The following is a 57671-nucleotide window of genomic DNA, read 5'->3' as shown; positions in this document are numbered from 1 at the left end:
TCCTCCTGTCGAAGCCCGCGGGGCCGCGGGCGGCTCTTCGTCTCGCGCCGCAACCCGAAAATAGGTCCGTCGCATGACAGCGCTGTTGCATTGTGAAGATCGGCCGCAGACATCTGCTTTAAGGGAAAGCAAACCGCCGCGTTCCGCGCCTGCCATTCGCCTCCGCGCGCCGCCTGGGGCTTGACGCTTGGAAGAACTATAGCGTGAAAGCCCGTCGCTGCCAGGGTTTTCGGCGCCTCTTCGGCCCCAGGGGCCAAAATAGGACAGCAACACTGTCCTAATTCACCAGTTCTATGCCAGAAACGATCCCGGTCCGCAAGAGCGTTACGTTAAAAAACGTGATTTTGCGAAGGAAGATTGCCAGATAAACCCCATTAGAGAAATAAAATTACGCACCGACGCGTCATTCTTTTTATTGATTGCGTAATTCAATTTTCGTGATGCATCAGGGGCGATAGCCTTGATCCCGTGAAGCTTTGGCGTAAGGTCCGCTTCGAAACCTCCCAACTCTCCGTCCACTCCCCCACGGTCTTAGCCATGTTCTTTGCTTCCGATAATTGGGCCGGCGCCCACCGTTCCATTGCCGAACGCCTGCTTGCGGAATCGGCCGGCTTTGCTCCGGCCTATGGCGCCGGTGATCTCGACAAAAAGGTCGAGGCCCGCTTCTGCGAGATCTTCGAGCGTGAGGTTTCCGTTTTCTTCGTCGCCACCGGCACGGCCGCCAACTCCCTGGCGCTGGCGAGCGTCCAGCGCCCCGGCGGGATTACCTTCTGCCATTCGGAAGCCCATGTGATCGAAGATGAATGCGGCGCGCCGGAATTCTTCTCCGGCTCCGCCCGCCTCATGGCCGTCGACGGCGAAGCCGGCAAGATCGATCCGGCAAAGCTTTCGGCAAAAATCGCGCACTTTCCCGAGGATGCCCTCCGTCATGGCCGCGCCAGCGCTGTGACCATCACCCAGTCGACCGAGATCGGCACCGTCTATTCACTGCCGGAGATCGGCGAGATCGCCGCCATCTCGAGGAAGCGCAACCTGCCGCTCCACATGGATGGCGCCCGCTTCGCCAACGCGCTGATCGCACTCGATGCCACCCCTGCGGAGATGACCTGGAAGCGCGGCGTCGACATGCTGTCCTTCGGCGGCACCAAGAACGGCTGTTGGTGCGCGGAGGCGATCGTCTTCTTCAATCCGGATCAGGCAAAGGAAATGCCCTTCATCCGCAAGCGCGCTGCCCAGCACTTCTCCAAGTCGCGCTTCATCGCAGCCCAGTTCGACGCCTATTTCGAAAATGTCCTCTGGCTCGATCTCGCCCGCCATTCGAACGCCATGGCCGACAGGCTGCGCGCCGGTATTGCCGCCAGCAGCGCCGGGCGCCTCGCCTGGCGGACCGCGACCAACGAGGTCTTTGCCGTCATCAGCAAGAGTGCTGCAAGAACAGCAGAGGAAAAAGGCGCGAAATTTTATGAATGGCCGGCGCCTGCGGCAGCACCCGAACTCGTTTCTGAAAGCGAGAGCTTGATCCGCCTCGTCACCAGCTTCGCAACCACGGAAGCAGACGTGGATGGCTTCCTGAGGTGCCTGGCCGCCTGATCGACGACCGGACGAGCCTGCCTGCCGGTCAGGTTTCCCCGTGACGGCTGTGGGTCATGCGGACCTCAGCCCCCTGACCTTTTGGAGAATATCGTCGGACAGTGCCGAGACCAGCGCCTGATCCGCACCCTTGCGCGGCACCAATACGAATTCCACATCCTCGAGCACCGGCAATTTTCCCGCAGCAACTTCTTTCAGCCCGGACGGAGCCATACTGCGCGGCTGCACCAGCATGCCCATTCCGGCTCGCGCCGCTGCCATCAGCCCGCTCAGGCTGCCGCAAGTGCAGACGATCCGCCACGGCACGCCATTGCGCCCAAGTGCTTCCAGGGCGATCGCCCGTGTCACGCTCGGCGGTGGGAAAGCGATCAGCGGTAATGGACCGGAGGCGAGCACTCGTTCAGGATCGCGCGCCAGCCAGACGAGCGGCTCGCGATAAACCAGTTTTCCGCGCGCATCGCCAAGCCGGCGCTTGGCGAGCACCAGATCGATTTCGCCATTATCCTGCATCTCATAAAGCACGCCTGAAAGCGCCACCGTCAGTTCCAGGTCGACGGACGGGTGCGAGCGAACGAAATCCTCCAGCACTGCTGGCAGCTGGCTGGTGACGAAATCCTCCGACACGCCGAGCCGGAGGCTGCCGCGCAGGCTGTTGCTCTTGAACAGCGCCTGCACTTGCCCCTCGATCGAAAGCATGGCGCGCGCATGCGAAAGCAGCGCCTCGCCGTCACCGGTGAGCATCACCTTGTGGGTGTCGCGCGCGAGCAGCTTGCGTCCGAGCGCCGCCTCCAGCCGCTGGATATGCTGGCTGACCGTCGATTGCCCGAGGCCCAGCCTTTCCGCAGCAAGCGTGAAACTGCCCATCTGTTCGACGGTAACGAAACTGCGCAACTGCGCGAGGTCCAGCATAATCCAGCATCTCGATAACTGTTATTGCTTGCATCCTGGATCATAATGGACGACAGAACAACGGTTACTTTATTGCTGCGAGACCGTCATGCGCCGCTTTCTGCCAGATACGTTCACGATCCTGCTCGTCTGCACCGTCATTCTCGCCTCCCTGTTTCCGGCGAGCGGCAGTTTTGCGGATTATTTCGGCGTCGCCACCGATATGGCCATCGCGGCGCTGTTTTTCCTGCACGGCGCGCGCCTTTCCCGTGACGTCGTCATTGCTGGTCTGCTGCACTGGCGGCTGCATCTCGTCATCCTGCTGACGACGTTCGGCATCTTCCCGCTGCTCGGGCTCGGACTCGGCTTCATCCCCGACGCGATCCTGCCACGGCCGCTTTACCTCGGCATCCTCTTCCTTTGCGTGCTGCCGTCGACGGTGCAGTCGTCGATCGCCTTCACCTCGATGGCGGGCGGCAATGTGCCCGCCGCGATCTGCTCGGCCTCGGCCTCGAACATTTTCGGCATGTTCCTGACGCCGCTGCTGGTCGGCCTGCTCTTTTCCGTCGGCGGCCATGGCGGCTTCTCCTTCGACGCGCTTCGGCAGATCCTGCTGCAGCTGCTTGCGCCTTTCATCGTTGGCCAGATCCTGCAGCCCTGGATCGGCGATTGGATTCGCGCCAAGAAGAAGATTCTCATGCCGGTCGACCGCGGCTCGATCCTGATGGTGGTCTATCTCGCCTTCTCGACGGCGATCGTCGAAGGACTGTGGCACACTTTCTCGATTGCCGACATCGCCGTTGTCGTCGTCGCCGACGTCGTGCTTCTGGCGTTTGTTCTTGTCTTGACGATGTTCGGCAGCCGCTGGCTGGGATTCGACAAGGCTGACGAGATCACCATCACCTTCTGCGGCTCGAAAAAGAGCTTGGCAAGCGGCGTTCCGATGGCAAACGTCATCTTCGCCGGCCAATCGATTGGGGCGATCGTGCTTCCGCTGATGCTCTTCCACCAGATTCAGCTGATGGTCTGCGCCGTCATCGCCCAGAAATATGCCGCAGCAGCAGCCCGGCGCGTAACGGAACAGCAAATGAAGGACGCCGCCAGCCCGGCCTGAACGCCAATAAGATGTTCGGCAATAAAAAAACGGCGCCCCGATCGGAGCGCCGTCCATTGTCCCTGAAGGACAGCTGTTAACCGTTGACGACCTGCGCCTCGATCGCCTTCGGAGCCTCGACCGGCTCGGCGGCAATCGTGATCTTGCGGGGCTTCATGGCCTCGGGAATGTTGCGCAGAAGATCGATGTGAAGCAGGCCATTCTTCAGCGAAGCGGCTGACACCTCGACGTGATCGGCAAGCTGGAAGCGGCGCTCGAAGGCGCGCTTGGCAATGCCGCGATAGAGGAATTCGCCGCCTTCAGCGGTTTCCTCGTTCTTTTCACCCTTCACGGACAGCACATGGGCATGAGCTTCGATCGAAAGCTCGGTCTCGTCGAAGCCGGCGACCGCCATGGTGATGCGATAGGTGTTTTCACCGGTGCGCTCGATATTATAGGGCGGATAGGTCTGCGCCTGCTCCGGCTGAGCAAGGCTGTCGAGCATGGTGAAGAGGCGGTCGAAACCGACCGTCGAACGATAGAGGGGAGAGAAGTCTACGTGACGCATGATGTCCTCCTAGGGAAGCGACGTGTTGCGATAAGGTGCCCTGAAACCCCATCTTGGCGGTCTCGGGACGGTTGCGCGGGCCCCTTTGGCACCCGCAGGATGGAGATGGTGACGCGATTCGAGGAGTTCAAGACCTTTTCGAGGCCCCCTCGGCCGGCCGTGAACCGCGCGTGAACGGCCGGTTCGGAAGGCGTTCAGACATGCCTGCCTAGAAATGACGATGTCGGGTGACACTGGCCCCGATGACTGAAGTGCATCGTCCCTTCTTCTTCAGTCTAAACTTGGGCCGGCCGCGAGCGCCCTCACGCTCCCGCCGGCCCTTTTTCCCCCGCTTTCCAAGCTGGGCGCCATGCGCTATCCCTGATAGGGAAGCATTCAGCAGCGGCGCATAGGTAAGTGATGGATCAGGTTCTCTATTCGACGCCCGACAATCCTGCCCCGGAAAACCGCACCGAAGGGTTCTTCGAAACCCATGACGGTCACCGGCTGCGTTACGCCGTTTTCCGTTCTGGCGCCCAGGTCGCCAAGGGCACGGTCGTCATCATCCATGGCCGCAACGAATATATCGAAAAATATTTCGAGACGATCCGCGACCTGACAGGCAAAGGCCTCTGGGTCGCGACCTTCGACCTACGTGGCCAGGGCGGTTCGTCGCGGCTCCTGAAGCGCCGCAATCACGGCCATATCCGCCGCTTTTCCGATTACGAGCGCGATCTCGACACCTTCCTCGAAAAGATAGTGCTGCCGGATACCCGCCTGCCGTTCTACCTGCTCGGCCATTCCACCGGCGGACTGATCGCGCTGTCGGCCGCCCCCTATCTCACCACCCGCATCGACCGCATGGTGCTATCGGCTCCCTTCATCGGCCTGACCGGCCAGTCGGCCTCGCCCCGCGTCATCCGCACCCTCGCCGGCGCGCTGACGGCCGCCGGCCTCGGCTTCATGCCGCTGACCTCGAAGCTGAAGGAGTCGGAATTCCGCGACAATCCGTTGACCTCAGACGAAACCCGCTTCGAGCGCAATATTGCGATGATGAAGGCCCATCCGGAACTGACGCTCGGGCCGCCGACGGCCCGCTGGCTGACCGAAGCCTTCCGGACCATGGACCGGGTCACCTCGCCCAACCATCTCTTCTCGATTACCATCCCGACCATCGTCATCGCCCCGACACGTGATGGCGTCGTGCCCTACACGGCACAGGAGCGGCTCTCGCGTTATTTCCGCGCCGGCCAGCTGGTGCCGATCAACGGCGCCCGCCATGAGATCTTCCAGGAACGGGATATTTATCGCGCCGCGGCGCTGGCGGCCTTCCACGCCTTCATCCCCGGCAGCGATGCCGAGGAAAATCATGATGTCGCCGCCCTCGGCACGTGAGCCGGATCAACCGAGCCGCCAGTGGAATCGGCCTTGCCGGCCTGGGGCATCGGCTTTGCCGAGCCCGGGTTCAGCGCTGCAGGATGGCGATTGCCTGCTCGTAGACCGCGCGGCTGCCGGCGGCGATGATCGAGCCGCCGTTTTCCGGCCGTTCGCCGTCCCAGGTGGTGATGATGCCGCCCGCCCCCTCGATGACGGGAATGATGCCGCCGACGTCATAGGGCTTCAGCCCGTTTTCGATGACGAGATCGATATGGCCGGCGGCAAGCAGCGCATAGGCATAACAGTCGCATCCATAGCGGAAGAGCCGCACCTGCCCCTCGATCTCCCGATACTTCTCAATCTCCCCGCCGGCGAAGAGATGTGGCGAGGTCGTGAACAGAATGGCGCTCGAAAGCGCCTCGCACTGGCGGGTCACCAGCCGCCGCTCACCCTCCGGCCCGGTATAGATCGAGCCGTTCTCGTCGGCGAAATAACGTTCTCCGGTAAAGGGCTGCTCGATCATGCCCATGATGGCCCGGCCTTCCTTCTGCAGGCCGATCAGCGTTCCCCAGACCGGCACGCCCGATATGAAGGCGCGCGTGCCGTCGATCGGATCGATCACCCAGACATAGTCTCGGTCGAGCCCGACATCGCCGTGCTCCTCGCCGAGAATGCCGTGGTCGGGGAAATTCTCCTCGATCAGCGCCCGGATGGCGAACTCGGCCGCCCGATCGCCTTCCGTCACCGGATCGAAGCCGGAAGAAAGTTTATTCGTGACATCAAGGCCGGAGCGGAAGCGCGGCAGCGTCTCGGCGCGGGCGACCTCCGCCAGACGATTGAAGAATGAACGGTCAGGAAGCATTGTGACACCGTTTGGCTGGCGGGAATGCGCTTTCATAGCGAAAACGAGCGGGAATGCAAACGAAGCGGGCAACGTCAGGCGAATTGCCCAAAGATATCGCAGCGCAATATATTGCTTGACATTTGTGCAATGCAATAGTACCGTCGTCGTTACAGTCTTCTGACTGTAAATACCCTCCTTGGGTGTTTCCTCCCTAGACTTAGCCGCGCTGACAAGCGCGGTTTTTTTTGACCTGGGGAGGCAGGTCGAGAATCAGGAAAGCAGTTTACTCGGCGGCCAGCGCTCGATCGCCGGCGAATTTTTCGACATAATCCGCCATCTGCCGCATGAAGGCCGCGACGGCGTCGGCCACCGCGGCGAAATCCTCGCGCTTCTCCAGCGTCACCTCGTCGACATAGATCGCCCGGTTCACTTCGATCTGCAGCGCGTGCAGACCGCGCGAGGGGCGGCCGTAATGCTCGGTGATGAAGCCGCCGGCATAAGGCTTGTTACGGATCGCCGCGAACCCCATTTCCTCGAGGATGGCGATGGCGGCGCGTGAAAGTTCGGCCGAAGCGCTGGTGCCGTACCGGTCGCCGACGATGAAATCGGGCCGCGTGGTGCAGCCCGCGACCCGCACATTGCCGGGCATCGAGTGGCAGTCGATCAGAACGCCGAAGCCGAACTGCACATGGGTGCGGGCGATCAGCCGGCGCAGCGCCGCGTGGTAGGGTTTGTAGACTGCCTCGACCCGATCGAGCCCCTCCTGCACCGGCAGCCGCCGTGCGTAGATCTCCATGTTCTCGGCAACGATGCGCGGAATGGTCCCGAGTCCGCCGGCAACCCTCAGGGAATTGATGTTGGCATAGGGCGGCAGCAGCCCGTCGAACATCCTGGGATCGAGCTCGTAGGGCTCACGATTGACGTCGAGATAGGCCCGCGGAAAATTGGCGGCGAGCAGTGGCGCGCCCAGTTCGACGGCCGAGCCGAACAGCTCGTCGACATAGTGGTCCTCCGAACGGCGGATCGCTATGCCTTCCAGCCTCGATTGGGCGATGAATTCCGGTGGATAAATTCGGCCGCTATGGGGGGAGTTGTAGACGAAAGGAATGGTCTGCGACACGGGCTCATGGACCTCAAAAAGCTCGTATTCGCGGATTTCCGGCACTTTCGGCCCTCTTTACCATGTCATGAACTGACTGCTTTGTTCATGTTGCCAGTTGCCCGCCCTCAAGTCCATACTATGTGGAAGGGATGACCATCACGCACAGGCAATTCACCGGTTGTTTACCGGGCAAAGACTAGTGTAGACGGCTGGCAGCCCACCCAAAACCTATTGATTAGCGGTCTGGATTGATGACTCAGAAGATACTTCTCGCCGAAGACGACAACGACATGCGCCGTTTCCTGGTGAAAGCGCTCGAAAAGGCCGGCTACAAGGTCCTTTCTTACGACAATGGCGCCAGCGCCTATGACCGGCTGCGCGAGGAGCCATTTTCCCTGCTGCTGACTGATATCGTCATGCCCGAAATGGATGGCATCGAGCTGGCGCGCCGGGCCACCGAACTCGATCCCGATCTGAAGGTGATGTTCATCACCGGTTTTGCCGCCGTGGCGCTGAACCCCGATTCGAAGGCGCCGAAGGATGCCAAGGTCCTTTCCAAGCCTTTCCACCTGCGCGACCTCGTCGACGAGGTCAATAAAATGCTTGCCGCGTAAGGCTTGTCGGGCGGCGCGTCACAAAACTGAAAAAAGCCTATTGACGGCTCCGAAGGTTTTGTGATCTATGCGCCGCCATCGGATGGGCGTGTAGCTCAGCGGGAGAGCACTACGTTGACATCGTAGGGGTCACAGGTTCAATCCCTGTCACGCCCACCATCCGATCTCCCTGACATCATTGATAGATCTCCGACTCGGGGATTTTATTTATCAAGACCGGCGTACGCCCGAATCCGACCTTTGGCGCAGGGGGCGTATGACGCAAAGGACGCGGACAGGTAAAGCGATACCCATAATTCTGGGCTTCGCCCTGGCTGGTGTTGGCCTCTTCGGTTTCGGTTACATGCAGTTTCATGTCGTTGAACCGATCAGCATCAAGTTTTGGCTGATTCCGATCACGATATTCGCGGCTGGGGTAGCGATCCTCTGGGACGACTTCAAAAGTCCTTAAAGCACGTCGCATCAAAGCTGGTTCATGCGATGTGCTTTAGCGAGCGAGGCGATTTCTGTCTCCGCTTGAGGATGTCGCAGTCATTGAGATCCGTCCCTTGCTCCGATTGATCGGTGTCCAGGCAATCCGGTCGCCTGGCCTTGCGCCGACTCGCGTAGATTGCAGTTATGGCCGCCAGCCGCCCTCATATGAGGAGGCGCTCATTCGAGCATCAATTGCATACCATTGCTGAGTGCTCAGCCCCTCGTTGCTCGGAATTCAGAAGTATGATTTTTGTGACAAGCAGATGACGAGTTTGTGACAAAATGCGTGTTATTTCAGCAACATAGCCGGTGCAGCCTGCTGTCATGATCGACAATGACGTTGCGGTCCAACATCCCTTATGTAACTTCCGCGGCGAGGCAGACACCGAGCTAAAAAGGTGCCGCTTCGATCACACGGGGTGAAGACACGTAGGGACTGCCGATGGCAACGGTCTTCATCCTCTCGCATCTGAACTGGAGGTTATTCCATGAACATCAAGAGCCTTCTTCTCGGCTCCGCTGCTGCTCTCGCAGCAGTATCCGGTGCTCAGGCCGCTGACGCTATCGTCGCCGCCGAACCGGAACCGGTTGAATATGTTCGCGTCTGCGACGCTTACGGCACCGGCTACTTCTACATCCCCGGCACCGAGACCTGCCTGAAGATCAACGGCTACGTCCGTTTCCAGGTTGACGTTGCTCCGAACGCCAGCTCGATCGGCGCCGGCGGCGGCGGTTCCGTCGCCAACGACTCGGACTGGGACGCCCGCACCCGCGGCCAGGTTCAGTTCACCGCCAAGAGCGACACCGAATATGGTCCGCTGACCGGTGTTATCGTCATGCAGTTCAATGCTGACAATGCTTCAGCCCAGAAGGCCCAGCTCGACTCCGCTTACATCGACATCGCAGGCTTCCGTGCTGGTCTGTTCTACTCCTGGTGGGACGACGGCCTCTCCGGCGAAACCGACGATATCGGTTCTCCGGTAACGCTGCATAACTCGCTGCGTTATCAATACGAAACCGACGCCTTCTATGCTGGCATCAGCGTCGACGAGCTGGAAGACAGCCCGTTCTACAACGGCGAAACCGCCAACAACGTCGGCGTTGCCGTCGGTCTCGGCGGCAAGGCCGGTATCTTCAGCTACCAGATCACTGCCGGTTACGACACTGACAACGAAGAAGGCGCCGTCCGCGCCATGGGTACGGTTGCCGTCGGCCCCGGCACGCTAGGCCTCGCAGTCGTCTACGCATCCAACCCGAACGCCTACTACAACAAGGCTGAATGGGCGATCGCTGCCGAATACGCCATCAAGGCGACTGACAAGCTGAAGATCACTCCGGCCGTTCAGTACTACGACAACTACGGCATCACTGCCGGCGAGTTTAACGACGACGTCAGCGCCTGGAAGGCTGGCGTAACGATCGACTATCAGATCGTCGACAACTTCTCCGCAAAGGTCTCGGTTCAGTACCTCGATCCGGACAATGCCGACGACGTAACCTCGGGCTACTTCCGCCTGCAGCGCGCGTTCTGATCAAGGCTGCCGGCCAGACCGGCAGCTATAAATTCCTGATCTGACTGACCTCCGATCGGGAAAGAATGGGCCTGGACTTCCCTGCCTAGGCCCATTCCGCCTTGACCAGAAGTGCGTCCAGACGGCAGGCGCTCGACGAGCACGGCCATTAGAGCGTCGTGCGTCCTATCGGACGCAGGAACCTTGCCGATGTCCGGAAGATCATGCCGTTGCCGGACCTTTTAACCGGCAAGCCAAACCGACGTTCCGCCCTTCCGCGGGCTGGCCCGGCGAACGGCAGAATCTTTATGCTACATGGAACCAAATTTCGGACACAGAGCCGTGCCATGGCCAATCGAAGGTGAAGCGGTGATTCGCCTCGCCAGGACATGGGATTTGAGATTGAAATGAAGTTATCCGCGCTTGCAGCCGCCGGCTTTGTTGCCGCCGTCCTTGCCTTGCCAGCCTCTGCCGCGCCGGCCTCCCCGCCGGAGACATTTCCCGGCGCTCCCGGCGTCATTACGCTTTCCGGCAAATGCGCCAGACTGGTCGTCGCCAAATTCGACGCCACCAAGGGCTGCAAAAACGAGCTTGCCAGCGTCACGCTGGCCAACGGTTCGGTGACCTTCATCTTCACTTCAGACGGAAAAGCGCTCGGCTTCCAGGGCGATGGCAGCGGCATCAAGCCAGCCTCCAACGGCAATGCTCGCCTGCCGTTGAGCCTGGTAACGACGGGCGTCGGCAACAAGATGACCGGCCAGGTCAAGGTCGCCGGCTTCTGCACCTTCGGCAATCCCTACGCCGGCAAGCCGATTGCGATCGAATGCACCGCCGAAAGCAAGGACTCCTCCTTCACCGGCAGCTTCCGCACCGGCGGCCAGCTGGTGAAAAAGGGAAAATAGCTCCCGTCAGGCGGCGCACCACGCGCCGCCGGCCGCCCCTGGCTTGCGCGCCAGCCCTTCCTTGATCAGCTGCGCGCCAAAAGAGCGCCCGTCGCGCGAGACGATCCGCTGCGCGCCTGAGGGCTCGGTCGTTCCAGCCGCGTCGATGGCGAAGGGGCCGGCGTTCAGAAGCGCCAGCAGGCGCAGCTTCGCGGCAAAGGCCACTCTGCGTTCGTCATCGCAGCGCGCCTGGTCGGCCACCGGGCTTGCCATATCGGCAATGACGATCTTTTCGCCCTTGTACCAGAAGACGCCGCCGTCGCCGACGCAATTGATGTGCGCGCCCTGCCCGCAATAGCCGAAGGCGCCCGTTGCCGTCTGCTGAGCCCCGGGAGAGGCCGGGGCCGGCACCGCCTTGACCGGCTGGATGGCCGGCGTCGGGATTGCAGCCGGCGGCAGCGGCTGCGCCTGCAGCGTCGGCGGCGCGGCTCTCGGCGTCGGTGCGACAAGCGCCACCTGCTTCGGCGGCACATCCTTCCTGGTGACAGGTCTCGGCTCCGCCATTTCCGCTGCGATCGGCGCCGAGTGCCGTTCAAGCATAGGCTGAAGGCTCTTCCAATTGTCGTGAGCGACGATGCCGCCGATCGCGGCAATGCCGATCACCGCCCAGGGCAGCAACCCGCCGCCGCGCGCTCTGCTCTTTCCTCTCGCCGGCGCCTTGCGGCGGCCGCGTGTCGCTGTCTTGGCCATCTGTCCGAATCCCGTGAGGCCGGGATTATCGCTGCCCAATCCTTTCCGAAAGGTTGGCGCGGGCCGTTATCTTTGACGTGGGCCGATACTCTGGACAGCAAAACGCCCGGCATCGCCGGGCGCCTATCTCCACAGGTTTGTCTTTCGCCTAGTCCGGACGTTGGGCCGAAGGCTCGTTTTTCCCCGCCGATGCAGCGCCGCTGCTGGGCGAAGCGATCGACTGTTTGCGTTTGCCGATCTCGATGCGCTTGTCGGCCCCCTCGCGGATGGCCTGCCATTCATTTTCGTGCCGGATCACAATATCCCGGGCCACAAAGTTCATTGCCATATGTTTCTCACCCTGTTTCAGATCGACCGTCAGCACGCCGAAGAAACCTTCGGAAGAGCCGTTATTTCTTCGTGTTCGTATGAGCTTTGATGTCAGGCCCCCCTTTGGAAAGGTCCGCGCCGGTCACATGCGCCGGCACGTGAATGTCGTGGATGACGCCGGGCGTCAGCGTCAGGTCGACATGATGCGGAGGCAGTACCTGTGCCTTCTGCATGCGATTTGGTCTCGCCCGCTTCATGCGGTCGGATGCCTCCGTGCGCTTGTCGGGAACATGGGTCGAAGTGTGCATCATCGGCATCCTTTCAGATCAACCAGGGTTTAACGAGCGGAGGCCCCAATGGTTCCCGAAAATTTGCCGTTTTCTGTGGCGCGTTTGGCCTTGACTGGTTGGGGAAGTAGATTACCTAGGGCCTATCCCGCAGCCTTCCAGACATCGGCTACGGGGAACATTGGTGCCGGGCCCCTCTGGCGAGAGTTTTTACGGCGCTCTCGTGATGTCGGTACCGCCTGCAGCTCAGCCGGCGGATTTTTCATCGATGAAAAAGCTCACCATGCCTCGTCAGCATGCCCGTTGTGGTATGCCGCGTTTTTATAATACCTCCATCCCCTCCAAGCTTTGCGGCCGCGAGGTGCGGCCATGAACCAGTCCCAGACCAATAAATCCTCGCTCGGCTATTTCCGCTGGGCTTTCATCGTCACGGCCCTCGGGCTCATTCTCGGCGCCGTGCTCGGTTGGCAGACCACCGGCACGATCGGCGGCATGGCGACCGTCTTCTTCATCTGCACCGTGCTTGCGGTGCTGGAGATCTCGCTCTCCTTCGACAATGCCATCGTCAATGCCAACAAGCTGAAGGAGATGACGCCGGTCTGGCAGAAACGATTCCTCACCTGGGGCATCATCATTGCCGTCTTCGGCATGCGCATTGTCTTTCCGCTGGCGATCGTCGCCATCGCCGCACGCATCGGCCCCTGGGACGCTCTGGTGCTCGCCGCCCGCGAACCCGAGGAATATGCCCGCATCATGAACGATGCGCATCTGCCGATCGCAGCCTTCGGCGGCACCTTTCTGATGATGGTCGGCCTCAGCTATTTCTTCGACCAAGAGAAGACGATCCATTGGCTTCGCGGCCTGGAAAAGGTGATGGCGCGCTCGGCCACCATCAGGGGCATCGAAATCGCCTTCGTGCTGGCGCTGATGCTTGTATTCTCCTGGCTGATCGGCGGCGAGGACGCCAGCGTCTTCGTCCATTGCGCCATTTACGGCTTGCTCACCTTCCTCGCGGTCGAGGTCGTCGGCGAGTTACTCGATGCGTCGCAGCAGACGATGAGCGCAGCCGCCAAGGGCGGCCTCGGCGCCTTCGTCTATCTGGAGGTGCTGGATGCCAGCTTCTCCTTCGACGGCGTCATCGGCGCCTTCGCCTTGACGCAGAATCTCTTCGTCATCGCGATCGGCCTCGGCATCGGCGCCATGTATGTGCGCTCGATGACCATCATGCTGGTGGAGAAGGGAACGCTTGCAGAATACCGCTACCTCGAACATGGCGCCTTCTACGCCATCCTGATCCTCTCGGTGATCATGTATGCGCAGACCCTGGTGCACATTCCCGAGGTTATCACCGGCCTCGGCGGCGCGGTCTTGATCGGTCTGTCGCTCTGGTCGTCCATTCGCCACAACAGGCGCGAGAGGGCGGATGATCACGCCGACCGGCGGGAAGAACTGCACGCCTGACGTGGCAGGCGATGGAACGTCGCAACGCGCTTCAGCGTTGCGGCTATTGCTCCGACAAAAATAAAGCCCGCGACCATCCGGTTGCGGGCTATTTCATTCGTGCATGCCTTGAAGGGCTTAGCGGATGACCTGACCGAAGGAGGCCGGGTCGATGCCAAGCTCCTTGAGGTCGCGGGCGCGCGGACGACGGCCGGCCTCGACAGCGGCGCTGACGGCGTTGGCGGCGCTCAGCGCAGCGAATGCGCGGCCCAGGAAGCCGGCGTGGACTGAATTGCGGATGGTGGACATTATCCTGTTCCTCTTGCTCTATGATTGACCACTGATAGATGGCAGTGCGCGGGCGCGTGGACAACGCACGGAAAATCACCGCAGCCATGCAAAAAAGAAGAGGCCGGCACATGTCTCCATGGCCGGCCTCCAGGCAGGGGTAAGGTTGTCTTTTTCTTCTAGTCTTCGTTTGCCGCCAACTGCGACAGCACCTGGCCCCGACCGCGAATGCGCAGGATCAGCGGGATCAGGAAAGCAGCCGCCGCAACGATGAGCAGGCCTGCCGCGATCGGTGACATCACCAGTGTCGTCACGTCGCCCTGGCTGATCGCCAGCGCGCGGCGCAGCTGCTGCTCGGCCAGCGGCCCGAGGATCAGGCCGACGACGGCAGGCGCGATCGGATAGCCGAAGAGCCGCATCACATAGCCGAGCAGGCCGAAGGCGAGCAGCATGCCGAGTTCGAACACCGAAGGGTTGGCGCCGATCGTTCCGAGCGTCGCAAATAGCAGGATGCCGGCATAAAGCCACGGCTTCGGAATGGTCAGCAGCCGCACCCAGAGCCCGATCATCGGCAGGTTGAGGACGAGCAGCATCGCGTTGGCGATGAGCAGGCTGGCGATCAGACCCCAGACGAGCTGCGGATTGGTGGCAAACAGGAGCGGCCCCGGCTGCAGCCCGTATTGCTGGAAGCCGGCGAGCATGATCGCCGCTGTCGCCGTCGTCGGCAGGCCGAGGGTCAGGAGCGGCACCAGCGTGCCGGCGGCTGACGCATTGTTCGCCGCCTCTGGACCGGCCACGCCTTCGATCGCGCCATTGCCGAATTCTTCCGGGTTCTTGGCCAGCCGCTTTTCGGTCGAGTAGGACAGGAAGGTGCCGATTTCAGCGCCGCCCGCCGGCATCGCTCCGATCGGGAAACCGATCAGCGTGCCGCGCAGCCAGGGCTTCCAGGAGCGCGACCAGTCCTGTGCGTTCATCCAGAGCGAACCCTTGACCGCCTCTACTTGCTCCGCGGCCCGGTTGCCCTGCGCTGCGATATAGAGCGTCTCGCCGATCGCGAACATCGCCACTGCCAGCGTCGTCACTTCGACGCCGTCGAGCAGGTCGGGAATGCCGAAGGAAAGCCTGGCTTGACCCGTCTGCTGGTCGATGCCGACCATGGCAAGGGCGAAACCGATGAACAGCGCGGTCAGTCCTCGCAGCGCCGAATCCCCAAAGGCGGAGGAGACGGTGACGAAGGCGAGCACCATCAGCGCGAAATATTCACGCGGCCCGAAGACCAGCGCCAGCTTGACGATATAGGGCGCGATGAAGGCGAGCCCGAGCGTCGCGATGAGGCCGGCGACGAAGGAGCCGATCGCCGCCGTCGCCAGTGCCGGTCCGCCGCGCCCGGCCCGCGCCATCTTGTTGCCCTCGAGCGCGGTGACGATCGAGGCGCTTTCACCCGGCGTGTTGAGCAGGATCGACGTCGTCGAACCGCCATACATGCCGCCGTAATAGATGCCGGCGAACATGATCAGCGAGCCGCCCGGATCGAGCTTGTAGGTGGCCGGCAACAGCAGCGCCACGGTGAGCGCCGGGCCGATGCCGGGCAAGACGCCGACGGCAGTGCCGAGCGTCACGCCGACCAGCGCATAAACCAGGTTCATCGGCTGCATCGCAACCAGGATACCCTGCCATAGGAATTCGAATGTGCTCATCTTGGTGTCCCAGGCGGCGTTCCCGTCCGTGCCTTCGCAATCGGTCGCCGCGAAAAATCAAAAGAGCTGACAGCACGTCCCGCGCAGTCAGAAGAACAGATGTTCGAGCGGGCCGGCCGGCAGCGTCAGCTGTAGGAGCTGCGAGAAGATCGCCCAGACGACGAAGCTGAAAACGATGCCGATCGGCAGCGAGATCCAGAGCTTGTGTTTGCCGAAGCCGCGTGCCGTCAACGCAAACAGAATACCGGTCGCAATCGAGAAGCCGGCAATGCGCAGAAGCAGCATCTGGCAGACAAGACCGGCGACGATCCAGATCACGGGCGCCACTTCTTGCTTGTCTCGTTCCGGGAACTCGCCGCGCCAGGCTTCGGCGACTGTCCAGACGCCAAGACAGAAAAGCCCGAACGCCACTACCTCCGGAACCGTTGCCGGACCGATGCGGGCATACTGTGCGATCGCCTTCAGATGCGTTGCATCCCAGGCCATCACACCCGCGATGGCGAAGAGGAAAACGGCAATGATGAACGCCGCCCGATCAGGGCGGCGCTCGGTTGCCGAGGAGGTCTTATCCTCGCTCATTGAACAAGTCCGATCTCTTTGAGAATGCCCTCGGTGGCGGAGACGTCCTTTTCGAGCTGCGCCTTGAAGGCATCCCCGGACAGATAGGTGTCGGCCCAGCCCTTGGTCTTCAGCGTTTCCTGCCAGGTGGCAGAGCCGTGCAGCTTCTCGAAGTCGGCGGTGATCTTGGCGACCTCGTCGTCCGACAGGCCAGGGGCTGCGGCGACCATGCGCCAGTTCTGGATGCTGACGTCGGTACCGGCTTCCTTCAGCGTCGGGGCATCGACGCCGTCGATACGCTTGTCGCTGGAGACGGCGAGGAGACGGAGCATGCCTGCTTTCACCTGCGATTCGAACTCGCTGTAGCTCGAAATGCCCGCTGTGACCTGGTTGCCGAGAATGGCTGCGAGCGCTTCACCGCCGCCGGAGAAGGCGACATAGTTGATCTTCGTCGGGTCGACGCCGGAAGCCTTGGCGATCAGGCCTGCGGTGATGTGATCGGTGCCGCCGGCCGAGCCGCCGCCCCAGGAAACCGAACCCGGATCCTTCTTCAGCGCCGCGACCAGATCGGCCATCGTCTTGATATCGGACGAGGCAGGAACGACGACGGCTTCATATTCGCCGGTCAGACGGGCAATCGGCGTCACGTCCTTCAGCGTCACAGGCGACTTGTTGGTGAGGATGGCGCCGACCATGACGTAGCCGCCGACGATCAGCGAATTCGGATTGCCGGCGGCCTGGCTGCTGAACTGTGCAAGGCCGATGGTGCCGCCGGCGCCGGGAACGTTCTGGACCTGCACGTTGCCGGCGATCTTCTCCTGCTGCAGCGCAGCCTGCAGCGAACGGGCCGTCTGGTCCCAGCCGCCGCCGGGAGCGGCCGGCGCGATGATGGTGTAGTCGGCCGCATAGGCCGGCAGCGCGATGGCGGCTGCGAGAATGGTTGCGATGAACGTATGCTTCACGATGTGTCCTCCGTGGGCGGCTGAGCGAACCGCTTGTTATTCTCGAATGAATCGGGAGGGGGCCGGCCAATGGACGCAGTTGTCCTGAATGACGAGCGGAATGCCTCCCAAGGCTTCAATTCTCCGCCTCCACGGAGAAGAAGTAGCCAAAGCCACCACAACAACCTGTCATCTAGCTGACATCGGCAAGATATCCAGAAGGAGAAGCCGCTTTTTTGCCGTAATTGGGCTAGCAGCCCGCCGAGGTGTAGCAGGTATCGATGTCATGAACCGGCCGAAGGCTGGCCTTCTTCACTGCGCCCGCAGAACCTCGTTCCAGTGCGCGATCAGCCGCGCACGCTTTACCTGGTCGAGATAGACCATCAGCCCGGGACTGACCGGCACCGGCCGAAGTTGGGCGCCGAGCAGTTCCTGCAACGTATTGGCAGTGTTTTCCCCCGCCACCTCCGGGCTGACGGCCGGGATCTGCAGCTCGCGCGCCATGATCGTCTGGCCCACCTTCGACATGAAAAAGGCGAGATAGCGGCGCCCGAGTTCCGGCTCGGCCGCAGCCTGCGGCACCAGTCCGATGCGCGACATCACCACCGTGTAGTCCTTCGGCAGCACGATGCCGACATCGGGGTGCCGCGAAGCCCAGTCAGCGGCGTAGGAGCCGAGAATATTATAGCCGAGCACGAAACGCCCGTCGGCCACGCGTTCGAGAATCGCCGAGCTCGTTGAGTAAAGTTTGACGCCGGCCGCGCCCATCGCGCCGATCACCGACCAGATGTCGCCGAATTGCTCCTGGTCGCGCGCCATGAAGAGAAAGCCGACACCGGAGCGTTCGATATCGTAAGTGCTGATCCGGCCATAGACCACATTGCCCTTGCGCTTCAGATAGTCGACGAGTTCGGCCCGCGAGCTCGGCACCGGCTCGTGCGCGAAGCTCGGTTTGTGATAGACGAACACCGCCGGCTCGAAGGTCAGCGCATAGGCGGTATTGCGCCAATTCGCCCATTTCGGCCAGGCAGCACTCATCGGCAGATTGCTGACCTGCGCATAGCCGTCGTTGGAAAGCTTCACCTGCAAGTCCATCGCCGAGGAAAAGGCAAAATCCGCCGTTTTGCCGCCGGCATCCGTTTCCCTGACGATCCGGTCGTAGATTTCACCGGTCAGCATGTCCTCATATCTGACTGCGACATCAGGATTGGCCTCCTGGAACCCCCGGATTATCGGCTGTGCCAAGGGCTCGTCGAGCGAAGAATAGACCGTCAGCACCGGTGCGGCGGCATCGCCCGACTTCGCAGGATAGAAGGCTTGGTCGGCCAGGACGCAACCCGGCCAGAACGCCAGCAGCAAAATGAAAATACTCCTCATACCGCAACAATGCCCGAGCATGCCTGGAGGAGCAAGGGCGCCGGATTTGGACAGCGGCCGCGAGTGAATTGTCCCGACGGCAAGTATTGGTATGGCGCAGCAACAGCGTACTTACGAGCCTGGCAACACGTTTAACCATAAATGATTATGCTCTCAACTCGTCCTTCGCCCCTTTAGAGTATTGAAGAAGATTGGCGACGATATACCGTGCGCTGCCGCGTGAAAACGTCGAAGCCGTCCGAATTTTCTATTCGGGGGACGACTCTGCGCAACAAAAACTCTATAAAAAACTAGAATACTCCGGGTGATCCATGGGAGGGGTCATGGAACGACGACTGAGCGCTATTCTCGCTGCGGATGTCGTCGGCTACAGCCGACTGATGGGCATTGATGAGTCAGGCACCTTGCAGGCGCTGAACCGCCATCGCTGCGAGCTGGTTGACGTTCGTATTTCGGACTACAAGGGCCGGATCGTCAAACTCACCGGCGATGGCATTCTTGCCGAATTCCAGAGCGTGGTGAATGCCGTGGCCTGCGCCGCCGAAATACAGCGGAGCATGGCCGCCCGCAACGAGAACGTGCCGAAGGACGAGCGCGTTGAATTCCGCATCGGCATCAATCTCGGCGATGTCGTGGTCGAGAACGGCGACATTTTCGGCGACGGCGTCAATCTTGCCGCAAGGCTAGAGCGTATCGCAGCACCGGGCGGCATCGCCGTGTCGGCCTCCGTGCGCGACCAGATCGGCTCGCGCCTTAATCTCGGCTTCGAATTCATCGGCGAGCACATGCTGAAGAATATCAGGCAGCCCGTTCAGGTCTACACCGTCACCTTGGCGCCGCCCTCCTCCACCAGGCTGGTCGCTGAGAACCGCAATACCTGCTTCATTGCCGTGCTGCCCTTCACAAATATGAGCGGCGACGCCGATCAGGATTATTTTTCCGACGGCATCACCGAAGACATCATTACCGATCTCTCGAAGATCTCGAGCCTGCACGTCGTGCCGCGCAACACGATCTTTACCTACAAGGGCATATCGGTGAAGTTGAAGCGCCTCGCCCAGGAACTCGGTGTGCGCTATGTGCTCGAAGGAAGCGTGCGCATCTTCGACAAGCGCGTACGCATCTCCGGCCAGCTGATCGACACTGCCAATGGCGACCACCTCTGGGCCGAGCGTTACGACCGCGACCTCACCGACATCTTTGCCATCCAGGACGAGATCACACAGGCGATCGTCAGCCAGCTGAAGGTGCGCCTGCTGCCGGAGGAAAAGAAGGCGATCGCCAACGAACCGACGGCCAATGTCGAGGCCTACACCTATTACCTCAGGGGCCGCCAGCTCTCGCACAGCTGGACGAAATCCTACCTGCAACTCGCAAGACGCATGTTTTGCAAGGCGGTGGAACTCGATCCTGATTATGCCCGGGCTTATGCCGGCATCGCCGATTGCGACGCTGCGATCCGCGACTGGGCGCCCGACGATGTGCCGCTGAGGCACCTCCTCGACATGAGCGCCCGGGCTCTTCAGCTCGATCCCGATCTTCCCGAGGCCCATGCCTCGCATGGCTTGGCCCTGCATCAGAGCGGCCTCGATGATCGGGCGGCGGCCGCCTTCGAACGTGCCCTCACGCTCGACCCGAACCTCTTCGAGGCGAATTTTCATTACGCCCGTTTCTTCTTCATGCGCGGCAACTTTGCCGAATCCGTTCAATATTTCACCCGCGCCGCTGAAATCCGCCCTGACGACTACGTCTCGCCGATCCATCTGATGTCGGCCTACCGCTCGCTCCGCCGTCCGGTGGATACAGAAAACTGGGCACGACTCGGCCTGCTGCGCGCCGAACGTGCGCTCAATCTCAATCCCGAAAACTCCGGCCCGGCCCATCGCGGCGCGCTGGCGCTTGCCCATCTCGGCGATGCGACGCGGGCCCGCGACTGGGCCGCCCGTGCGATCGCCATCGATCCCGACGACATTGTCGCCCAGTATAATCTTGCCTGCGTCTATTCCGTCCTCGGCGATACCGACCAAGCAATCGACCTGCTCGAGAAGCTGCTGCCGCACAGCTCCGTCTATCACATCAAATGGTTCAACAATGATTCCGACCTCGACAACATCCGCGACGATCCGCGCTTCCGGAAATTGTTGGCGATCGCAATGACGGAACGTGAACGGATCGAGAGGACCGGGAGCTGAAATCTCGTCCCCGGCCATTCATCGAATTTTGAAAATCGCTATGACATCGCTCCGCCACCTTTGTAATCTCCTTTGAAAACAGAGGGAACATTCGTGCGCATCCTGCTCACAGAAGACAATATCGCGTTGGCCGACGGTCTGTCGGCGATCCTGCGCGGCACCGGCCATGCCGTCGATGTCGTCCACGACGGCGCATCCGCCAATGCGGTTATCGCGGCGGAAAATTTCGATCTGGTGATACTCGACCTCAACCTGCCCGAAATGGACGGGCTCGACGTGCTGCGCGCCATGCGCGCCCGGCAGAACCAGGCAGCCGTGCTGATCCTGACGGCGCGCGGCACGCCGGAAGAACGGGTGAAGGGTCTCGATCTCGGTGCCGACGATTATCTGATCAAACCCTTCGATATTGCCGAGTTCGAGGCCCGCGTACGCGTGCTGCTGCGCCGCCAGGCCGGGCTGCGTTCGGCGACCGTCGGTTTCGGCGGCATTTCTTTCGACCTTAATTCCCGCACCTTTTCATCAGGCGACACTCCTCTTGATATTCCCGCCCGCGAACTCGGCTTGCTCGAAATCCTCTTCATGCGGGCCGGCAAGGTCGTGGCCAAGGAGGCGATCATCCAGTCGCTGACGGCCTTCGACGACGACATTTCCGCAAACGCGATCGAGCAATATGTCAGCCGGCTGAGGAAACGCCTCTCGCCGCACGGCCTGACGGTCAAGACCGCCCGCGGCATCGGCTACTATCTCGACAAGCTGCCCGAGGCCTCATGAAAGCGGCCTATTCCCTCAGGCGGCGGCTGCTCTTCTGGCTGCTCATCTCGACCGCCGTCATCGGCACGCTGGCACTCGCCGATACCTATCGCGAGGCGGTCCAGACGTCGAATATCGTCTCCGACCGCGTGCTCGCCGGCTCTGCTCTCGCAATTGCCGAACGCGTCGTCGTCGCCGAAGACGGGACATTGCAGGTCGACATTCCCTATGTCGCCCTTGAAATGCTGACCTCGGCGGCGCAGGACCGGGTCTTCTACCGCGTTGACGGCCCTCCGGGTCAATTCATCACCGGCTATCAATCCCTGCCGGTCCTGAAGAAGACGCCCGGCAATGCCGCGGCCTTTGCCGACGACAGCTTCCGCGGCGAGCCGATCCGCATCGCCACCCTCGAGCGCTCGGCCTCGACGGGCATCCGCTCCGTGCCCTTCGTCGTGACCGTCGCCGAAACCACCATCGCCCGCCGGCAGTTGACGCAGGCGATTCTCGTACGTTCGGCGCTGCGTCTCGCCTTCATGATCCTGGGCGCGGCGGTCATCGTCTGGATATCGGTCACGGTGGCGCTCCGCCCGCTCTACAAGCTCGGCGACGCCATCGGCGAGCGCAGTCCTGACGATCTGCATCCGATCGAACAAACCGTGCCGAGCGAGGTCGAGCCGCTGGTCGATACGGTGAACTCTTTCATGGTCCGCCTGCAATCGGCCCTCGATGCGCTGCGCCATTTCACCGGCAATGCCAGCCATCAGCTGCGCACGCCCTTAGCGATCATCCGCACCCAGCTTGCCCTTTCCGCCCGCGCCGGCTCGCTTGATGAAGCCCAGGCGGCGGCGCTGAAGGGAGACCAGGCCGTGGCGCATGCCGAACGCATCCTCGCTCAGCTTCTCTTGATGGCGAAGATCGACGCCGCCACGGCCAAGGAGGCGCTGACCGCCTCCGCCATCGACCTTGCCGCAATCGCTCAGGAAATCACCGGCGAGCAGATCCCGGCGGCTGCCGTCGCCGGTATCGATCTCGGCTTCGAGGGCGAAAGCCCGGCCATGGTCCGCGCCGAGCCGCTGCTGATCGGCGAGATGCTGCGCAACCTCGCCGGCAACGCCATCGCCTATGCCGGCAAGGGGGCTGAGGTCACCGTCCGCATCATCACAGCCGCCGACACGGTTCGCCTCGAAGTCGAGGACAATGGTCCCGGTATTCCCAGCGAGAAGCTGGAGGCGGTTCGCCGGCGCTTTTCGCGCGGCAATGATTCCGGCGCGCCCGGCGCCGGCCTCGGCCTGCCGATCGTCGAAGAAATCGCCAATCTTTTCAACGCCGCCCTGACGCTGGAGCCGGGTGCGGGCGGCAAGGGCCTGAAGGCGGCGGTCACCTTCGCCAAGGCGGGGTAAAAGCCGCCGAGTCCTGGGCGCCCTTGCTTTCTTTCGCTGCATTGCACACACTGGTTTCGGGAACAGCAAGCCGCACAACGATGCGCGCCGGATAAAAAGAGCAATATGTCGATCAAAGCCAGCATCTATCACCTGACGCACTATACCTACGACAAACCGGTCCGGCTCGGCCCACAGATCATCCGGTTGAAACCGGCCTCGCATTCGAAGACGCGGGTGCTCAGCCACTCGCTGAAGGTCACGCCCGCCAACCACTTCATCAACCTGCAGCAGGACCCCTACGGCAACTACCTCGCCCGCTACGTCTTCCCCGACCCCGTGACCGAGTTCAAGATCGAGGTCGACCTGGTTGCCGACATGACGGTCTATAATCCCTTCGACTTCTTCGTCGAGGAGGAGGCGACCAGGTGGCCGTTCGACTATCCTGAAACCATTCGCGAGGATCTGTCGATCTACATGACGCCGGAACCGGCCGGTCCGCGCCTGAAAGCGCTGCTGCCGACGCTCGACTGGTCGCCGGGCCAGCCAACGATCGATATGGTCGTCGGTCTGAATGCCCGCCTGCAGCGGCAGATCGGCTATGTCATCCGCCTGGAAACCGGCGTGCAGACGCCGGAAGAGACGCTGGAAAGCGCCAAGGGCTCCTGCCGTGACACCAGCTGGCTGCTCGTCCAGATCCTGCGCCACCTCGGCCTTGCCGCCCGCTTCGTCTCCGGTTACCTCATCCAGCTGACCCCGGATCTGAAGGCGCTCGACGGCCCTTCCGGCACCGAAGTCGATTTCACCGACCTGCATGCCTGGGCCGAGGTCTATCTGCCCGGTGCCGGCTGGGTCGGCCTCGATCCGACCTCCGGCCTTCTGACCGGCGAAAGCCATATCCCACTTGCAGCAACGCCGCATTACCGCAACGCCGCCCCGATTTCCGGCGGCTATTTCGGCGAGGCCGAAACCGCATTCGCCTTCGATATGAAGGTCTCGCGCGTCGCCGAACATCCGCGCATCACCAAGCCCTTCTCCGATGAAAGCTGGGATGAGCTCAACGAACTCGGCGAGAAAGTCGACCGTGTCCTCGAAGCCGAGGATGTGCATCTGACGATGGGCGGCGAGCCGACCTTCGTCTCGATCGACGATTTCCAGTCCGAGGAATGGAACACCGCCGCCGTCGGCCCGGCCAAGCGCGAAAAAGCCGACAGCCTGATCCGCAGGCTGCAGGAACGCTTCGCCCCCGGCGGCTTCCTGCATTACGGCCAGGGCAAATGGTATCCGGGTGAAAGCCTGCCGCGCTGGACCTTCTCGCTCTACTGGCGCCGCGACGGCAAACCGGTCTGGCAGAACCTCGATCTGGTCGCCGCCGAGGGCAAGGACACCGGCGTCACCGCAGAGGATGCCGAGAAGTTTCTGACGGCCATCGCAAAAGAATTGGCGATCAAGCCTGACATGGTGCAGCCGGCCTATGAGGATCCGGCCGACTGGATCATCAAGGAGGGCAACCTCCCCGAAAACGTCGATCCGGCGAATTCGAAGCTGAAGGATCCCGAGGAGCGCAACCGTATCGCCCGGGTGTTTGCCCGCGGCCTGACCGTCCCCACAGGTTACGTCCTTCCGGTCCAGGCATGGAACGCCAGGGCGGCTGAAAGCCGTGTGTGGATCAGCGAGAGATGGAACACCCGCCGCGGCAGGATCTTCCTCGTTCCAGGCGACAGTCCGATCGGCTATCGTCTGCCGCTCGGCACCCTGCCCTATGTGCCCCCGGCGCGTTATCCCTATATCTATCCCGCCGATCCGACGATCCCGCGTGAACCGCTGCCGGACGTTTTTGTACCGGCCGGTCGGGCCATGCCGGAAGCCTCCTTCCAAGCCGGCGAGAGCAATCGCAGCCGGATCGAACAGACGCTCGGCGACATCGCCGGCGCCGTGCGCACCGCTATGTCGGTCGAACCGCGCGACGGCAGGCTCTGCGTCTTCATGCCGCCGGTCGAACGCATCGAGGATTATCTTGAGCTGATCGCCGCGGCCGAAAACGCCGCCGCCGAACTGAAGCTTCCGGTCCATATCGAAGGTTACCCGCCGCCGCAGGACGAGCGCATCAATGTCATCCGCGTCGCTCCCGATCCCGGCGTCATCGAGGTCAATATCCATCCGGCCTCGAACTGGAAGGAATGCGTCGATATCACCACGGCGATCTACGAGGAGGCGCGCGCCACCCGGCTCGGCGCCGATAAGTTCATGATCGACGGTCGTCATACCGGGACAGGCGGCGGCAACCATGTCGTCGTCGGCAGCGCCAATCCGAACAACAGCCCCTTCCTGCGCCGTCCCGATCTCTTGAAGAGCGTCGTCCTCCATTGGCAGCGCCACCCCTCGCTCTCCTACCTCTTCTCCGGCATGTTCATCGGCCCGACCAGCCAGGCGCCGCGCATCGATGAAGCCCGTCACGACAGCCTCTACGAGCTGGAAATCGCCATGGCGCAGATCGCCGCGCCCGGCCGCGGCCAGCCACCGCTGCCCTGGCTCGTCGACCGGCTGTTCCGCAATCTCTTGACCGACGTCACCGGCAACACCCACCGCGCCGAGATCTGCATCGACAAGCTGTTTTCGCCCGACGGCCCGACCGGCAGGTTGGGTCTCATCGAGTTCCGCGGCTTCGAGATGCCGCCGAACGCACGCATGTCGCTTGCCCAGCAGTTGCTGGTGCGCGCGCTGATCGCCCGCTTCTGGGTCAACCCGGTCGACGGCAAGTTCGTCCGCTGGGGCACGACCCTGCACGACCGTTTCATGCTGCCGCATTTCGTCTGGGCCGATTTCCTCGACGTGCTTGCCGACCTTCGCCAAAACGGTTTCGACGTCAGCCCGGAATGGTTCAAGGCCCAGCTCGAATTTCGCTTCCCCTTCTGCGGCGAAGTCGAATACGAGGGCTCGAAGCTGGAACTGCGCCAGGCGCTGGAACCCTGGCACGTCATGGGTGAGCAAGGCGCGATCGGCGGCACGGTACGCTATGTCGATTCGTCCGTCGAACGCCTGCAGCTACGCTTCGAAACCAGCAATACCGCGCGCTACACCGTCACCTGCAACGGCCGCGTCCTGCCGCTGACGCCGACCGGCACGTCGGGCGTATCGGTCGCCGGCGTCCGCTATAAGGCATGGCAGCCGGCCTCCGGCTTGCATCCGGTGTTGCCGATCAACACACCTTTGACTTTCGACATTTATGATACATGGTCGAAGCGTTCGATTGGCGGCTGCATCTATCATGTTGCCCATCCGGGCGGCCGGACCTATGACACCTTCCCGGTCAACGGCAACGAGGCGGAAGCAAGGCGGCTCGCCCGCTTCGAGCCGTGGGGGCATACGGCGGGCGGGTTTATTCCGCGCGCCGAGACGGGTTCGCCTGAATTCCCGCTGACGCTGGATCTGAGGCGGCCCGCCGGCATTTGAGGCCCCGGGGTAAAGGCCGAGGGTGAGGTTGGGTTTTGATGGGTAAGAGACCGGCAGCGGAGCGCAGGGAAGAGGCTGGAGATCGCATCGGCAAGGATGCGGCCTTCGACTATGCGACGCTTCCCGGCTCCGCCGACGAAATGGTCGACAATAAGGGCGCGGTCCGCCCCGTCTGGCAGCGTTTCCTCTCGCATCTCGGCGCAATGCCGGAAAAGGATCTCGCCGAGCGTTTCGCCCGCGCCGACCGCTATCTCAGGGATGCCGGCGTCTTCTATCGCGCCTATGGCAGCAAGGGCACCGGCGAACGGGCCTGGCCGATCTCGCATATTCCCGTGCTGATCGATGAACGCGAATGGCAGGCGCTGTCGGCGGGCCTTGTCCAGCGCGCCGACCTGCTGGAGGCGATCATTGCCGATATCTACGGCGAGAACCGGCTGGTGGAGGAAGGATTCCTGCCGCCGGCGCTGATCGCCGCTAATCCTGAATATCAGCGCCCGCTGGCCGGCATCCGGCCGGCATCCGGCCACTATCTTCACTTCTGCGCCTTCGAGATCGGCCGCGGCCCTGACGGCAACTGGTGGGTGCTGGCAGACCGCACCCAGGCTCCCTCCGGCGCGGGCTTTGCGCTTGAAAACCGCGTCGCGACGACCCGGGCCTTCTCGGATGTCTACGCCGAAACGCCCGTCCACCGCCTCGCCTCCTTCTTCGGCGCCTTCCGTGATGCGCTGCAGGACATGAAACATTCGGGCGACGACCGCATCGCAGTGTTGACGCCAGGCCCGGCCAACGAGACCTATTACGAACACGCCTACATTGCCCGCTATCTCGGCTTCATGCTGCTCGAGGGTGAGGATCTCGCTGTCGTCAAGGGCCGCGTCATGGTGCGCACTGTCGCCGGCCTGAAGCCGATCGGCGTGCTCTGGCGCCGCCTCGATTCAGCCTTTGCCGACCCGCTGGAGCTGAACCAGAATTCACATATCGGCACGCCCGGTCTGGTAGAGGCGCTGCGCGCTGAAAGCGTCACCATCGTCAACGCGCTCGGAACGGGGATTCTGGAAACCCGGGCGCTTCTAGCCTTCATGCCGACCATCTGCCGGCATTTGCTGGGGCAGGATCTGAAACTGCCGTCGATCGCCACCTGGTGGTGCGGCCAGAAGGAAGAGCGCGAGCAGGTCGCCAAGAATATCGAGAAAATGGTGATCGGCCCGGCCTATTCCCGTGCGCCCTTCTTCGACGACAACGGCGAATCCGTGCTCGGCTCGTCGCTGCGGGCGACCGCCAAAGATTCCATCGCCGACTGGCTGAATTCGGACGGCCCGAAGCTGGTCGGCCAGGAAGTCGTCACGCTGTCGACGACGCCCGCCTGGGTGAATGGCAAACTCGTGCCGCGGCCGATGTCGCTGCGCGTTTTCGCTGCCCGCACGGCAAACGGCTGGCAGATCATGCCCGGCGGTTTTGCCCGCATCGGCTCCGGCGCCGACGTCTCGGCGATCGCCATGCAGTCTGGCGGTGCAGCTGCCGACGTCTGGATCGTCAGCGACAAGCCGGTCGAGCGCCACACGCTGCTGCCGGCAGAAGGCAGCTTCACCCGCAACATGCCTGGCAGCCTGCCGAGCCGGGCGGCCGACAACCTGTTCTGGCTCGGCCGCTACATCGAACGTGCCGAAGGGGCGCTGCGCATCCTGCGCGCCTGGCATGCGCGTTTTGCCGAAGCCGCCGATCCGGGCCAGCCGCTGCTCGCCGACGTCTCCGCCTATCTCGCGGCCGTCGACATCGATACCGCCGAGCCCGTGCCCGAAAGGCTCCTGCGCAACATCGACAGCGCCGTCTATTCGGCGAGCAACATCCGCGACCGCTTCTCGCCCGATGGTTGGCTCGCCCTCAACGATCTCGCCAAGACCGCCCGCCGCTTTCACGCCACCGTCACTGCCGGCGATGACGCCAGTCATGCGATGACAATTCTCTTGCGCAAGCTCGCCGGCTTTGCCGGCCTCGTGCACGAAAACATGTACCGCTTCATGGGCTGGCGTTTTCTCTCGCTCGGCCGCTATATCGAGCGCGGCCTGCACATGACGCGCCTGCTCGGCCACATGTCCGGACCAGAAGCACCCGACGGCGCGCTGGACATGCTGCTGGAGATCGGCGACAGCGTCATGACCCATCGCCGCCGCTACAACGTCAACACCGCGCGGCTGACCGTCACCGACCTGTTGGCGCTCGACCCTCTCAACCCCCGCTCAATCCTCTTCCAGGTGAACGAGATCCATCATGAGGTCGAGCAATTGCCGAACGCCCTGATCAATGGGCAGATGTCGCCCTTCTACCGCGAGGCGATGCGGCTTCATTCCGGTCTGGCGGTGATGACGCCCGAGGGCATGGGGGTCGAGGTCTACCAGCGGCTCGAACGCGAACTGGAGCAGCTTTCGGATCTGCTCGCCCAGACCTATCTCGGGTGACGGCAGTGCTTTACGATCTCTCGCTCCGCATGGGTTACAGCTACGACGTGCCGGCCTCCGGCGCTCGCCATATCATGCGCCTGATGCCGTTGTCGCTCGCCAACCGGCAACGCCTGGTCGCCGGCTCGATCACCGTCTCGCCGACGCCGGACGAGCAGTCGCATTTCGTCGACTTCTTTCAACACCCCGCCACCTCCTTCATGCTGCGGACGGCGCATGAGACGCTCGACATTCGCATGCAGGCCCGTGTGCAGGTCGAAAGCCAGCCGATCGCCGCCGATTTCTCGCCGCTGCTTGCCGGGCTGCCGGAGGAAATATCAGGCGTCTGGTCACTGGCGCCGGATTCACCGCATCACTTTCTCGGCGACAGCCCGCGCCTGACCCAGGCCCGCGAGATTGGCGATTATGCACGAAGCTGCGTCACGCCCCGGCTGACAGTCGTGCAGATCGCCCATGCGCTCTGCGCCCGCATCAATAAGGATTTCAGTTACGATTCCGACGCGACGACGGTGGACACGACCCCGCTCGAAGCGTTCAGGCTGAAGCGCGGCGTCTGCCAGGATTTCACCCACGTCATGATTCTGGCGCTCAGAAGCCTCGGCATCCCGGCCGGTTACGTCTCCGGCTTCCTGCGTACCATTCCACCGCCCGGCAAGGAACGGCTGGAAGGAGCAGATGCGATGCATGCCTGGGTGCGGGCCTGGTGCGGCGAGACGATCGGCTGGATCGAGCTCGACCCGACCAACGACATCCCTGCCGGCACGGATCATATCGTCGTCGCCTATGGCCGGGACTATTCCGACGTGGTTCCCGTTATCGGCGTTTTGAAAAGCTACGGCGGTCAACGTGCCGTTCAGGCGGTCGACGTAATCCCGCTGAAATGATCCCAAAACTGGAAAAATCAGCCGATTCGTTAAAAGTCTATTGACGCCGTAAGGGCGGCGTAAAGAAGCAGCGTGCGTAAATTACCTCACAGGGTTTCCAGTTGGGTGAACATGATGAGCACCTCCATTTTGCATCCCTGCCTGCGTCGCATGTTCAGCGATCGAGGCGGTAATTTCGGTATCATGACGGCGATCTTGGCGCCGGTTCTTCTCGGCGCTGCCGGCATGGCGATCCAGGTCGGTGATATGCTCCTCTCGAAACAGCAATTGCAGGAGGCGGCCGACTCAGCCGCGCTTGCGACCGCCACCGCACTGGCGAATGGCACGATCCAAACGTCTGGGGCCGAAGCCTTCGCCCGGAATTTCGTCGCGGGGCAGATGGCGAATTATCTGCAGAGCGGTGCCGACATCAAGAGCACAACGAGCGTCAATGTCCAAACGACGACTTCGGGCAAATCGACATCCTACCAAGTGACGGTTTCGCCGAGTTACGACCTCACGGTCAACCCACTCATGCAGGCGGTCGGCTTCAGCACGCAACACCTCTCGGCTTCCGGCACCACTGTTGGCGGCCATTCGCAGACCCAGGGCTCCATCTCGATGTATCTGGCGCTCGATAAATCGGGATCGATGGGAGAGGATACCGCGACAGTTAACGAGGAAGATCCGACGGAATCGTACACCTATGACTGCAATCCTCATTTGAACAAGCACGGCAAGACCATCTACGACACCTGCACGGGCAGCCGCACGAACTACTATACGAAAATAGAGGCGCTGAAGATCGCCGCCGGCAATCTCTTCGGCCAGTTGAGCAGCGCCGATCCCAACGCCCAATACGTACGCACTGGCGCAGTCTCTTACGATATCGTTCAATATACACCCAGTAGTCTCGCCTGGGGGACTGCCGGTGTATCGAGCTACGTCAATGCGCTTCAGTCAGGAGGCGGCACCAATTCGAGCGGCGCGATGAGCACGGCCTATTCATCCCTGACGGCAAAAAATGCCGCGGGGAACGATGCCGAGGACGCCGCCCATAAGCTGAAGACTGGCCAAATACCCAAAAAGTACATCGTCTTCATGACAGACGGAGACAACAACAACGATAGCAGCGGCGGCCGTTCATATGACACCCTGACCAAGGCAACATGTGACACGGCGAAGTCCAAGGGCATCGAAATCTATACGATTGCCTTTATGGCACCCGCTGGCGGACAGACGCTGCTGCATTATTGCGCCTCCGACGACTCCCATTATTTCCAAGCTGAAAAAATGGAAGACCTCCTTGCCGCCTTTAAGGCGATCGGTGCGAAAGCCTCCGCTCAGCTGACACGTCTGACGAACTGAGCATACCGCCACGAAAAAGGGGCAAAGGAAAGCCGCGCCGGAACAACCCGGTGCGGCTTTCGGCTGTCGCTGCCGGCCAGCAGATCGGGAAAGGCGATTGAAATCAATCCTCCGCGGCAATGTGAATATGACGGTTTCCCAAATTTTCCGTTTGTCCAAATCCTTTGTTGCAAGTGCTTCCCAACGATGCATAAACTGTCGCAAGCGCAGGCGACAAATCGATTAAATCAGGCATAACACCCTGATACAAAATTAAAATTGGCGAGATCTGACCATGAATACCGTTTCCAAGCCGGTTATCCCCTCTCCCGCTCCCCGCAGCTCAAGGCCGGAAATTCTCGCCGAAGAAATCATCGAACGCCTGACCTATCGCATCGGCAAGGATGCCAAGGTGGCAAAGCCGCATGACTGGCTGACAGCGACGATCCTGGTGGTGCGCGACCGCATCATCGACAAGTGGATGGCCTCCACCCGTGAGGTCTATGCGACCGGAGCCAAGCGCGTCTATTATCTTTCTCTCGAGTTTCTGATCGGCCGCCTGATGCGCGATGCCGTCTCGAACCTCGGCCTGATGGAAGAGGTGCGCGATGCGCTGAGCTCCCTCGGCGTTGACGTCAACGTCATCGCCGGTCTGGAGCCGGACGCCGCGCTCGGCAATGGCGGCCTCGGCCGTCTGGCCGCCTGTTTCATGGAAAGCATGGCGACGGTCGATGTTCCGGCCTATGGCTACGGCATCCGCTACGTCCACGGCCTGTTCCGCCAGCAGATGGCCGACGGCTGGCAGGTGGAACTGCCGGAGAACTGGCTCGCCCACGGCAATCCCTGGGAATTCGAACGGCGCGAGAGCGCCTATGAAATCGGTTTCGGCGGCGCCGTTGAATTCATCACCACCCATGACGACCAGCCGCGCTACGTCTGGAAGCCGGCCGAGCGCGTTATCGCCGCCGCCTTCGACACGCCGGTCGTCGGCTGGCGGGGAAAACGCGTCAACACGTTGCGCCTCTGGTCAGCGCAGCCGATCGACCCAATCCTGCTCGATGCCTTCAACGCCGGCGACCACATCGGCGCGCTGCGCGAAAGCAACAAGGCCGAGAGCCTGACCCGCGTCCTCTATCCTGCCGACGCTACCCCTGCCGGCCAGGAATTGCGGCTGCGCCAGGAATTCTTCTTCTCCTCGGCCTCGCTGCAGGACATTCTGCGCCGCCACCTGCAGCAATATGACGATTTCACCTCGCTGCCAGACAAGGTGGCCATTCAGTTGAACGACACCCATCCGGCCGTCTCGGTCGCCGAGCTCGTGCGTCTGCTCTGTGACGTGCACGGCATGGATTTCGACCAGGCCTGGGATATCACCCGCCGCACCTTCTCCTACACCAACCACACGCTTCTGCCGGAAGCGCTGGAAAGCTGGCCGGTTCCGCTGTTCGAGCGGCTGCTGCCGCGCCACATGCAGATCGTCTACGCGATCAATGCCAAGATTCTGCTCGAAGCCCGCAAGGGCAAGAACTTCTCCGACAGCGAGATCCGTTCGATCTCGCTGATCGAGGAAAGCGGCGACCGCCGCGTGCGCATGGGCAATCTCGCCTTCATCGGCTCGCACTCGATCAACGGCGTCTCGGCCCTGCACACCGACCTGATGAAGGTCACGGTCTTTGCCGACCTGCACAAGCTCTATCCCGACCGCATCAACAACAAGACCAACGGCATCACGCCGCGCCGATGGCTGCAGCAGTGCAATCCCGGCCTCACCGGTCTGATCCGCGAGGCGATCGGCGATGCGTTCCTCGATGATGCCGAGAAGCTGCGCCCGCTCGAGGCGCATGCTTCCGATCCGAGCTTCCAGCAGAAGTTCGCCGCGGTGAAGCGGGCCAACAAGGTGGCGCTTTCCAACCTCGTCGCCAGCCGGATGGGCGTGAAGCTCGATCCGTCGGCGATGTTCGACATCCAGATCAAACGCATCCATGAATACAAGCGCCAGCTTCTGAACATCATCGAAGCGGTTGCCCTCTACGACCAGATCCGCTCGCATCCCGAGCTCGATTGGGTGCCGCGCGTCAAACTCTTCGCCGGCAAGGCGGCGCCGAGCTATTACAACGCCAAGCTGATCATCAAACTGATCAACGACGTCGCCCGCACGATCAACAACGACCCATCGGTGCGCGGCCTGCTGAAGGTCGTCTTCGTGCCCAACTACAATGTCTCGCTCGCCGAGGTCATGGTTCCCGCCGCCGACCTTTCCGAGCAGATCTCGACCGCCGGCATGGAAGCCTCAGGCACCGGCAACATGAAGTTCGGCCTCAACGGCGCGCTGACGATCGGCACGCTCGACGGCGCCAATGTCGAAATGCGCGACAATGTCGGCGAAGACAACATCGTCATCTTCGGCCTCAGGGCCGATGAGGTCGCCAAGGTCCGCAGCGATGGCCACAACCCCCGCGCCATTATCGAGGGATCCCGCGAACTCTCCCAGGCGCTCTCGGCCATCGGTTCCGGCGTCTTCTCACCCGATGACCGCAATCGCTACGCGGCGCTGATCGACGGCATCTATTCGCATGACTGGTTCATGGTCGCCGCCGATTTCGACGCCTATGCCCAGGCCCAGCGCGACGTCGATCAGATCTGGACCAACCAGTCCGCCTGGTACACGAAGACGATCAACAATACCGCACGGATGGGCTGGTTCTCCTCCGATCGCACGATCAGGCAATATGCAGACGAAATCTGGAGAGCCGGATGAAAACGCCGAAAACCGTCCCTGAAGTAAAGCTTTCCTGGGAAATTTCGGCAGATGAAATCACGGCGATCCTTGCCGGTTCGCATTCCAATCCCTTTGCCGTTCTAGGTGTGCACCAAGCCGGCGACGCTTTCGTTGCCCGGTGTTTCATCCCGGGCGCGGAAGAAGTGACCGCCATGACGCTCGACGGCAGCGTCATCGGCGAATTGAATCGGCTCCACGCTGATGGCCTCTTCGCCGGGCCGGTTTCGCTCGCCAAACTGCAGCCGGTGCGCTATCGCGCCCGGCGCGGCGATGCCGAATGGGCAGTCACCGACCCCTACAGCTTCGGGCCGGTGCTCGGGCCGATGGACGATTATTTCGCCCGCGAAGGTTCACATCTGCGCCTGTTCGACAAGATGGGCGCCCATCTCATCAAACATGACGGCGCCCAGGGCATCCACTTCGCGGTCTGGGCGCCGAACGCCCAGCGCGTCTCCGTCGTCGGCGATTTCAACGGCTGGGACGGCCGCCGCCACGTCATGCGCTTTCGCGCCGACAGCGGCATCTGGGAAATCTTCGCTCCCGATGTACCGCTCGGCGTCGCCTACAAGTTCGAGATCCGTGGCCACGACGGCGTATTGCTGCCGCTGAAGGCCGATCCCTTCGCCCGCCGCAGCGAACTCAGACCGAAGACCGCCTCGATCGCCGCTGCCGAGTTGGAGCAGGTCTGGGAGGACGAGGCCCATCTGAAGCACTGGCGCGAAATCGACAAGCGCCGTCAGCCGATCTCGATCTATGAGGTGCATGCCGGCTCCTGGCAGCGCCGGCAGGACGGCACCATGCTTTCCTGGGACGAGCTCGCCTCCAGCCTCATCCCCTATTGCGTCGACATGGGCTTCACCCATATCGAATTCCTGCCGATCACAGAACATCCCTATGACCCTTCCTGGGGCTACCAGACGACGGGCCTTTACGCACCGACCGCCCGCTTCGGCGAGCCGGAAGGCTTCGCCCGTTTCGTCAACGGCTGCCACAAGGTCGGGATCGGCGTCATTCTCGACTGGGTGCCGGCGCATTTCCCGACCGACGAACACGGACTCGGCTGGTTTGACGGCACGGCGCTCTACGAGCACGAAGACCCGCGCAAGGGCTTCCATCCGGACTGGAACACGGCGATCTATAATTTCGGCCGCACCGAAGTGGTTTCCTATCTGGTCAACAACGCCCTCTATTGGGCCGAGAAGTTCCATCTCGACGGCCTGCGCGTCGATGCCGTCGCCTCGATGCTCTATCTCGATTATTCCCGCAAGCATGGCGAATGGATCCCGAACGAATATGGCGGCAACGAGAACCTCGAAGCTGTCCGTTTTCTGCAGGACCTCAACATCCGCATCTATGGCCAGCATTCCAACGTCATGACCATCGCCGAGGAATCGACCTCCTGGCCGAAGGTTTCGCAACCCGTGCATGAAGGCGGCCTCGGTTTCGGCTTCAAATGGAACATGGGCTTCATGCATGACACGCTGAGCTACATGAAGCGCGACCCGGTGCACCGCAAGCACCACCACAACGAGCTCACCTTCGGCCTCCTCTATGCCTATTCGGAAAATTTCGTCCTGCCGCTGTCGCACGACGAGGTCGTTCACGGAAAGGGCTCGCTGATCGCCAAGATGCCGGGCGACGACTGGCAGAAGTTCGCCAATCTGCGCGCCTATTACGCTTATATGTGGGGCTATCCCGGCAAGAAGCTCCTGTTCATGGGCCAGGAATTCGCCCAGTGGAGCGAGTGGAGCGAGGATCGGTCGCTCGACTGGAACCTGCTGCAATACCGTATGCACGAGGGCATGCGGCGTCTGGTGCGCGACCTCAACTTCACCTATCGCAGCAAGCCCGCCCTGCATGAGCGGGACTGCGAGGGCGATGGCTTCGAATGGCTGATTGCCGACGACAGCGAGAATTCCGTCTTCGCCTGGCAGCGCAAAGCCCCGGGCCAGAAGCCGATCGTCGTCATCACCAACTTTACTCCCGTCTATCGCGAGAATTATCTCATACGTCTGCCGCTTGCAGGCCGCTGGCGGGAGATTCTGAATACCGATGCCGACATCTATGGCGGCAGCGGCAAGGGCAATGGCGGACGCGTGCAGGCCGTCGATGCCGGCGGCAATATCACCTGCTCGATCACGCTGCCGCCCTTGGCGACAATCATGCTTGAACCTGAAAATTAAGACTGGTGGGAGGAGAAAATGGTAGAGAAGCGTATTCAGCCACTTGCCCGCGATGCAATGGCCTATGTTCTGGCCGGCGGCAGGGGGAGCCGTCTCAAGGAACTCACCGACCGACGCGCCAAGCCCGCCGTCTATTTCGGCGGCAAGGCCCGCATCATCGACTTCGCTCTGTCGAACGCGCTGAACTCGGGCATTCGCCGCATCGGCGTCGCGACGCAATACAAGGCGCATTCGCTGATCCGTCACATGCAGCGCGGCTGGAACTTCTTCCGCCCTGAGCGAAACGAAAGCTTCGACATCCTGCCTGCCTCGCAGCGCGTTTCCGAAACGCAGTGGTATGAAGGCACCGCCGACGCCGTTTATCAGAACATCGATATTATCGAGGATTACGGCGTCGAATACATGGTCATTCTCGCCGGCGACCATGTCTACAAGATGGACTATGAATACATGCTGCAGCAGCATGTCGATTCCGGCGCGGACGTGACGATCGGCTGCCTGGAAGTGCCGCGCATGGAAGCAACCGGCTTCGGCGTCATGCATGTCAACGAAAAGGACGAGATCTTCGCCTTCATCGAAAAGCCCGCCGATCCGCCGGGCATTCCGGACAAGCCGGATTTCGCGCTCGCCTCAATGGGCATCTACGTCTTCCACACCAAGTTCTTGCTCGATGCGCTGCGCCGCGACGCCGCCGACCCGAACTCGAGCCGCGATTTTGGCAAGGACATCATTCCCTATATCGTCAAGAACGGGAAGGCGGTCGCCCACCGCTTCGCCAAATCCTGCGTCCGCTCCGATTTCGAACACGAGCCCTACTGGCGCGACGTCGGCACGATCGACGCCTACTGGCAGGCCAATATCGATCTGACGGCCATCGTCCCGGAACTCGATATCTACGACAAGTCCTGGCCGATCTGGACCTATGCCGAGATCACCCCGCCGGCGAAATTCGTCCATGACGACGACGACCGCCGCGGCTCGGCCACCTCCTCCGTCGTCTCGGGCGACTGCATCATCTCGGGCGCCAGCCTCAATAAGAGCCTGCTCTTCACCGGCGTCAGGGCCAATTCCTTTTCCAAACTGGAAGGGGCGGTCATCCTGCCGAACGTGAAGATCGGACGGCGTGCACAGCTCAAGAATGTGGTGATCGACCATGGCGTCGTCATTCCGGAAGGCCTTGTCGTCGGCGAAGACGCCGAGCTCGACGCCAAGCGCTTCCGACGGACGGAAAGCGGCATCTGCCTGATCACGCAACCGATGATCGACAAGCTGGATATCTGACTTATGAAAGTTCTTTCGGTTTCGTCCGAAGTCTTCCCCTTGATCAAGACAGGGGGCCTGGCCGATGTGTCCGGCGCCCTGCCGATTGCTCTGAAAGCCTTCGGGGTCGAGACCAAGACCCTCCTGCCCGGCTACCCCGCCGTCATGAAGGTCATTCGCGACCCCGTCGTCAGGCTCGAATTCCCGGACCTGCTCGGTGAGCGGGCAACCGTGCTCGAGGTTGAACACGAGGGCCTCGATCTCCTCGTCCTCGATGCCCCGGCTTATTACGACCGGCCGGGCGGCCCCTATCTCGATCCGCTCGGCAAGGATTATCCCGACAATTGGCGTCGTTTCGCCGCCCTGTCGCTCGCGGCTTCAGAGATCGCCGCCGGTCTGCTGCCCGGCTGGCGGCCGGATCTCGTCCATACCCATGATTGGCAAGCGGCGCTGACCTCGGTCTACATGCGCTATTATCCGACGCCGGAACTGCCGAGCGTGCTGACGATCCACAACATCGCCTTCCAAGGCCAATTCGGCTCCGACATCTTTCCCGGCCTGCGCCTACCCGACCATGCCTTCGCCGTCGACGGCATCGAATATTACGGCACGGTCGGCTTCCTCAAGGGTGGCCTGCAGACCGCCCATGCGGTCACGACCGTCAGTCCGACCTATGCCGACGAGATCCTGACACCCGAATTCGGCATGGGGCTCGAAGGCGTCATCGCCACCCGCATCGACGATTTGCATGGCATCGTCAACGGCATCGATACCGATGTCTGGAACCCGGCGACCGACCCCGTCGTCCACACCCATTATGGCCCGACGACGCTGAAGAACCGCGAGGAAAACCGCCGCTCGATCGCCGAGTTCTTCCACCTCGACAATGACGATGCGCCGATCTTCTGCGTCATCAGCCGCCTCACCTGGCAGAAGGGCATGGATATCGTCGCCAACGTCGCAGACCAGATCGTCGCCATGGGCGGCAAACTCGTCGTGCTCGGCTCCGGCGAAGCTGCGCTTGAAGGTGCGCTGCTTGCCTCCGCCAGCCGCCATCCCGGCCGCATCGGCGTCTCGATCGGCTATAACGAACCGATGTCGCACCTGATGCAGGCCGGCTGCGACGCGATCATCATCCCGTCGCGCTTCGAACCCTGCGGCCTCACCCAGCTTTACGGCCTGCGGTATGGCTGCGTGCCGATCGTCGCCCGCACCGGCGGATTGAACGACACCGTGATCGACGCCAATCACGCCGCACTTGCGACGAAAGTGGCAACCGGCATACAATTCTCACCCGTGACCGAAACGGGCATGCTACAGGCAATCCGCCGTGCCATGCATTTTTACGCGGACCGAAAACTCTGGACCCAATTGCAAAAGCAAGGCATGAAATCGGATGTCTCCTGGGAGAAGAGCGCCGAACGCTACGCTGCCCTCTATTCAAGCCTCGTCTCGAAAGGCATGTGACCTAAAATGATCAAGTCCGTACCCACCACGCCCTATCTGGACCAGAAACCCGGCACTTCGGGTCTGCGTAAGAAGGTTCCGGTCTTCCAGCAGCCGAACTATGCGGAGAATTTCATCCAGGCCATCTTCGATTCGCTGGAAGGCTATCAGGGCAAGTGCCTCGTCATCGGCGGCGACGGACGTTACTACAATCGCGAGGTCATCCAGAAGGCGATCAAGATGGCCGCCGCCAACGGCTTCGGCAAGGTGATGGTCGGCAAGGGCGGCATTCTGTCGACGCCGGCCGCGTCCCACATTATCCGCAAGTACAAGGCCTTCGGTGGCATCATTCTGTCGGCCAGCCACAATCCCGGCGGCCCGACCGAAGACTTCGGCATCAAATACAATATCAACAATGGCGGCCCGGCGCCGGAAAAGATCACCGACGCGATCTACGCCCGTTCCAAGACGATCGATAGCTACAAGATCGCCGATTTCGCCGACGTCAATCTCGACCGTATCGGCAAGGACGAGCTTCCCGGCGGTATGATCCTCTCGGTCATCGATCCGGTCGAGGACTATGCCGCGCTGATGGAAGAGCTGTTCGATTTCGGCGCCATCCGCAATCTGATCAGCCTCGGTTTCCGCATCGCTTTCGACGGCATGAGCGCCGTCACCGGCCCCTACGCCAAGGAGATCTTCGAAAATCGCCTTGGCGCGCCCCTCGGTTCGGTGCGCAACTTCATGCCGCTGCCGGATTTCGGCGGCCATCATCCCGATCCGAACCCGGTTCACTGCAAGGAACTCTTCGATGAGATGATGGGCGAGGACGCGCCCGATTTCGGAGCCGCGTCCGACGGCGACGGCGACCGCAACCTCATCATCGGCCGCGGCATCTTCGTCACCCCCTCCGACAGCCTGGCGATCCTTGCCGCCAACGCCAATCTCGCCCCCGGCTATTCCGGCGGTCTCGCCGGCATCGCCCGCTCGATGCCGACATCGGGCGCGGCCGACCGCGTCGCTGAAAAACGCGGCATCGGCATGTATGAGACGCCAACCGGCTGGAAGTTCTTCGGCAACCTGCTCGACGCCGGCATGGCGACGATCTGCGGTGAGGAGAGCTCCGGCACCGGCTCCAATCATGTCCGTGAGAAGGACGGCCTCTGGGCCGTGCTGCTGTGGCTGAACATCCTTGCCGTGCGTGGCGAGAGCGTCGCCGACGTCGTCACTCAGCACTGGCAGACCTACGGCCGCAACTATTACTCGCGCCACGACTATGAAGGCCTGGACACCGGCGCGGCGAACGGCCTGATGGACAATCTCCGCAGCCAGCTCTCCACCCTCCCCGGCAAGAGCATCGGCAGCCTGAAGGTCGAGAAGGCAGACGATTTCGCCTATCACGATCCGATCGACAAGTCGGTCAGCGAGCATCAGGGCATCCGCCTGCTCTTCGAGGGCGGCTCCCGTGTCGTCTTCCGCCTGTCGGGCACCGGCACGTCTGGCGCAACCTTGCGCGTCTATATCGAGCGCTACGAGCCGGATTCGACTCGTCACAACATCGAAACGCAGGAAGCGCTCGCAGATCTGATTGCGGCCGCCGAAAGCATTGCCAGCATTCGTGAGCGCACGGGACGCGATGAGCCAACCGTGATCACCTGATCCGGGGGGACCATGCGGGACAGCAATTCGGCGCGGGGCGCGATCGTCTTCGAGACCGGCGTCGAATTTGCGGTGTGGTCGCATCATGCCGCGCAGATCGAACTCTGCCTCTTCGAAGATGACGGCAACAAGGAATTCGCGCGCCTGCCGATGGCCCGCGATGGCAACCACATCCATCGCCTCTTCGTCGACGGCCTCCGGCAAGGCGCCCGCTACGGCTATCGCGCCGACGGCATCTATGCGCCCGACAACGGCCTCTGGTTCGATCCGTCAAAACTGCTGATCGACCCTTACGCCAAGGAGATCGACCGGCCGTTCCGTTACGATCCCCGCCTCGGGCTCTACGGCGAAGACAGCCAGGATCTGATGCCGAAGGCGATCGTCACCACCGACACCCCAGCCACAATCGACAAGCCACTCTTCGAGCCGGGCGGTTTTATCTATGAAGTGGCGGTGCGGCCCTTCACCATCCTTCACCCCGATGTGCCGGAAACCGAACGCGGCACGGTCGCAGCCCTTGCCCATCCCTCCGTTATCGCGCATCTGAAGCGAATCGGGGTCGATGCGATCGAACTGATGCCGATTACCGCCTGGATCGATGAGCGCCATCTGCCGCCGCTCGGCCTCACCAACGGCTGGGGCTACAACCCCGTCGGCCTGATGGCGCTCGATCCGCGGATCGCCCCCGGCGGCATGGCGGAGCTGTGCAACACCGTTGCCGCTATCCATGCCGAAGGCATCGCCGTCATCCTCGATCTGGTCTTCAATCATACCGGCGAGAGCGACCGCTATGGCACCACGCTGTCGCTGCGCGGCCTCGACAATCTGCATTATTACCACCACGCCCAAAACAGCCCCGGCGAACTCATAAACGACACCGGCACCGGCAACACGATCGCCTGCGATCATCCCGAGGTCAGGCGCCTCGTCATCGACAGCCTGCGCCATTTTGTCCTCAATGCCGGCGTCGATGGTTTCCGCTTCGATCTCGCCCCGGTGCTGGGCCGCACCGCGACCGGGTTTGAGCGCGACGGAGGAACGCTTGCCGCAATCTTGGCGGACGACGTGCTCGCCGACCGGATCATGATCGCCGAACCCTGGGATATCGGTCCGGGCGGTTACCAGCTCGGCAACTTCCCGCCGCCCTTCCTCGAATGGAACGACAGGGTTCGTGACGATCTGCGCTGTTACTGGCGGGGCGACCAGTGGAAGACCGGCTCGCTCGCGACGGCGCTTGCCGGTTCCTCCGACATCTTCTCCGGCAACGACGGCAAAGAGACGCGCAGCGTCAACTTCCTCGCCGCCCATGACGGCTTCACGCTGATCGACCTCGTCTCCTATGCCGGCAAGCACAATGACGCCAATGGCGAGCACAATCGGGACGGCCACAACGAGAACCATTCCTGGAACAATGGGGTTGAAGGCGAGACCCTCTATCCCACAATTCGCAAGCGCCGGATCAATGACGTGATGGCGCTGATATCGACGCTCTTTGCCACCCGTGGCAGCATCATGCTGACGGCGGGTGACGAAGGCGGCCGCAGCCAGCGCGGCAACAACAACGCCTATTGCCAGGACAACGAAATCACCTGGCTGGACTGGAAGGCGCTGAACGAGGATCTCATCGCGCATACCGCGTTCGTCGCAGGGTTGCGCCGCCGCTTCACAGTTTTCTCCGAAACACGCTTCCTCTCCGGCAACGGCGATGTCGAATGGATCTCGCTCTCCGGCGAACCGATGACCGTTGCCGAATGGGAGACGCCGTCGCTTTCGACGCTCGGCATGCTGCTCGCCACCGGCGACCGCTCCTCGCGCGGCAGAAACACCCGGCTTGCTGTGCTTTTCAATCGCTCGGAGAGCCGCCAGCTCTTTGTGCTTCCGTCGGAAAACGAGCCGGGCTGGAGCCAACTGACCCCGGAGGGAGCGAAGAAGCCCGACGCCAGCGTGACCGTCGAGCCACGCTCCGTCGCCTTTTTCGTAGAAAAATGACCGCCTCCTCACACTCACGCAAATCCTTGTCGCAATCGTCATAAATGCACGATAAGGCTTGGCCCGGCGGCTTTTCTCACGAGGAATTCATGGTCACGGAAATTTCACTCTCCGACGTGCGGGGATTGATCGGCATGGAAACGGGTCTTTCGGATTGGATTACCGTCGACCAGACAATGATCGACGCTTTTGCGGGGGCGACCGACGACCATCAGTTCATTCATGTCGATCCCGGGCGCGCGGCCGCTGAAAGCCCCTTCGGCGGCACCATCGCCCATGGCTTCCTGACGCTGTCCCTGCTGTCGGCGATGAACTACAATTGCCTGCCGAAAGTGCGCGAGCAGACCATGGGCATCAACTACGGCTTCGATCGCGTCCGCTTCATGACGCCGGTCAAGAGCGGCGCCCGCGTGCGCGGCCGTTTTCTGCTCTCCGACGCCCGCTTCCGGGGCGGCGGCATGCTGATGACCACCTACGACGTGACGATCGAGATCGAAAACGAGAAGAAGCCGGCACTGACGGCACGATGGATCACCATCATCCAGTTCGACCCGAAGGACCGGCCGGAAGACGCGTAGGAAAGCGCCGCTATCCTACGCGCCCGGAAACGACTTCGCCGCATCCAGCACGGATGCCGCCCATTGGTACGAAATGGGCGGCACTGTCATTTGCGACCCTGAAAATCTCATCCGGTTAGGCAGCGGGCTTGGAAGCCTCAATGGCCGGCATCTTCCGCCGCCTCGGCCAAGAGCCCGAAGACGTAATCGGAAAACGACCGCCAGCACTCCACCCGGAACGTATCTTCTTCCGTCCGGAAAAGTACGATCTCCGCCTTGCCGAAGACCGTGCGCGAGGCAGCACCGACCGGAAAGGACGACAGCGACAGGTCCTGCGGGCAGCCGGCCGCAAGCGTGGTCTGCGCACCCGGCCCCGAAACGATGACCGCCACGTTGCGGTGGGAGACATCTGTCGCGGAATGCAGCGCGCCGGCGCTGGAACATGCCGCCATCAGATCGCCGCCGGCCTCGTCGATCAACAGCCACTCGTCCGGCCCGATCCAGAGCGCCGAGCGCGCACCGGCGCGGCCGGACGTTTTCGGAGCGATCGGCACAGACAGGCCGAGAGCCAAAGAAAGTGCTTTGAGCGATCCAGCGGGCGCGCGCAGCGCCACGCGGCTCGCGGACGGTGCGACGGACAGGCGCACGGTGGCGGAGCCGCCGAGACGGCCGGCCAGCGCCGGCTTGCGAATTGCGACATCAGCCATGGATGCGGCCTCCTTCCTTGTCAAAGAACACCAGATCCGTCACTTCGACGGCGATCGTCCGGTCCGGCATCGGCACATAAAGCGTCTCGCCCATCCGCGCCCGGCCGCCGGCGACCAGCGCGAAGGCGATCGACCTGCCGCAATTTTCCGACCAATAGGCCGATGTGACATGGCCGAGCATCGTCATCGGCTTCGGCTCATTCGGGCTCGCGACGACCTGCGCGCCTTCTTCGAGCACCAGCTTCGGATCCTTGGTGACGAGGCCGACGAGCTGCTTGCGCCCCTCCTTAACGAGGTCCGGCCGCTGCAGCCCGCGAATGCCGACGAAGTCCTTCTTCTTCTTCGAAACGGCCCAGGCGACGCCCGCGTCGTCAGGGGTCACGGTCCCGTCCGTATCCTGGCCGACGATGATATAGCCCTTCTCGGCGCGAAGAACGTGCATCGTCTCCGTACCGTAGACGCAGGCGCCGAGCGGTTCGGCATTGGCCCAGACCGCTTCGAGCACCGACTGGCCGTAATCGGCCGGCACGTTGATTTCGAAACCGATTTCACCGGTGAAGGAAACGCGGAAGAGCCGCGCTGGTACGCCGCAGACCGTGCACTCGGCGACACTCATATGCGGGAAGGCCTCGTTGGAAAGATCGACGCCTTCGACGAGAGGTTCGACGATCTCGCGCGCCTTCGGCCCTTGTATGGCGATGACTGCCCATTGTTCAGTCACCGAGGTCAGCCATACCTTCAGATCCGGGAATTCCGTCTGCAGGTAATCTTCCATGTGATGGAGAACACGCGGCGCTCCGCCTGTTGTCGTCGTCACATGGAAACGGTCCTCCGCCAGACGACCGACGACGCCGTCGTCATAAACGAAGCCGTCCTCACGCGTCATGATGCCGTAGCGCGCCTTGCCGGGCTTCAGCGTGTCCCAGGCATTGGTGTAGATGAGATTGAGGAATTTCGCCGCATCCGGGCCTACGACCTCGATCTTGCCGAGCGTCGATGCGTCGAAGATACCCGCCGACTCGCGGGCCGTCCGGCACTCGCGCGCAACCGCCTGGTGCATGCTCTCGCCCGAGCGCGGATAGAACCAGGCGCGTTTCCAGTTGCCGACATCCTCGAAAACAGCGCCATGCGCTTCTTCCCAGCCGTGCAGCGGCGTCTTGCGCGTCGGATCGAACAACTTGCCGCGCGAATGGCCGATCAGCGTACCATAGGTCACCGGCGTATAGGGCGCGCGGAAGGTGGTGAGACCGACTCGCGGGATTTCCTTGCCGAGCATTTCGGCGGCGATCGCCAGGCCATGCATATTGGAAAGCTTGCCCTGGTCCGAGGCCATGCCGTTGGTCGTAAACCGCTTGATATGCTCGATCGAGTGCATGCCCTCGCGCACGGCGAGGCGGATATCCTTGGCGCAGACATCGTGCTGGAAATCGATGAAGGCCTTGGCATTCGTCTTTGGGCCGGCGCCTTCGGCAGCACCGATCATCCCGCCGGTCCAGTCATAGGGCTGCTCGGCCGAGATCGTGATCTTGCCGCCGCCGCTCTTGCCAGCGGCCTGCGCCATCAGTTCGCCGGCGGCAAGCGATTCCTCGACCGTCCGCTGCAGGTCGTCGGTGCCGTTGCAGGCGCCGACAGACAGGCAATCCTGCGCATAGGTGCCGGGCAGGAAGCGCTGACTTTCCGCCTCGAAGGCCACCTTGCCGCGCGACTGCGAGAACAGATGCACCGACGGCGTCCAGCCGGCCGAAACCAGAAGCGCATCGACCGCGATCTTGTGCGGCGAACCGCCGCCGTTGCGCGCCACCGTCATCGATGAGATGCGCAGCCGCCCCGCCGTATTGACGACCGACTGGCCGGTGAGCACGTCGATGCCAAGCGCACGCGCCTCCGCCAGTACCGCCGCTCCCGGCGCCTGTCTGCAGTCGACGATGGCGGCGACCGAGATACCGGCCCGCTTGAGATCGAAAGCCGCCTCGTAGGCGGAGTCATGCGCCGTGTAGATGCCGACATTGCTTCCGACGGCAACGCCGTAATGATTGAGGTACATCCGCCCCGCCGAAGCCAGCATGATGCCGGGCCGGTCGTTGTTCGGAAATACCATATGCCGCTCGATCGCGCCGTTGGCGAGGATTACCCGCTTGGCGCGGACCTGCCAGAGCCGCTCGCGCGGCAGATCGCTCGATGGTTTGGCGATATGATCGGTGACGCGTTCGGCAAGGCCGACGAAATTGTGGTTGTAGTAACCGAAGGCGGTCGTGCGGATGAGCACTTCGACATTGTCCATCGCCTTCAACCGCGCCACGGTTTTCTGCGCCCAGGCGTAACCATCCTGTCCGTCGATCCTGACGCCGGCATCGTAGCGCAGCGCACCGCCGGCTTCCGCCTGCTCGTCGCAAAGGATCACCTTCGCACCGGTCTGGGCCGCTGCCAGCGCCGCCGAAAGTCCGGCCACACCGGCGCCGACCACCAGCACGTCGCAATGGGCGTAGCGGCTGGCATAATGGTCCGGATCCTCCTCCGTCGGCGCGACGCCGAGGCCGGCAGCGCGACGGATGAACGGCTCGTAGACATGTTTCCAGGCGGAGCGCGGCCACATGAAGGTCTTGTAGTAGAAGCCGGCGGCGAAGAACGGCGACATCAGGTTGTTGACCGCGCCGACGTCATAGGCAAGCGAAGGCCAGCGGTTCTGCGACTGGACGATCATGCCGTCGAAGACTTCCTGCACCGTGGCGCGCACGTTCGGCTGCTTGCGCGCCTTGTCACGGGCGACGTCGATCAGCGCGTTCGGCTCTTCGGCCCCTGCCGAGAGGATGCCGCGGGCCCGGTGATATTTGAACGAACGGCCGACGAGATGAATGCCGTTGGCGATCAGCGCCGAGGCGACAGTATCGCCTTCTAGCGCGGTATAGCTCTGGCCGTCGAAGCTGAAGCGCGCGGTCTTTGCAGGCGTCAGACGCCCCTTGCCGACGATACGATTGGCACCGCTCATTGCGCCTCTCCTTCCACGGCTTCATAGGTCTCGACAGGCCCGTGCTGTTCGGCCTCGGCACCGATCCGCGGCTTCGGCTCGCCTGCCTTGTAGGTCATGATGAACTTGTCGCTCACCGTATCGCGCGCCGCGTTGAAGAAGCGGCCGCAGCCGTGAATATGCCGCCAGCGCTCGAAGATCAGCCCCTTCGGGTTGTCACGCAGAAAGAAATACTCTTCGAATTCCTCATCCGAGATCGAGGCGATATCGGCCGGCCGCGCGATATGCGCGTCACCCGCGCCGCGGAATTCGAGTTCGGAACGCTCTTCCTGACAATAAGGGCAATGGATCAGCAGCATATGAAATTTCCTTCTCCTCCCTTTCTCCCCAGCAGGGAGAAGGTACGTTCAAGGCGGATGAGGGCGTGAATAACCAAAGAAGCGAGCATCTGAGCGAACACGTTCATCATCAGTGCGCCACCGCCGCAGCCGCCGCTTCATCGATCAGCCGGCCGCTGCGGAAGCGTTCCAGCGTCAGGCCGGCATTGAACTTGTGCGCTTCATCGCGGGCGATCAGATGCGCAAAGAGATTGGCCGAGCCCGGCGTCGCCTTGAAGCCGCCGGTGCCCCAGCCGCAATTGACGTAAAGCCCCGGAACCGGCGTCTTCGACTGGATTGCCGAACGATCCGGCGTATTGTCGACGATGCCACCCCATTGCCGCATCATCTTGACGCGCCGGAACATCGGAAAGAGTTCGCAGATGGCGTCGAGCGTATGCGTGATGATCTGCAACCCGCCGGTCTGGGAATAGGAATTATACTGGTCTGTGCCGGCGCCGATGACGAGCTCGCCCTTGTCGGACTGCGAGATATAGGCATGCACCGTGTTCGACATGACGACGCAGGGGAAGATCGGCTTCAGCGGCTCGGAGACCAGCGCCTGCAGCGGGCTCGACTGCAGCGGCACGCGCACATCCGCCATCTTCATGATTGTCGATGTATGGCCCGCGGCCGATACGCCGACCTTTCTGGCGCCGATGAAGCCGCGCGAAGTCTCGACCCCGGTCACCCGTCCGTCCGGACCGCGCCGGATGCCGGTCACTTCGCAGTTCTGGATGATGTGCACGCCTCGGTCTGAGGCTGCCCGCGCATATCCCCAGGCTACAGCATCGTGCCGCGCCGTGCCGCCGCGGCGCTGCAGCGCCGCACCATTGATCGGATAGCGCGCACTGGCAGAGATGTCGAGCGGCGGACAATAGGCCTTCGCCTGCTCCGGCGTCAGCCATTCATTGTCGATGCCGTAAAGCCGGTTGGCGTGGATGTGTCGCTTGAACGACTGCTGGTCGTGAATATTGTGCGAGAGCATCATCACGCCGCGCGGCGAATACATCACATTGTAGTTGAGCTCCTGTGAAAGCCCTTCCCAGAGCTTCATCGAATGCTCGTAAATGTGCATGCTCTCTTCATAGAGATAGTTCGAACGGATAATGGTGGTATTGCGCCCGGTATTGCCGCCGCCGAGCCAACCCTTCTCGATCACCGCCACATTGGTGATGCCGTGCTCCTTGGCAAGATAGTAGGCGGCTCCCAAGCCATGTCCGCCAGCGCCGATGATAACGACATCGTACTCGGCGCGCGGTTCCGGCGAAGTCCACTGCTTCTCCCAACCTCTGTGGCCGCGAAGGGCCTCCCGCGCCACGGCAAAAACCGAATATTTCCGCATCCGCCTTCTTCTCCTTCGGGCAAGGGCTGTTCTCGCGCCCATACAAATCGCAAATCCAAATGCGGCACAACGGCTCTTTTGCGACGTGCGAGAGCTTCGCTTTTGACACTGAACGACATCGTGTCGAAAACTGCGCAGCTTCCGATGCTGTCCGGCGATGACTCTGAAACGAACGTCATCTTGCATGATGCTGCGAAGAACGCCGTTCTCCCGGCGGCAGACTTGCCTAACCCAAGAGGGTGAAAAGACAAGCAGTTAGTATGATGTTAATTTTTCCCCGTTGCCGGGACTGGTGTATCATGGGCATACGGAGGCGGGGTTTATTCCAGGCGCTTTTCATTGCGCTATGCGGCGTCCGGCTGGCAGCTGCCGCCGAGCCGGTCGGCCAGGCTGTGGTTATCAAGACCGAGGTGACGGGACAAGCCGGCCCGATCGAAGTCAACAACAGCGTTCACCGCGACGAGCGTATCAGGACATCGCAATCCGGACTCGGCCAATTCCTGTTTCGCGACGGTACCAAGCTGGCGGTCGGCTGGGGCTCTTCGGTCGTCATCGACAAATATGTCTTCGACGATTCACAATCGGTCAAGAAACTCACCATCAAGGCAGCGAAAGGTACCTTTCGCTGGGTCAGCGGCAATTCCCAATCCTCGGCCTACCAGATTCTGACGCCCGCCGGCACCATCGGCGTGCGCGGCACCGCATTCGATTTCTACGTCGGCCAGGACGGCACCACGGCCGTCGTCTTGCTGAACGGTGCGGCCAGCTTCTGCGGCCCGGGCGGCTGCCGCCAGTTGCAGCAGCGCTGCGATTGCGTCGTCGCCAAGCCGAACGGCGATATGTCGCCGGCCCGCCGGGTCGATCCGAGCGTTCTCGATACACTCGGAAATCCCCGCGCCCTCCCCTTCCTCTCCGGCAACCAGCGGCTTGCGGGCGGCATCGGCATGCTCGGCGGCTGCAATATGGCCTCGGTTGCACCGGAACGAAAAGACAGAGTGCGACCTCCGCCGGCAATTGCGCCAGCTCCGCAAAGACAGGATCCGCCGCAGAGACAGGCCGAGCCACAAAAGGAGCGACCGAGCAAGCCCGATAAGCCCCATCATGACCATGACAGGCCGCATCATGACAAGCCCCATCATCACAAGCCGGATAGACCGGACAAGCATGATGGCCATGGCCGGCATGACAATGACGGCAAGCCCGGAAATCACGGCGAGGACCATCGCGGACACGACCGCGGTGATCATGAACATCACGATCGCGATCACAATCGTGATCATGATGATGACAACGATCGCAACCACGACAGGGGTTGGAATTTCAATCGCGGCCGCTGAGGCCCGTCAGTCTGCAGCGCTCTTTTCGATTCCCTCCGGCACTTCGCGGAAATGGCCGGTCCTGCCGGATATGCGCTGGTAGAATTCCGCCAGACCGCCGATCACCTGCACTGCCCTGAGCTTTGCGGTCCCGATAAGCTTCCGGCTGTTCCTGGAATGCGATTGCAGGGCCTGCATCAGTTGCTTGTGAACGACCTCGAGCGCAGCGAATTCCTGGGACGCTGCGACACGTTCATCGCCGACGACCGCAAGGATCTGCGTCCGGCTGCTCTTCCCCTTAAGCGGAAGGGCGCCCGCTTCGATCACCGCCATTCCCTGCACTGAGCGTGCGGTGCGGTCGGAGATAAGAATATCGAAGCCGACTTCCTTGCAGGACGATTCGATGCGGGCCGCGACGTTGACCGCATCTCCGACAGCCGAATAGTTGAAGCGGGTCTTGGCGCCCATATTGCCGACACACGCAACGCCGGTATGGATGCCGATGCCGATGCCGACCTCCTGATCGGATCCGAAGCCGAAGGCGTCGGCGGCGTTCAGTTCGGTGAGTGTCTCGCGCATGGCGAGCGCCGTGCGAACCGCCTTGATTTCGTGATCCGCAACATCGACCGGCGCATTCCAGAATGCCATGATCGAATCGCCGATAAACTTGTCGAGAGTACCTTCGTTGGCCACGACATGACGGCTCAGCGCGTCGAGCAATGTGTTCAGGAAGGCGACGACATCCGTCGGCGCCAGCCGTTCGCTGATCTCGGTGAAATTCCTGACGTCGACGAACATCACCGTCAGCTCCCGGTCATCCCCACCGAGGCGCAAGGCATCGCGGTTATGTTCGATGCGATGGAGCAGTGACGGAGAGAGATAATGTCCGAAGGCGCGCCGCACCTCGCGCCTTTCCCGGTCGATCACCAGAATGCGGAACGAGGTTGCGGCAAAATGGGTGATCGATCCGCTGACGATCGGAGCCAGCGGATCGAGAAGAAGCCCCGCATAAAGAAAGGAGAGCCAGGAGGCCACGAGCGCCATTGCGGTAATAAGCAGGCCGCAGACCAGTGCGACGGCGGGACTGACGAAAGTCGTCACCACGACGAGCAGGCAGCCGAGCACCGCTATCGTGAGGATTTCCAGGCCGTCCGCCCAATCGGGCCGCGACAGGAAGCGGCCGGAGAGAATCTGTTCGACGGCCTGCGCATGCATCGAAACCCCGGGAACATTCTCGCCGAGCGCCGTGACGCGGATGTCCTGCAGGCCTGCCGCCGAGGTGCCGATGAAGATGATGCTGCCGTCAATGGCGGCAGCGACCTCGGGAGAGGCGCCTCCGGCGGCGAGCACCTGGCGGGCGGAGATATAGCGCTCCGCTCGGTCGGGGCTGACATAGAGCCAGAATTCGCCCGCCGCCGTTAGCGGCACGACGAAATCGCCGATCTTTGCCGATGTCATCACGCCGGCCCGATCGGGCGCGCCGGCCACTACATAAGTCGATACACCCTGCGCGACGCGCAACGCCTCGACGGCGAGATTGGGATAGAGCTGCACGCCGTCGGTCAGGAACAACGGCACCGCCCGCACCACCGGCGAAGGATTGCCGGGATTGAGGCTGATATGGCCGAGCCCTGCCGCGTTGGCTTCCAATTGCGGCCTGAGCGGCGTCGATGCGGCAAGGTAGGGCGGAGCCGAGACGGGGCTTTCCCCGGTGAAAGCAAAGCCCGCCTTGACAGGCGGCCGGTAACTGCCCTCGTTGGAAAGCCCGAAGCCGAGCACGACGGGTTTGCCGGAGATCGAGCGGGCAAATATCTCGTCATTGTCGGGGAGCTTCTCGGCCAGGGACGGGTCAACCCCCGCGACCTCGCGCACGACGTTGCGCGGCGACAGCCTGTCCGGCTCTGAAAAGAGGACGTCGAAGGCGATGGCCGCAGCGCCCATGTCGGAGAGCCGGTCCACCAGCATGGCCAACCGGTCCCGTGGCCACGGCCATTGACCGAACTCGCGCAGCGACGCCTCGTCGATGTCGATCACATGGACCGGCATGGGCTCGAATGTTCTCGGAAGCAGGCGCTGGTACTCGTCGAAAGTCACGCCACGGATCAGCTTGAAGATCCCGGGATCGTCTGCCCGCAGCATCGTCAGGGCCGCCACGATCACCAGGCCGATAACGACACCGATTTGCTGTACGCGCGTCATCATCTCAACCGGTGTCCCTCCCACGGCCGATCGAGCGGCCCGCACCTGTCGGCCGACACGCTACGCCGCTTTCTGTCCGAACGCCATTCGCCCATGCGCTCCCGACGCTTCTTTTCGCTTTCCAGCCTTCCGCTTCCCGCCGGTCGGCGCAACAGTGTCTGCAAATTCGACGACGCTGTCGTTCCGCCATGCTTTTGCTTGGACGGCTCGGCTTCGAGCTTGCCGGGGGCGCGGCGAAATGTTCTTGTAACGGCCGAAGCGCGAATACTTTTATGTCGAAGAGTGAGGGGCTCCCGTGATTTCCGAAACCGCCGTGCGCCGCAGCGGCTATTGGCTGATCGTCGTCGTGCTGGCGATGCTTGCAGGACTGCCGCTTGCCGTCTGGCTTGACATCAGCGATCTCTCCGGAAACACCCTCAGACGCCAGGCGCGCGATATGAGCTCGCTAATATCGAGCATCCGCTCCTACTATTCCGCCAATGTCGTCGGACGCGTTCTGGCCGCGCACGCCAGCGGCGCGACCGCAGGCACGGTCGTTTCCCACAACTACGCCAATATCCCAGGCGCCATCCCGCTGCCGGCAACACTTTCGCTGGAGCTCGGCGACGTCATAAAGGAGCAGCAGGCCAACATCACATACCGCTTCGTCTCCGATCTGCCGTTCAAGAGCCGCGCTTCCCACGAGCTCGACGATTTCGAGAAACGAGCGCTTGCCGCGTTGCGCGCCAATCCGCAGCAGACGTTGAGCGACCTCACCCGCGTCGGATTGACCGATACCCTACGGCTCATTACGCCCGTCGTCATGAGCCAGGCCTGCGTTGCCTGTCACAACAGCCACCCGGAAAGCCCGAAGACCGATTGGAAGGTCGGCGATGTGCGCGGCATTCAGGAAGTGGTGATCAAGCAACCCTATGCAAGCAACGTTTTCGCCTTCAAATATCTGCTCTGTTATTTTCTTTTTGTCGCCGTCATCGGCCTCAGCTTCATTCTGCTGCAGCGCCAGCAGGCCCGCGCGATCCATGGCGCCAACCGGGATCTCGAAGCGGCGAACGAATTCCTGGCGAGCGTTTCGCTGAAGATTTCACGCTATCTGTCGCCGCAGATCTACAAAAGCATCTTCAGCGGACAGAAAGACGTCGTCGTCCATACCGAGCGCAAGCGCCTGACGATTTTCTTCTCCGACATCAAGGATTTCACCGCGACCACCGAGCGGCTGCAGCCCGAAGCGCTGACGGAGATGCTCAACGAATATCTCACCGAAATGTCGAACATTGCCCTCGCCCATGGCGGCACGGTGGACAAGTTCATCGGCGATGCCATGCTGGTCTTCTTCGGCGACCCGGAAACGAAGGGTCCGGAGGAGGATGCGAAAGCCTGCCTGCGCATGGCCGTCGACATGCAGCGCCGCCTCGGCGAACTCAAGGACAGATGGCGCAGAAACGGCACCGAGGAGCCTTTCGTCGTGCGCATGGGCATCAACAGCGGTTATTGCAACGTCGGCAATTTTGGCAGCAACGATCGCATGGACTATACGATCATCGGGGCGGAGGCCAATCTCGCAGCCAGGCTGCAGTCGATCGCCCAGGGCGGAGAAATCGTCATCAGCTACGAAACCTATGCGCTGGTGAACGAGATTGTCGATGCCCATCCCTTGCCGCCGATCACCATGAAGGGCATCCAGCGCGAGGTCGTGCCCTATGCCGTCGATGGACTGACGCTCGGCGCCGAACACAAAAGCCGGGTTCTCAGCGAACATCTCTCGGGTCTCGACCTGCATCTGGATATGAGCCGGCTGGAGCCTGCCGATCGACTCCGGGTCAGGACGGCGCTCAAGGAGGCAATCGCCGCCCTGGACGAGGCCCCGCCGGAAGCGGCTCGCTTGAGACAGGATGCCGGGCAGATGTGATTTTTCCACCTGCCGCCGATATCCATCTGGACTTCCCCTACTCGATCTGCTATCCCGCATCACCAATCGCAAGGCCGCGGCCGCGCGAACGTTATATTTTTGCCCCTGGCGCTGCGCTGCCTCAGGCATCAACCAAACCAAAGGAACGTGATTCTCGTGCAGGTACTTGTCCGCGATAACAATGTCGATCAGGCTCTCCGCGCTCTCAAGAAGAAGATGCAGCGCGAAGGCATTTTCCGCGAAATGAAGATGCGCGACTACTACGAGAAGCCGTCGCAGAAGCGCGCTCGCGAAAAGGCCGAGGCTGTTCGCCGTGTTCGCAAGCTGGCCCGCAAGCGCGCCCAGCGCGAAGGCCTGGTCGCACGCTAAGCGTTGCCGTCGTTTTTTCGACGTTTTCAGATGCATTGTGGCGGGGGCGATGGGTTCGCCGCCGCCTTTTTAGTTTGCCGCTGAAGATCGCGTATCCAGATATCGGATATGCCGCATGGGGAAAGCGAGCCCGAATGGCTGATACCACCTTCAATCCGTCCCGCGCTTGGCGCTTTCAGAAAACCGCATTCCTGCCGGCCTTGACGCTGGCGGCCATGGTTGGCCTCGCCGGCTGCGAGACGACCAACACGACGGATGCCGTAATCCGCATCGACAAGGCGCAGGGCTCGGAAGAAAACATCGCGTCGCTGACGGCCGTTATCAACGCCAATCCGAGGGATCCCGAAGGGTATAATGTCCGCGGTTCAGCCTATGGCCGCGGCGGCCAGTTCCGTCAGGCGCTAAATGATTTCAACACTGCATTGCAGATCAACCCGCGCTTCTTCCAGGCCTATGCCAACCGCGCGCTCGTCTATCGCAACATGGGCCAGCAGCAGCAGGCGATTGCCGACTACAATGCCGCCCTGCAGATCAATCCGAGCTACGACGTCGCCTATATCGGCCGCGGCAATGTCTATCGCATAGCCGGACAGGACGATGCAGCTTTCAACGATTTCAGCAAGGCGATCCAGCTCGGCACGACCGATGGCCGCGCCTATCACAATCGTGGCCTGATCTACCAGAAGCGCAATCAGCAGGATAAGGCAATCGACGATTTCTCGAAGGCCATCTCGCTCGCGCCGAATTCGCCCGAGCCCTATAATGGCCGCGGCATCTCCTATATCGCGCTGAATGACGACGACAACGCGTTTGCCGATTTCAATCACGCGATCGATCTCAACGGCAACATCGCCGAATCCTGGGCCAACCAGGCTCTTGTCTACGAACGCCGCGGCGACAAGGCAAAAGCTGCCCGCTCCTATCGCCATGCGGTCGGACTTGACCCGAAATACCAGCCGGCCCGCGATGGTCTCGCCCGAGTCGGCGCTCCAGCCGGCTAAGGATGTGAATTGGGGCGGCCGGAACATCGGATGCCCCCAGAACCTTGGCGTTGCAGGAAAATAAATCTCCGGCAATGACCGGCCCCGGTGCGCGTGCAGCAACGGGTGGCCAGAGTAAGCCGTCATGAAGGCGCCGCATCGCTTTGAAAAGAGGGACGGAAAAACCGCCGCCGGCTTCGATGGCATGTCATAGTATGTTGCAACCTGCTTTTGCTCCCCCTAACATGTGGCTGCTTCGATAGCCCGCTATCGGGGTGTGCGAAAACACGTTGAGGGCGGTTTGCGAGAGATGCGGATCTTTGCTTTCCTGACCGCAGACGAAATTGTTGCGGACAGCGCGCACAGCAGCGCCGCGCGTCCTTCAAGACGCACAAGGGACGCGGCAATACCGGGACTTGTGGCGGCGGCGCGCAATAAATGAAGATCGTCGCACTGTTTTTTCCCAAAGCTTCGATCGGCACCTATCTGGTTGCCATGGCGGTGGCGATCGCGCTGCCGATCTTCGCCTTCGTGGCGCTGCTTCTGCTGCAGCTGGAGGACAACCAGCGCTCGACGCTGAAGCGCGAGACGGCGCAGGACGCGCTTGCCCTTTCGCGCATCATCGATCGCCAGCTTCAGGACATGGCGACGACGCTGCGGCTGCTTTCGAGCTCTCCTGAACTTGAAAACGGCGATCTCGCCTCCTTCCACGAGCGCACGGAAACGGCTCTGCGGAACAATGCGCTCTATGTCCTTGCCGTCGACCGCAATGGCCAGCAACTGCTGAACACGCGCCGGCCTTTCGGCACGCCGCTCGAAAAGACGGCAAACATCGCCGCGCTCGATGCCGCAATGAAATCCGGCCAAATCGAGGCGTCCGATGTTTTTCACGGCAGAACCAGCGGCGAGTGGGTCTACAACGTCACTTTGCCAAGGCAGGGCGATCCTGTCGCCGCCCTCATCATCACCCAGGACGCCAGGGATCTCGGCCGGCTGGTGACGACCCAAGGTCTTGCCCCCGGTTGGTCGGCCGCCGTCATCGATCAAAGCGGCCACGTGGTTGTTGCCGCCGGTCCCGCCGCCCTCACGCCTGGCACCCCCTTCGATCCGCGCATCCTGCCGGCGCTTAGCTTTTCCCGGGGTGTTTTCGAAGACAAGGCGATCCTGCCGCACATGCTCCTCGGTTACGCACAGATTCCTGGCTGGTCGTGGAAGACGGTGATCTGGGGGCCGGTGGCGCAGGCGTCGATTCTCAGCACCTGGCGTTTCCTCATCATCGGCGGCGTCGCACTCGTGCTCGTCGCGATCCTGGCCGCCTATGCTGTCGCCAGGCAAGTCCGCAGCACCATCCGCGAGATTGCCGACATGGCGAACCGCATGGGCGAAGGCCACATCGTCTCGCCCGTTGAAACGAGCGTCATCGAGGCGAACCAGGTGGCGATCGCTCTTTCGAACGCCTCATTCGATCGCAGCCAGACCGAGGACCGGTTGCGCTTCGTCATGCATGAACTCGTCCACCGCACCAAGAACCTTCTCACGCTTGCTCAGGCCATGATGCGCCAGCTTGCCAAACAGGCCGAAAGCGTCGAAACCTTTCAAGCCGCTGTCGCCGACCGCCTGGAGGGGCTGGCGCGTTCGATCGAGCTCCTGACCAGCGAGCAATGGGGAGGCGTGTCGCTAAGGCGCGTTATCGACATCCACCTCCAGGCCTTCCCGCATGCGCGCGAACAGATCGAGGTCAGCGGTGAAGATTTCGTGCTGAAGCCGGATGCAGTGCAGAATCTTGGCCTTGCCCTGCATGAGCTCGCCACCAATTCGGTGAAATATGGTGCGCTTTCCGCCCCGCAGGGCCGCGTCCGCTTCGACTGGCACGATGTCGGGGATCAAGACAAGCCGGATGCCCTGCTCCGCTTCACCTGGGAGGAGCGCGGCGGCCCGCCGGTCACAGAGCCGTCGCGCTCGGGTTTCGGCACGACCGTCATCAAGGCGCACGCCGCCTCGGCCTTCCGCGGTACGGTAGAGATCGATTTCCGGCCAGAAGGCCTGTTATGGGTGCTGACAGCTCAGCGCTCCACGCTGGAGCGGGAATAACTCAGGAACAATCGCAACCTCAACCCGTTTCGAACAGGTCGTTCACAAGGAGAAGGACCATGTTCAAGCAAACGATGACGGCCGCCGTGGCTCTGACGGCGGCCGCCTGGGCAAGCCCGGCGAGCGCGGAAAATTATGTGACGCTTGGCCGCCTGGTCTGCGGATCGGATGGCGGTCAGGGTCTGATCGTCACCTCACAGAAGAACCTCATCTGCACCTATACGCCGGCAGCCGGCGGCGCCAAGGCAGTCTATGCCGGTAAAATCGAGAAGTTCGGCCTCGATATCGGCCAGACGGGCAAGAGCGTGATGATCTGGCAGGTCCTGGCAAAGACCGGCACCGACATGCCACAATTCGCCCTTGCCGGCGAATATTACGGTGTCGGCGCTGATGCGAGCATTGGCGCCGGCGCCGGCGCCAAAGTGATCGCCGGCGGCACCAACAAAGCTTTCATGCTGCAGCCGCTGAATGTCCAGGCCCAGGAAGGGCTGAACCTGGCGATCGGCGTAGAGAAGATGACGCTGGTGCCGGGCGA

General features: G+C 62.0%; 45 protein-coding genes and 1 tRNA gene (1 of these 46 only partly in view). 29 read left to right on the top strand and 17 right to left on the bottom strand.

Annotated elements, in window-relative coordinates; genetic code table 11:
* Nucleotides 1-537 precede the first annotated feature (537 nt).
* Nucleotides 538-1590, top strand: a complete 1053-nt coding sequence (locus HJB91_RS09760) for a low specificity L-threonine aldolase (protein ID WP_221154542.1) — start codon at nt 538-540, stop codon at nt 1588-1590.
* 54 nt (nt 1591-1644) lie between these two features.
* Here the strand turns inward: HJB91_RS09760 and HJB91_RS09755 are convergent, their stop codons facing one another.
* On the bottom strand, nt 1645-2499 hold the full coding sequence (locus HJB91_RS09755) for a LysR family transcriptional regulator (RefSeq protein WP_221154541.1): 855 nt from the start codon (nt 2497-2499) through the stop codon (nt 1645-1647).
* Between the two features lie 88 nt (nt 2500-2587).
* Between HJB91_RS09755 and HJB91_RS09750 the strand changes: the two genes are divergently transcribed.
* Nucleotides 2588-3592 carry a bile acid:sodium symporter family protein gene (locus HJB91_RS09750; protein ID WP_210629852.1) on the top strand — a complete coding sequence of 335 codons (1005 nt, stop codon included), beginning with the start codon at nt 2588-2590 and terminating at the stop codon, nt 3590-3592.
* A gap of 76 nt (nt 3593-3668) precedes the next feature.
* On the opposite strand, the gene HJB91_RS09745 is transcribed toward HJB91_RS09750, so the two are convergent.
* Nucleotides 3669-4139 (bottom strand): Hsp20 family protein, encoded by a 471-nt coding sequence (locus tag HJB91_RS09745; RefSeq protein WP_210629851.1) that lies wholly within the window; start codon nt 4137-4139, stop codon nt 3669-3671.
* A 399-nt stretch (nt 4140-4538) separates the two neighbouring features.
* Here HJB91_RS09745 and HJB91_RS09740 point away from each other — a divergent pair, with 399 nt between their 5' ends.
* Nucleotides 4539-5513, top strand: coding sequence for an alpha/beta fold hydrolase (locus tag HJB91_RS09740; protein ID WP_210629850.1), 975 nt, complete (start codon nt 4539-4541; stop codon nt 5511-5513).
* A gap of 70 nt (nt 5514-5583) precedes the next feature.
* On the opposite strand, the gene hisN is transcribed toward HJB91_RS09740, so the two are convergent.
* A complete protein-coding gene (gene hisN / locus HJB91_RS09735) occupies nt 5584-6357 on the bottom strand; it encodes a histidinol-phosphatase (RefSeq protein WP_210629849.1) in 774 nt (257 codons plus the stop codon).
* Nucleotides 6358-6622: 265 nt separating this feature from the next.
* The gene (locus HJB91_RS09730) at nt 6623-7504 is read right to left on the bottom strand and encodes an N-formylglutamate amidohydrolase (RefSeq protein ID WP_210629848.1); all 882 of its coding nucleotides are present in this window, start codon (nt 7502-7504) and stop codon (nt 6623-6625) included.
* Between the two features lie 188 nt (nt 7505-7692).
* Between HJB91_RS09730 and cpdR1 the strand changes: the two genes are divergently transcribed.
* The 5 genes from cpdR1 to HJB91_RS09705 all read left to right on the top strand — a co-directional run bounded on the left by cpdR1 (nt 7693) and on the right by HJB91_RS09705 (nt 10942).
* On the top strand, nt 7693-8055 hold the full coding sequence (gene cpdR1 / locus HJB91_RS09725; RefSeq protein WP_003542883.1) for a response regulator CpdR1: 363 nt from the start codon (nt 7693-7695) through the stop codon (nt 8053-8055).
* An 84-nt stretch (nt 8056-8139) separates the two neighbouring features.
* Nucleotides 8140-8214, top strand: a tRNA-Val gene (locus HJB91_RS09720).
* A 97-nt stretch (nt 8215-8311) separates the two neighbouring features.
* Complete coding sequence (locus HJB91_RS31120; protein WP_311044437.1) at nt 8312-8506, top strand: hypothetical protein; 195 nt, start codon at nt 8312-8314, stop codon at nt 8504-8506.
* Between the two features lie 511 nt (nt 8507-9017).
* The gene (locus HJB91_RS09710; protein WP_221146402.1) at nt 9018-10061 is read left to right on the top strand and encodes a porin; all 1044 of its coding nucleotides are present in this window, start codon (nt 9018-9020) and stop codon (nt 10059-10061) included.
* 386 nt (nt 10062-10447) lie between these two features.
* Nucleotides 10448-10942: a hypothetical protein gene (locus tag HJB91_RS09705; RefSeq protein ID WP_210629846.1), complete on the top strand. Its 495-nt coding sequence runs from the start codon at nt 10448-10450 to the stop codon at nt 10940-10942.
* Between the two features lie 6 nt (nt 10943-10948).
* Here HJB91_RS09705 and HJB91_RS09700 read toward each other — a convergent pair whose 3' ends face one another.
* The 3 genes from HJB91_RS09700 to HJB91_RS09690 form a co-directional block, all read right to left on the bottom strand.
* Nucleotides 10949-11671 carry a hypothetical protein gene (locus HJB91_RS09700; RefSeq protein ID WP_221146401.1) on the bottom strand — a complete coding sequence of 241 codons (723 nt, stop codon included), beginning with the start codon at nt 11669-11671 and terminating at the stop codon, nt 10949-10951.
* Nucleotides 11672-11819: 148 nt separating this feature from the next.
* Nucleotides 11820-12020 carry a hypothetical protein gene (locus HJB91_RS09695; RefSeq protein ID WP_405047661.1) on the bottom strand — a complete coding sequence of 67 codons (201 nt, stop codon included), beginning with the start codon at nt 12018-12020 and terminating at the stop codon, nt 11820-11822.
* Between the two features lie 40 nt (nt 12021-12060).
* The gene (locus HJB91_RS09690) at nt 12061-12291 is read right to left on the bottom strand and encodes a hypothetical protein (RefSeq protein ID WP_210629844.1); all 231 of its coding nucleotides are present in this window, start codon (nt 12289-12291) and stop codon (nt 12061-12063) included.
* A 345-nt stretch (nt 12292-12636) separates the two neighbouring features.
* Between HJB91_RS09690 and HJB91_RS09685 the strand changes: the two genes are divergently transcribed.
* A complete protein-coding gene (locus HJB91_RS09685; RefSeq protein WP_221154538.1) occupies nt 12637-13728 on the top strand; it encodes a DUF475 domain-containing protein in 1092 nt (363 codons plus the stop codon).
* Between the two features lie 117 nt (nt 13729-13845).
* Here the strand turns inward: HJB91_RS09685 and HJB91_RS09680 are convergent, their stop codons facing one another.
* The 5 genes from HJB91_RS09680 to HJB91_RS09660 all read right to left on the bottom strand — a co-directional run bounded on the left by HJB91_RS09680 (nt 13846) and on the right by HJB91_RS09660 (nt 18550).
* The gene (locus HJB91_RS09680; protein ID WP_221154536.1) at nt 13846-14016 is read right to left on the bottom strand and encodes a hypothetical protein; all 171 of its coding nucleotides are present in this window, start codon (nt 14014-14016) and stop codon (nt 13846-13848) included.
* A 158-nt stretch (nt 14017-14174) separates the two neighbouring features.
* A complete protein-coding gene (locus HJB91_RS09675; RefSeq protein WP_210629842.1) occupies nt 14175-15692 on the bottom strand; it encodes a tripartite tricarboxylate transporter permease in 1518 nt (505 codons plus the stop codon).
* Between the two features lie 87 nt (nt 15693-15779).
* Nucleotides 15780-16271 (bottom strand): tripartite tricarboxylate transporter TctB family protein, encoded by a 492-nt coding sequence (locus tag HJB91_RS09670; RefSeq protein ID WP_210629841.1) that lies wholly within the window; start codon nt 16269-16271, stop codon nt 15780-15782.
* Complete coding sequence (locus HJB91_RS09665; RefSeq protein WP_210629840.1) at nt 16268-17212, bottom strand: tripartite tricarboxylate transporter substrate binding protein; 945 nt, start codon at nt 17210-17212, stop codon at nt 16268-16270. Before HJB91_RS09665 ends, HJB91_RS09670 begins: the two co-directional genes overlap by 4 nt.
* 291 nt (nt 17213-17503) lie before the next feature.
* On the bottom strand, nt 17504-18550 hold the full coding sequence (locus HJB91_RS09660) for an ABC transporter substrate-binding protein (protein WP_221154535.1): 1047 nt from the start codon (nt 18548-18550) through the stop codon (nt 17504-17506).
* A gap of 341 nt (nt 18551-18891) precedes the next feature.
* Between HJB91_RS09660 and HJB91_RS09655 the strand changes: the two genes are divergently transcribed.
* From HJB91_RS09655 to HJB91_RS09590, 14 genes are all read left to right on the top strand, one after another.
* Complete coding sequence (locus HJB91_RS09655; protein WP_221154533.1) at nt 18892-20760, top strand: TPR end-of-group domain-containing protein; 1869 nt, start codon at nt 18892-18894, stop codon at nt 20758-20760.
* A gap of 93 nt (nt 20761-20853) precedes the next feature.
* A complete protein-coding gene (locus HJB91_RS09650) occupies nt 20854-21531 on the top strand; it encodes a response regulator transcription factor (protein ID WP_020922268.1) in 678 nt (225 codons plus the stop codon).
* Complete coding sequence (locus HJB91_RS09645; RefSeq protein WP_221146400.1) at nt 21528-22910, top strand: sensor histidine kinase; 1383 nt, start codon at nt 21528-21530, stop codon at nt 22908-22910. The genes HJB91_RS09650 and HJB91_RS09645 overlap by 4 nt, the downstream gene beginning before the upstream one ends.
* Before the next feature lie 105 nt (nt 22911-23015).
* Nucleotides 23016-26342 carry a DUF2126 domain-containing protein gene (locus tag HJB91_RS09640; RefSeq protein ID WP_221154531.1) on the top strand — a complete coding sequence of 1109 codons (3327 nt, stop codon included), beginning with the start codon at nt 23016-23018 and terminating at the stop codon, nt 26340-26342.
* A 38-nt stretch (nt 26343-26380) separates the two neighbouring features.
* Nucleotides 26381-28798, top strand: coding sequence for a circularly permuted type 2 ATP-grasp protein (locus HJB91_RS09635; RefSeq protein WP_221154530.1), 2418 nt, complete (start codon nt 26381-26383; stop codon nt 28796-28798).
* Nucleotides 28795-29682 (top strand): transglutaminase family protein, encoded by an 888-nt coding sequence (locus HJB91_RS09630; RefSeq protein WP_221154529.1) that lies wholly within the window; start codon nt 28795-28797, stop codon nt 29680-29682. Before HJB91_RS09635 ends, HJB91_RS09630 begins: the two co-directional genes overlap by 4 nt.
* A 114-nt stretch (nt 29683-29796) precedes the next feature.
* The gene (locus HJB91_RS09625; protein ID WP_210629833.1) at nt 29797-31029 is read left to right on the top strand and encodes a TadE/TadG family type IV pilus assembly protein; all 1233 of its coding nucleotides are present in this window, start codon (nt 29797-29799) and stop codon (nt 31027-31029) included.
* Nucleotides 31030-31303: 274 nt separating this feature from the next.
* Nucleotides 31304-33766, top strand: a complete 2463-nt coding sequence (locus HJB91_RS09620) for a glycogen/starch/alpha-glucan phosphorylase (protein WP_210629832.1) — start codon at nt 31304-31306, stop codon at nt 33764-33766.
* Entirely contained in the window at nt 33763-35970 is a 2208-nt protein-coding gene (glgB, locus tag HJB91_RS09615) for a 1,4-alpha-glucan branching protein GlgB (protein WP_210629831.1), read from the top strand. Before HJB91_RS09620 ends, glgB begins: the two co-directional genes overlap by 4 nt.
* Before the next feature lie 18 nt (nt 35971-35988).
* Nucleotides 35989-37251 carry a glucose-1-phosphate adenylyltransferase gene (gene glgC, locus HJB91_RS09610; protein WP_221146397.1) on the top strand — a complete coding sequence of 421 codons (1263 nt, stop codon included), beginning with the start codon at nt 35989-35991 and terminating at the stop codon, nt 37249-37251.
* Nucleotides 37252-37254: 3 nt separating this feature from the next.
* Nucleotides 37255-38697: a glycogen synthase GlgA gene (glgA, locus tag HJB91_RS09605; protein ID WP_210629829.1), complete on the top strand. Its 1443-nt coding sequence runs from the start codon at nt 37255-37257 to the stop codon at nt 38695-38697.
* 6 nt (nt 38698-38703) lie between these two features.
* A complete protein-coding gene (locus tag HJB91_RS09600) occupies nt 38704-40335 on the top strand; it encodes an alpha-D-glucose phosphate-specific phosphoglucomutase (protein WP_210629828.1) in 1632 nt (543 codons plus the stop codon).
* Nucleotides 40336-40347: 12 nt separating this feature from the next.
* Complete coding sequence (gene glgX, locus HJB91_RS09595; protein WP_221154528.1) at nt 40348-42324, top strand: glycogen debranching protein GlgX; 1977 nt, start codon at nt 40348-40350, stop codon at nt 42322-42324.
* 89 nt (nt 42325-42413) lie between these two features.
* Nucleotides 42414-42902, top strand: coding sequence for a MaoC family dehydratase (locus HJB91_RS09590; RefSeq protein WP_210629826.1), 489 nt, complete (start codon nt 42414-42416; stop codon nt 42900-42902).
* 137 nt (nt 42903-43039) lie between these two features.
* Here the strand turns inward: HJB91_RS09590 and HJB91_RS09585 are convergent, their stop codons facing one another.
* From HJB91_RS09585 to HJB91_RS09570, 4 genes are all read right to left on the bottom strand, one after another.
* Nucleotides 43040-43588, bottom strand: coding sequence for a sarcosine oxidase subunit gamma (locus tag HJB91_RS09585; RefSeq protein ID WP_221146395.1), 549 nt, complete (start codon nt 43586-43588; stop codon nt 43040-43042).
* Nucleotides 43581-46574: a sarcosine oxidase subunit alpha gene (locus HJB91_RS09580; protein ID WP_221154527.1), complete on the bottom strand. Its 2994-nt coding sequence runs from the start codon at nt 46572-46574 to the stop codon at nt 43581-43583. Before HJB91_RS09580 ends, HJB91_RS09585 begins: the two co-directional genes overlap by 8 nt.
* Nucleotides 46571-46912: a sarcosine oxidase subunit delta gene (locus HJB91_RS09575; protein WP_210629823.1), complete on the bottom strand. Its 342-nt coding sequence runs from the start codon at nt 46910-46912 to the stop codon at nt 46571-46573. Before HJB91_RS09575 ends, HJB91_RS09580 begins: the two co-directional genes overlap by 4 nt.
* A gap of 109 nt (nt 46913-47021) precedes the next feature.
* The gene (locus HJB91_RS09570) at nt 47022-48275 is read right to left on the bottom strand and encodes a sarcosine oxidase subunit beta family protein (protein WP_011426818.1); all 1254 of its coding nucleotides are present in this window, start codon (nt 48273-48275) and stop codon (nt 47022-47024) included.
* Nucleotides 48276-48574: 299 nt separating this feature from the next.
* On the opposite strand from HJB91_RS09570, the gene HJB91_RS09565 reads away from it, so the two are divergent.
* Complete coding sequence (locus HJB91_RS09565; protein WP_259669863.1) at nt 48575-49612, top strand: FecR domain-containing protein; 1038 nt, start codon at nt 48575-48577, stop codon at nt 49610-49612.
* A 6-nt stretch (nt 49613-49618) separates the two neighbouring features.
* On the opposite strand, the gene HJB91_RS09560 is transcribed toward HJB91_RS09565, so the two are convergent.
* On the bottom strand, nt 49619-51790 hold the full coding sequence (locus HJB91_RS09560) for a CHASE2 domain-containing protein (protein WP_221154691.1): 2172 nt from the start codon (nt 51788-51790) through the stop codon (nt 49619-49621).
* Nucleotides 51791-52145: 355 nt separating this feature from the next.
* On the opposite strand from HJB91_RS09560, the gene HJB91_RS09555 reads away from it, so the two are divergent.
* The 5 genes from HJB91_RS09555 to HJB91_RS09535 form a co-directional block, all read left to right on the top strand.
* A complete protein-coding gene (locus HJB91_RS09555) occupies nt 52146-53696 on the top strand; it encodes an adenylate/guanylate cyclase domain-containing protein (protein WP_247241746.1) in 1551 nt (516 codons plus the stop codon).
* Between the two features lie 156 nt (nt 53697-53852).
* Nucleotides 53853-54065 (top strand): 30S ribosomal protein S21, encoded by a 213-nt coding sequence (rpsU, locus tag HJB91_RS09550; RefSeq protein ID WP_003585885.1) that lies wholly within the window; start codon nt 53853-53855, stop codon nt 54063-54065.
* A 134-nt stretch (nt 54066-54199) separates the two neighbouring features.
* On the top strand, nt 54200-55066 hold the full coding sequence (locus HJB91_RS09545) for a tetratricopeptide repeat protein (RefSeq protein ID WP_210629821.1): 867 nt from the start codon (nt 54200-54202) through the stop codon (nt 55064-55066).
* Nucleotides 55067-55483: 417 nt separating this feature from the next.
* Nucleotides 55484-57136 carry a sensor histidine kinase gene (locus tag HJB91_RS09540; RefSeq protein WP_221154525.1) on the top strand — a complete coding sequence of 551 codons (1653 nt, stop codon included), beginning with the start codon at nt 55484-55486 and terminating at the stop codon, nt 57134-57136.
* 59 nt (nt 57137-57195) lie between these two features.
* Nucleotides 57196-57671, top strand: the 5' portion of a protein-coding gene (locus HJB91_RS09535) for a DUF992 domain-containing protein (RefSeq protein ID WP_210629819.1). The gene runs 7 nt beyond the window's last position; 476 of the gene's 483 nt are visible here — the first part of the coding sequence; the start codon lies at nt 57196-57198; its stop codon lies beyond the right edge, outside the window.

The sequence above is a fragment of the Rhizobium sp. NLR10b genome (genome assembly GCF_019685435.1).
Lineage (GTDB): Bacteria > Pseudomonadota > Alphaproteobacteria > Rhizobiales > Rhizobiaceae > Rhizobium.
The sequence above is the reverse complement of the archived record's forward strand: the minus strand, read 5'-3'. Positions and strand labels throughout refer to the sequence as shown.

Bases quoted from the DNA above. Each gene is read 5' to 3' on its own strand.
- HJB91_RS09760 (WP_221154542.1), top strand. From the start codon at position 538: ATGTTCTTTGCTTCCGATAATTGGGCCGGCGCCCACCGTTCCATTGCC.
- HJB91_RS09755 (WP_221154541.1), bottom strand. From the start codon at position 2,499: ATGCTGGACCTCGCGCAGTTGCGCAGTTTCGTTACCGTCGAACAGATG.
- HJB91_RS09750 (WP_210629852.1), top strand. From the start codon at position 2,588: ATGCGCCGCTTTCTGCCAGATACGTTCACGATCCTGCTCGTCTGCACC.
- HJB91_RS09745 (WP_210629851.1), bottom strand. From the start codon at position 4,139: ATGCGTCACGTAGACTTCTCTCCCCTCTATCGTTCGACGGTCGGTTTC.
- HJB91_RS09740 (WP_210629850.1), top strand. From the start codon at position 4,539: ATGGATCAGGTTCTCTATTCGACGCCCGACAATCCTGCCCCGGAAAAC.
- hisN (WP_210629849.1), bottom strand. From the start codon at position 6,357: ATGCTTCCTGACCGTTCATTCTTCAATCGTCTGGCGGAGGTCGCCCGC.
- cpdR1 (WP_003542883.1), top strand. From the start codon at position 7,693: ATGACTCAGAAGATACTTCTCGCCGAAGACGACAACGACATGCGCCGT.
- HJB91_RS31120 (WP_311044437.1), top strand. From the start codon at position 8,312: ATGACGCAAAGGACGCGGACAGGTAAAGCGATACCCATAATTCTGGGC.
- HJB91_RS09710 (WP_221146402.1), top strand. From the start codon at position 9,018: ATGAACATCAAGAGCCTTCTTCTCGGCTCCGCTGCTGCTCTCGCAGCA.
- HJB91_RS09705 (WP_210629846.1), top strand. From the start codon at position 10,448: ATGAAGTTATCCGCGCTTGCAGCCGCCGGCTTTGTTGCCGCCGTCCTT.
- HJB91_RS09700 (WP_221146401.1), bottom strand. From the start codon at position 11,671: ATGGCCAAGACAGCGACACGCGGCCGCCGCAAGGCGCCGGCGAGAGGA.
- HJB91_RS09690 (WP_210629844.1), bottom strand. From the start codon at position 12,291: ATGATGCACACTTCGACCCATGTTCCCGACAAGCGCACGGAGGCATCC.
- HJB91_RS09685 (WP_221154538.1), top strand. From the start codon at position 12,637: ATGAACCAGTCCCAGACCAATAAATCCTCGCTCGGCTATTTCCGCTGG.
- HJB91_RS09680 (WP_221154536.1), bottom strand. From the start codon at position 14,016: ATGTCCACCATCCGCAATTCAGTCCACGCCGGCTTCCTGGGCCGCGCA.
- HJB91_RS09675 (WP_210629842.1), bottom strand. From the start codon at position 15,692: ATGAGCACATTCGAATTCCTATGGCAGGGTATCCTGGTTGCGATGCAG.
- HJB91_RS09670 (WP_210629841.1), bottom strand. From the start codon at position 16,271: ATGAGCGAGGATAAGACCTCCTCGGCAACCGAGCGCCGCCCTGATCGG.
- HJB91_RS09655 (WP_221154533.1), top strand. From the start codon at position 18,892: ATGGAACGACGACTGAGCGCTATTCTCGCTGCGGATGTCGTCGGCTAC.
- HJB91_RS09645 (WP_221146400.1), top strand. From the start codon at position 21,528: ATGAAAGCGGCCTATTCCCTCAGGCGGCGGCTGCTCTTCTGGCTGCTC.
- HJB91_RS09640 (WP_221154531.1), top strand. From the start codon at position 23,016: ATGTCGATCAAAGCCAGCATCTATCACCTGACGCACTATACCTACGAC.
- HJB91_RS09635 (WP_221154530.1), top strand. From the start codon at position 26,381: ATGGGTAAGAGACCGGCAGCGGAGCGCAGGGAAGAGGCTGGAGATCGC.
- HJB91_RS09625 (WP_210629833.1), top strand. From the start codon at position 29,797: ATGAGCACCTCCATTTTGCATCCCTGCCTGCGTCGCATGTTCAGCGAT.
- HJB91_RS09620 (WP_210629832.1), top strand. From the start codon at position 31,304: ATGAATACCGTTTCCAAGCCGGTTATCCCCTCTCCCGCTCCCCGCAGC.
- glgB (WP_210629831.1), top strand. From the start codon at position 33,763: ATGAAAACGCCGAAAACCGTCCCTGAAGTAAAGCTTTCCTGGGAAATT.
- glgC (WP_221146397.1), top strand. From the start codon at position 35,989: ATGGTAGAGAAGCGTATTCAGCCACTTGCCCGCGATGCAATGGCCTAT.
- glgA (WP_210629829.1), top strand. From the start codon at position 37,255: ATGAAAGTTCTTTCGGTTTCGTCCGAAGTCTTCCCCTTGATCAAGACA.
- HJB91_RS09600 (WP_210629828.1), top strand. From the start codon at position 38,704: ATGATCAAGTCCGTACCCACCACGCCCTATCTGGACCAGAAACCCGGC.
- glgX (WP_221154528.1), top strand. From the start codon at position 40,348: ATGCGGGACAGCAATTCGGCGCGGGGCGCGATCGTCTTCGAGACCGGC.
- HJB91_RS09590 (WP_210629826.1), top strand. From the start codon at position 42,414: ATGGTCACGGAAATTTCACTCTCCGACGTGCGGGGATTGATCGGCATG.
- HJB91_RS09585 (WP_221146395.1), bottom strand. From the start codon at position 43,588: ATGGCTGATGTCGCAATTCGCAAGCCGGCGCTGGCCGGCCGTCTCGGC.
- HJB91_RS09580 (WP_221154527.1), bottom strand. From the start codon at position 46,574: ATGAGCGGTGCCAATCGTATCGTCGGCAAGGGGCGTCTGACGCCTGCA.
- HJB91_RS09575 (WP_210629823.1), bottom strand. From the start codon at position 46,912: ATGCTGCTGATCCATTGCCCTTATTGTCAGGAAGAGCGTTCCGAACTC.
- HJB91_RS09570 (WP_011426818.1), bottom strand. From the start codon at position 48,275: ATGCGGAAATATTCGGTTTTTGCCGTGGCGCGGGAGGCCCTTCGCGGC.
- HJB91_RS09565 (WP_259669863.1), top strand. From the start codon at position 48,575: ATGGGCATACGGAGGCGGGGTTTATTCCAGGCGCTTTTCATTGCGCTA.
- HJB91_RS09560 (WP_221154691.1), bottom strand. From the start codon at position 51,790: ATGACGCGCGTACAGCAAATCGGTGTCGTTATCGGCCTGGTGATCGTG.
- HJB91_RS09555 (WP_247241746.1), top strand. From the start codon at position 52,146: ATGCTTGCAGGACTGCCGCTTGCCGTCTGGCTTGACATCAGCGATCTC.
- HJB91_RS09545 (WP_210629821.1), top strand. From the start codon at position 54,200: ATGGCTGATACCACCTTCAATCCGTCCCGCGCTTGGCGCTTTCAGAAA.
- HJB91_RS09540 (WP_221154525.1), top strand. From the start codon at position 55,484: ATGAAGATCGTCGCACTGTTTTTTCCCAAAGCTTCGATCGGCACCTAT.